This is a genomic window from Rhizobium sp. 01T444 (assembly GCF_056398305.1).
In genome coordinates, this window is record NZ_JBFTPD010000041.1 from 1 (window position 1) to 51,156 (window position 51,156).

Sequence of the window (51,156 nt, forward strand, 5' to 3'; positions counted from 1 at the left end):
CTCTGTCCCGCCACGGCGCCGGATCCGACCGATTATTTTGCGGCCAACGACCGCCGTTTGAGAAGCGCCGCGCGGATCAGGTCGTTCTTTGTCGGCTCAGGATCAGCAGCAACGTGCGGCACCGCAGCCAACGCGTCGGGCTGCATGCGGGTCCGCTTCATTTCCAGAAAGCGCCGCTGCGCCTGCAGTCTGTCCGCAGCGGAAACCGGTTCGACCGGCGCGCCGGCAAGATCGTGGCGCATGGAGTCAGGCTGGGCGCTTGCGAAGTAGTAACGCTTCAAGCGGACATAGACTGCAATCACACGTCTGAGCCTGGTCACCCCGACGTCCGGCTTCAACAGCGCCCGGATCTCGCTGAAGATCCCAACCGCCAATGGGCGGATGGGATCGCCTGCCTTTTGCGGCAGAACGTCGATCGGTCGCACGAGAAGCGCGTTGATCGCGCTCGCCTTTTGAACATCACGCTCGGTCGCCGCCACCGGGCCGCAGCTCTCAGACCAGGGCTTGTCCATCATTCCTCCGAAATGCCGTTCTTGCCGCTCGGGTGGCATATGATCTTGACGAGCGCATGAATAACCCGGGCTCGCGTCCCGACATATTGACTATGCGTGCGCGAGCCAGAGTCAATTGCGTCAAAGCGAACAGTATTTCCTGTCATGTCCAGGGAGCGATCCTTCAATCCCTGCCGGTCATCAGACGTTCGATGGGCGTTGCCGCGCAATTAAAGCCATTACAGCTTTCCTCGTTCCACCGACACAACTCTCGCAACTGACGGCCGGCCTTGCACGCCCTTGTATGTTCAATCTGCACTGATTGCTGGATGATTAGTGCGATCTCCGGTGGGACCATCCGGCGGAGATCACATGGAAGCTTGAAGGCGAAGTATCACCACAATCAGCGCGAAAGTCGACATGCCCTCCACCTTTAAGGATGTCATCGACGTCATGGGGAATGGGATTGGTTCGGGGCGCTGAATTCCCGTCCCGACATTCCGGCCGCAACGCCGGAGCACGATTTGTACGCGCTAATACGCGCCGTGCCGGTGGCGGATTTCGCCCACTGGATTGTGATCCTTCTTCGCTGTACAGCGAGAAGGTATCTGTTGCCGAGCCCATCACTTTTAGGTGCAATTTATGACAAGAAAAGTTTATCTCGCCGGTCCCGAGGTCTTCCTTCCCAACGCCCGCGAGATCCTCGACCGCAAGGCAGCACTTGCCCGTGAGGCGGGACTTCTCCCGCTCTCGCCCGGCGATCTGGAAATCCCGCACACGAACTCGAAGCGCGAGCGGGCCGCAGCGATAAACGCGGTGGACGAGAAGATGATGATCCAGGCTGACGCAATCATCGCCAATCTGACACCCTTTCGTGGCATTGCCGCCAATACCGGGACGGCCTTCGAACTCGGCTTCATGTGCGCAAGCGGTAAGCCTGTATTTGCCTACACGAATGTGGCACGCGATCACAGCGGACGAGTGAGCGATCTTTATGGCGGGGCCGTCGCGTATGATGGGGAAGGTCGACTACGTGACCCGAACGGGATTGCGATCGAGGATTTTGGCCTGGCCGACAATCTCATGCTGCACGCCGGGATCGAGCGGCGCGGTGGCGTCCTCATCATCGGAGACGCGGCGCGGGATGCACTCTATACGGACCTTGCCGCGTTCAGGACGTGTCTTGCCGTCGCCGTTGAGAAGCTGCGCTAAAGTGCTCAGTCCCGGCACTTGATGGATTGGGTCTAGGGTAAACCTTTCGGGTTCTCTGCATGTACAGCGTCGCCATCAAGGTGATCAGCGTAGACGTCGTTGTGCGGCACGGCAGCCGCCTCCGCCTTGCTGGCCGAGATGCCGTCATGGGCGCTGGCATGGATCATCCACATCATGGACGATCAGATCGTGGCGTTGCGGCAGCGACGAGAAGAGCGCGACATTGGCCGCAAATCTGCTACCGAAACAGAGCACCCTTTCAATCCCATAAGTCGCAGCCGCTTCCGCTTCGAGCGCCTCATGTGCTCATTCAGTTGGTTTGCCTGCCTTGCCGTCCAGGAGGTGAATGAGTTCCATGGGGAACGGGAATATGATCGTCGAACTGTTTTCCCCGGCAATAACGTTCAGCGTGCTCAAGTAGCGCAGCTGCATTGACAACGGTTGTCTGGCCAGCATTTCAGCCGCTTCCACCAGCTTTGCCGCGGCCTGCTGTTCGCCCTCGGCATTTATGATTTTCGCACGCCGCTCGCGTTCTGCCTCAGCTTGCCTGGCAATCGCACGGATCATCGACTCGTTGATGTCGACATGCTTGATCTCAACATTGGCCACTTTGATGCCCCAGGCGTCTGTTTGGGCGTCGAGCATTCTCTGGATATCTTCGTTGAGCCTGTCGCGCTCCGCGAGCATCTCGTCGAGATCGTGCTTGCCGAGCACCGAGCGCAACGTCGTTTGGGCAAGCTGGCTCGTGGCTGCCATGAAATCCTCGACCTGAATCACTGACTTCTCCGGATCGATGACCCTGAAGTAAATCACCGCGCTGACTCGAACCGAAACGTTGTCACGGGAGATGACGTCCTGGCTGGGGACGTCGAGCACGCGCGTGCGCAGGTCGACCCGAACCATTTGCTGTACGTAGGGAACAAGTAGGATCAATCCGGGGCCTTTAACGCCGGTAAATCGACCAAGTGTAAAGACGACGGCCCGCTGATACTCGCGCAAGATTTTGATCGCGTTCGCCAGGACGATCAGCAGCAGGACGACTGCGACGATATAGAAGATGAAACCTCCAATCATGGTCATGTGCGCTCCTCCTTGCTTTCTTTCTTGCGGGGATCACGGGTGACCTCGAGGGTTAGCCCATTTCTGGCAATGACCGTCACGTCGTCTCCGTCCGCGAGCGGTTCGGCGGAGGCGGCGCTCCAGCGCTCTCCATGCGCGACAATGTAGCCGGTCGTGCCCGTCCAACTGAAGACTTTCCCTGAAATGCCGATCATCTGCTCCGAACCGGTCACCACGGCACGCCGGCGCGCGCCGAATGCAAGGCGAACGACAATGAGGAGGAAGGCGAGGGCTGAAACACCGATACCAATCAGGACCTGCCGGCTCACTTTCAGATCGGGCACATCCGTATCGAAGAGAATGGTTGCGCCCAGGACGAGGGCGACCACACCGCTAAGGCCGAGGACGCCGAATGTCGGTGCATGCGCCTCCGCGACAAAGAGAGCAACCGCAAGCACGATGAGGCCGATGCCGGCATAGCTGACCGGTAGCATTGCCAAGGCGTAGAGACCGAGCAGCAGGCATATGCCGCCGACTGTTCCCGGGATAACCGCTCCGGGCGTGAGAAACTCGAATATCAGGCCGTAAATGCCGATAACCATCAGAATGAGTGCGACATTCGGGTCGGCGATGACCGAAAGCAGGCGTGTTCTCCAGTCAGGCTCGATGGTCTGGACAGCGAGGCCCGTCGTATCAAGCCGGATGTCCGTTCCTCCTGCCCGTACCGTGCGACCGTCGGCTTTCGCCATCAGCTCGTCGACGGTGACCGCGACGAAATCGACGACTTTTTCGCGTTCGGCCGCAGTCGATGAGAGACTGGCTGCGTCGCGTACCGCCTTTTCCGCCCAGTCGGCGTTGCGATTGCGCAACTCGGCCAGCCCCCGAAGATAGGCAGCAGCGTCGTTCACTGCCTTTGCCTCTGCAGCGTTGCGCGACTGTCGCTCCTTGCTGTCGCCGTTCTGGCCGTTGTCTTGTCCGCTCCCACCGAGAGCAATGGGCGTTGCGGCGCCCAGATTGGTACCCGGCGCCATGGCGGCGATATGACTGGCATAGAGGATATAAGTGCCGGCACTGGCCGCACGGGCGCCGCTCGGAGCCACGTAGCTCGCAACCGGCACAGACGAGGCAAGGATTGCCCGAACGATGTCCCGCATCGACGTATCGAGACCGCCGGGCGTATCCATTTGCAGGACGACCAACGCCACTTTACGATCGTTGGCAAGCTGGATGCCGCGTATCACATAGTCGGCGGACGCGGGGCTGACGGCGCCATTCAATCGCAGCAGTAAAGCGACGCGTTCCGAGCCCGCTGTCGGGGCGACGGAAAACAAGAATGCTGAACCCCAGATCAATGCCAAAGCGAAAATACGGATTGCCTCTCGGCAATACCTCCGGGGCCGCACGGTCACCCGATCAATATTCATACACTCAAATATACGCCAGATTTACCAAAAGATAAGGCAGAAGTTTCTTCACCAGYCACGGCGATCCCAAAGCGTATGCCAAATCTGAAGGCGATCGGTTGCCAGTAACTGGTATTGCACTTGAACACACTTGTGGCGTTTGTGTTGCGAGGCTTTGCGGCCAATGTGAACCCACTCATGAGAAAGATTTTTGCTATCCGGCCTTCCTTGAGTCCGGAAAAGATTTGAACCTACATCCCGTTAAGCGACCCGCTTCGCTCGATGTCAAACCTGCTGGAAGTCCGTAATCATTGTTGGCAAGTTCCGTCGTAGCCGACATGTCGAGAGAGCCGTTCGTCGTGATCGATCCGTGGTGGTTCAGTCTTGCGTCTCTCACCCGGATGCCATGCAGCTTCGCGCCCACGTCCTTTTCCACTGTGTGTTCCCTCCAGAATTATCGTTCGGTCACATGCCAAAAACCACGGCACCACCCATCAGGCCGGCGCCGGCGGCGGTGAGCAGCAGCTTTTCTCCTCCCGCAAACCGTCGCTCGAGATGGGCGATGGAGAGGGAAAGCGGGATAGTCGCGGCCGACGAATTGCCGAAGCTCTCGATCGTGCGGATCGTCTTTTCGGGCGCGATGCCGAGGTTGCCTGAGACGGCGTCGAACATGCGCGCGTTGGCCTGATGCGGAACGAACCGGTCGATATTGGCCGCGACAATTCCTGCCTGCTCCAGCGCCCGCTTCGAGGTTTCGGTCATCAAGGCGACGGCGCGCGAGAAGACCTCGCGGCCGTCCTGCATCGTCATCAGAAAATCCTCCGCACTGGTTTCGGGAGAGAACGGCCGGTTGCTGCCGCCGGCCGGGATGTTGATCAGGCCATAGCCGCTGCCGTCCGATACGAGATCGGCGGAGAGGAGGCCGCTTCGCCCGTTCGCACAGGGGGCCAGCACCACAGCGCCAGCCGCATCAGCGAAGAGGACGGCGCTTGCCCGCTCAGCAGGATTGATGCGGCGGCTCAGGATATTGGCCGCCACCACCAGGACGGCACGGCCATGCGCTCGGACGAAACCGTCCGCCAGCGTGAGCGCGTAGAGAAAGCCCGAACAGGCGCCGGCGAGATCGATCGCGCCGGATTTTTCCAGATCCAGCCGATGGGCCAGCAGCGGTGCCGAGGGCGGCAGAAGATGATCCGGTGTCGAGGTCGCGAGCAGCGTCAGTGCGATCTCATTACGGGCGAGCCCGGCATCGTCGAGCGCCATCCGTCCGGCCTCGGCGGCAAGGCCGCTCAGTGTCTCGCCCTCTTCGGCCCAATGGCGCGTGCGGATGCCGGTTCGGCGCTCGATCCAGCCTGTTTCCAGGCGCAGACGCGCTTCGATCTCGGCATTGTCGACGCAGCGAGCCGGCACGGCATGCCCGAAACCGGCCATGCGGGAAGAACGATCCGACATCATCCCGTGCTCCCGAGAACGATCGACGCGATCTCATCTACGGCGTCATAGGCGCGGCCGAGATCGTCTGCGGTCACGCAATAGGGCGGCATCAGGTAGATGACGTTGCCGAGCGGACGGATCAGCAGGCCGCGTTCGCGAAATAGTCGCCGCATGCGCGGACCAGCCTCGGCGAGATAACCGCCAGAGGGTACGACGAGATCGAGCGCTGCGATCGTTCCTGACTGCCGTATATTGGCGAACCTTTTGTCGCCCTCGAAACGCTGCAGGTTCTGCCGGTGCAGTGCTGTGAGATTTTCGATACGCTCAAAGACCGGTTCGTTCCGCCAGATCTCGAGATTGGCGACGGCGGCCGCACAAGCGATCGGGTTGGCGGTATAGGAGCTGGAATGGAAGAAGGTCTTGCGCCGGTCGGTGGAGAGGTGGGCATCGAAGATGTCGCCGGTGCAGAGGGTTGCCGCAAGCGGCAGCGCGCCGCCCGTCAGCCCCTTGGATGTGCATAGGATGTCGGGCGTGATGGCGGCCTGCTCCGAGGCGAACATTGTGCCCGTCCGGCCCCAACCGGTCATCACTTCATCGGCGATCAGCAGGCAGCCATGGTGCAGGGCGATTTCCTTCAGGCCGGCAAGTGTACGGGCATCATAGATCTTCATGCCACCCGCCCCGAGGACCAAAGGCTCGATCACCAGGGCCGCGACCCGGGCCGAACGGCAAAAGTTCTCGAACATGTCGAGCGTCAGCTGCTTTCGGCCCGGTTCCGGGAAAGCAAGCCGGTCGACGCCGAAGAGTAGCGGTTCATAGGCGGCGTTGAAAACGCCTCGCTCGCCGGTCGACATCGTGCCGATCGTATCGCCGTGGTAGCTCCCCTCCACCACTACGATCCGATCGCGCGCCTCTCCCCTGTTGTGGAAATAACCGAGTGCCATTTTGAGCGCCACCTCGACCGAGGTCGAACCGCTGTCGGAATAGAAGACATGGCTTAACCCCGGTGGAGCGATCTCGATCAATCCCTCGGCCAATCGTTCGGCGGGCGCGTGCGAGAATTCGGCGAAAATGATCTGGTCATAAGCCTCCGTCGCCGCCCGGATCGCCGCCATGATCACCGGATGCCGGTGGCCATGGGTGATGACCCACCAGGACGAGATCGCGTCGAGAAAGCAATGACCATCCTCATCGACCAGATAGGCGCCCTCGGTCGATGCGATACGTTTCATCGGCGGTTCGAGCGCATGCTGGGTGAAGGGGTGCCAGACGGCCGAGCGGGTCATGCGGGCACCTCCGCAAAGGAAGCGAGATCGAAATTGCCGCGGAACGCCGTGCGAAGCCCATCGGGCGTAATGTCCTGGAGCCAGGGGAGCCGGCCGAGTGAGCGAATGCCACCCATTTTTTCGATAATGCGCTGCGTTTCTTGGTTCTCGTCGCCGATGAAGGTGATGCCGAACACCGGAATGTTGCGATGTTTCAGAGCTTCGAGTGACAGCAGCGTGTGGTTGATCGTGCCGAGCGATGTCCTGGCGCAAAGGATGACGGGAACCTGCCAGCGGGCAAACATATCGGCGAAGACCAGATCGTCCGAGAGCGGCACGAGCAGCCCGCCCGCCCCTTCGATCACCAATGGCCGGTCTGTCATCGGCGGCACCAGCCTTTCCGGCTTGATCGCAACGCCATCCAAACGGGCTGAAAGATGCGGCGAGGCAGGTGTGGCAAGGCGATAGGCTTCCGGCAGGATGCGCGTGCGCGGCACGCCGCCGAGCCGCATGACCGTCTCGCCGTCGGTCTCGCCCTCAAGCCCCGACTGGACGGGCTTCCAGTAATAGCCCTCCAATGCCGCGGCAAGGCCTGCAGCAAAGACGGTCTTACCGATACTCGTATCAGTGCCGGAGACGACGAGCCGTGGCATCATGGCCTGTCCTCTTCGATCGCCGCGGCCAGCCTCCGAACCAAGGCCACAATCTGCTCCTCATCCACATTGAGCGAAATGGAAACCCTCAGCCGAGCCGTACCCTCAGGCACGGTCGGGGGCCGGATCGCCCGTACGTCGAAGCCATCCGCCTGCATGCGCTCCGCGATCCGGAGCGCGCGGGCATTGTCGCCGAGCATCACGGGCAGAATCTGCGAACCGCTGGGGATGATGCCGAGCCGACAGGACAATTGTTCGCCGGCGAAGTTTTTGAGGCGCTCCAGCCGCATGCGCCGTTCCGGCTCGTCGGCGATCATGCGCAACGCCTCCCGCACTCCTGATGCCATCAGCGGCGACGGGGCGGTCGAGTAGATGAAATTGCGTGCGCGGTTGATGAGATAGTCGGCAAGGACAGCAGGCAGCCCAAGAAGCGCGCCGGAGACGCCGAGCGCCTTGCCGCCGGTATGCAGGACCAGAACATTGCCGCGGCTTTCCAGCCCCGAAGCAAGACCGCGGCCGCCGGGACCGAATATGCCGGTGGCATGCGCTTCGTCGACGACGAGGAAGCCATCATGCCGATCGGCAAGCTCGGCGAGCTCAAAGACCGGCGCTTGATCCCCGTCCATCGAATAGAGGCTCTCGACCGCAATCCAGGGACACCCCTTGCCGCCGCGCTCGCGCCAGCGTCGGATCGCCTGATCGAAAACGTCGACCTCATTGTGCGGCACGGCGACCGCCTCCGCCTTGCTGGCCGAGATGCCGTCATGGGCGCTCGCATGGATCAGCGCATCGTGGACGATCAGGTCGTCGCGCTGCGGCAGCGACGAGAAGAGCGCCACATTGGCCGCAAATCCACTGCCGAAATAGAGGATCTTCTCGACCCCGAAAAACGCAGCCGCTTCCGCCTCAAGCGCCTCATGTTCGGCGTGATTGCCGCGCAAAAGCCGCGAACCGCCTGCACCGGCTGGCACGCCCCTTTGGATCGCGCCTGCAATCGCTGCCTTCAGGCGGGGGGCATTGGCGAGCCCGAGATAGTCATTGGAGGTGAAATCCACGCCTTGCTGCGGGGTGAGCGTGCGTAGTCGCGACTTGCGCTGAAGGCCCGCGAGCGTGACCTCATAGCGGGCGAGCGCCGGCGAACTCAACGAGACTGCTCCAGTTCCATCGGCTTCAGCCCGAGCCGGCTGAAGAGGGCCGCGTCATGATCCTCGCCGGGATTTTCCGCCGTCAGCAGCGTGTCGCCGACAAAGATCGAATTGGCCCCGGCGAAAAAGCAAAGAGCCTGTGTCTCGTCGCTCATATCGGTGCGGCCGGCCGACAGGCGGACATGCGAGCGCGGCATGAGGATGCGCGCGAGTGCAATGGTGCGGACGAAGTCGATCGGGTCCACCGGCGCTGCATCGGCAAGCTTGGAGCCCGGGATCGGGATCAGCATGTTGATCGGCACACTTTCCGGAGGTGCCGGCAGATTGGCGAGCGTCACCAGCATCGAAATCCGGTCTTCAATTGTCTCGCCCATGCCGAGAATGCCGCCCGCGCAGACCTTGATCCCGGCATCGCGGACATTGGCGAGCGTGTCTAGCCGGTCCTCAAAGCTGCGGGTGGTGATGATCTCCGAATAATAGCGCTCGGACGTATCGACATTGTGATTGTAGTAATCGAGGCCGGCCTCGGCGAACCTTTCGGATTGCGCCGGCGTCAACATGCCAAGCGTCATACAGGTTTCCATCCCGAGTGCCTTTACGCCCTCGACCATGGCGACGAGCGCCTCCATATCGCGCTCTTTGGGATTGCGCCACGCGGCCCCCATGCAGTAGCGCGTCGCACCGCCTTCCCTTGCCCTCCGCGCCTCGCCGAGCACGCGCTCGACTTTCATCAGCTTCGACGCCTTGAGACCCGTCGGATAGTGAGCGGACTGGCTGCAGTAACCGCAATCCTCGGCACAGCCACCGGTCTTGATAGACAGCAGCCTGCTCATCTGAATGGCATTGGGATCAAAGTGCGCGCGATGAATCTGTTGGGCACGATAAAGAAGATCATTGAACGGCAAGTTATAGATAATTCCCGCCTGCTCATTTGAGATGGGGGGGCCAACCGGCGAACTGTTTTCAAATACACTGACCGGCAGCGCCACATCGTCCATCACCTGGTCACCTTTCAATAGATAGAATCTGCTTTTATCTATAATTTTATGAAAGGCAGCATTTTGCAATAGCTCTTTGCGCGAATGTTTTGATCATGTTGGCAACCCGAAAGAGCATCGTCGGAAAGCGCGGAGGCTTCCACGACACACACTTCGAGCACCATCGATGAGGCGCAGGTCGGTCAGCGCGACACAGTCGCCGAATGCTTTGTTAGCGAACGATGAAAAGGTCAGCTCGGCTTTGCCTCAGCCTTCAATGGCAAATGCCGCGCCCGTTGCACCCGAGGCATACAGGATCGGCTTTTGGCCGATCCTCTGCACGTGCCGATCGAGCACCACAATGGCTTGCTCGATTTTGCCCTTACGGAGATGATCGAGAATGGCATGGTGATCGACATCAACCCGAGGCGACCAGCCGCCGCGCCCGCTCACAAACAGAAGTCGTGATCCTACCATATGGAGATCGTCGATCGCCGCAAGCAGCCGCGGCATGTCGCAAGGTGCGAGCAAAAGCCTGTGGAACCGGCGATTCGCCTCGTCCCATTCCCGGATATCGACCGCACCGTCACCGGCAATCATAGCCGTTTCCGCCTCATCCAGGATGAACCGAGTCAAATGCGGCGCGGCATGGCGAAGCGCAAGCGCCTCCAGGGCAGAGCGCATGCGGGCGACCTCCTGAACCTCGGCCAGCGAAAACGACGCGACCCGCACGCCACGGCGTGCCTCACTCACTGCGAGCCCCTGCGCCTCCAGGCGACGGAACGCCTCCCGCACCGGAACATGGCTGGTGCCGAATTCTTCAGCAATATGATCCTGCCTGAGCCTGCTGCCGGGTTCCAGCGCGCCCGTGATGATGCGGTCGGCGAGAACGCGGCTGATACGATTGGCGATCGTGTCTTCGGTGATCATGGTCATGTTTTATAGATAATTTCATAGAGCAGCGCTGTCGAGGCCACAAGCAGCTCAAGATTACCCGGCAAACGGGTCGGGAAAGGCGGCCAGTGCTGTTCGAAGAGGCAGGCGATCTGCCTGTTCAAAATCCGAAACTCGACTTGCCCTTGTCGATCAACCAGGTGATTGCCGGAAGACACCCAACGTGCCTAAGGTTTCCGATTCCATCCGGTATGCAGTCGCCTCCACAGTCACGCGGATACGCCGCTGTCAGACGTCGGCTTTCGCAAGATGCGCGAGGAGGTCGTCGAGCATGGGCCGCTGCCCCTTGAGCATCCTTCCAGCTGCGTCCTTCAACGAAAACCAATCCGCACGATCGACTTCTGGAAACCTGCGGATCCGACCGGACCTCGGAGGCCATTCCATCTGGAACTCCGAGCTTCGAATGTTATTCAGGTCCAGCGTGAGGTCGGCTTCCAGATACCAGGCGACAACGACCTTGCCACCCGGCTGCTGGTATTCGCCCAACGGATTGAAGTCACCATCGACCGCGACCCCCAACTCCTCGAGGGTTTCCCGCTTCGCAGCCGCGAGTTCGTCCTCCCCCGGCTCGACCAGTCCTTTGGGAATGGACCAGGCGCCCTCGTCCTTCTTCGCCCAGAAAGGCCCTCCGGGGTGGACGAGGAGGACCTCGACTTCGTCAGAACGGCGCCGAAACAGGAGGAGCCCGGCGCTACGAATGGCCATACCGCCCCTCCTCAATCATGGTTCAAGGCATTCTTCGCAGATGCCACAGCCGTCCATCCATCGACGGGCACGTCGGCAACAGAGACAGATACGACCATCCGGCTGCTCCCTGTCATTTTCCGGAGGGATGATTTCGGTCGTTTCGTCGGAAAAAATAGCCGAAACCTCTTCTTGTTGCTCCACCAGCCTGATCTCATCAAATAGGTGGTCGGGGCCGGCCGGCAAGACGGCATCGCCATTGCTGGAATGTCGCATGATGGACGGCCGATACCGAAGCTCGGAATGACGTTGTCCCTCGGCCGTGGGCGGCCAGGCGTTGCGCCATACCTGCCGCCAGTTGCGGCAAGTAACCATACGATTTTAGCCGAATATTTAGCTTACTCGCCTAGTTTGCTGGGATCTTTGCAGCGGGAGCATTGGCCGTGCGCCTCGTAACGCTTGAACAGGTAGAGAGTCAGCTCTCGCGCGGCTTTGGTCTTCTACGCTTCGCACCGGAGATAGAGACCCTGTTCCTCGGGCAATACGCGGCCGAGCGGGCTCGGCTCGTCGCAACCTGGTGTCTGATCGGCGTGCTGATTTACGACCTTGTCTATTTTGCCGACCGCGACATGGTGCCGGATGTGCGCACGGGGCTGATTGTCGTTCGGTTTCTGATCTTCACACCCTTCGTGATTGCCTGCATATTTGTCGTACGCCGCTGGCCGAATGCGCGGCTTTACGACACGCCTATGCGTCAGAATTCATTGCGGATTTCAATATCCGTTTCGGTAAATCGCCGCGCAATTGATCCTGAAATGCCAAGGATGCGGGCTGCAATAGGGCCTAAGAAATAGGCCGCTAGAAGCGGGCTCAGTTCGATCGGCGATCGCCGCCTTGTATTCCCGATTGAGCGTTTCGGCGCGAGGCAGCGGTTTGCGATCGGCGGAGGTGCGGCGTGCCACCATGTAGCCGAACTCGCAACGCACTACCCGAAAACCGCTGGCCGATACGACATTCGCCGCGCGATAGTCGATGCGGGATCCATCGGTGCGCCGGCGCCGTGCGCCAGCAAGGATCGTGACGCGCGCATCCTCCGGCCCTTCGACCAGAAACCACGCTGACCTCTTGCTCCCTCGAATTCAGGATCACTTTTCAGATGCGCCTGTAGGATCACACCGCTGGCGCACGTCCTATATATGGGCGAGCCATGGCCGCCCGCAATTTGGTGACTATATCAACCGGAGCAAGGTCAAGTCTCCTGCCCGACCATTACAGATGGAGGAATGTCATGGATATGCAGAGCCTCACACCAGCAATCGAACTTGCGAGAAAGAACGGCGTGTACTTTCCGAACGAAAGCGCCGCCTACAGGGAGGCGCGGAACGCGCTTCTCGCCGAGGAAATCGAACTCCGCCGCCATATCGAGCGTGTCGCCGAGCAGAGACGCCATCTGCCGCCGGGCGGGCCTGTGCCGAAGAACTATACGTTCGAGGGCGTGAACGGCAGGATCTCGTTCGAGGAGCTGTTCGCGGACAAGGAAACGCTCGTCGTCTACAGCTATATGTTCGGCCCGGAGCGGGAGCGGCCCTGCCCGATGTGCACGTCGCTGCTCTCCTCCTGGGACGGTGAGGTTCCCGACATCCAGCAGCGCGTCGCATTCGCCGTCGTGGCCCGCTCGCCGCTGCAGCGCCTCACCGATTTCAAGCGGGAGCGCGGCTGGCACTATCTGCCACTCTATTCGGATACGAGCGGCGAGTTCAGCCGGGACTACCATGCGCTCGGCAAGGACGGCAGTGATGACGCGGCCTTCAACGTGTTCACCCGCCGGGATGGGACAATGCGGCATTTCTGGAGCGGCGAGATGGGCGGCGCCACAGCCGATCCCGGTCAGGACCCGCGCGGCGCGCCCGACCTGATGCCGATCTGGACGATCCTCGATTCCACCCCGGAGGGCCGGGCGCCGCATTGGTATCCCAAGCTGTCCTATTAGAATGATGCGCGGCTCAGGACAGTTCCGGCACCGTAATCGGCGCGCCGGTGAGATCGGTCTTGCGGTAGAATCGAGATACGTTGCCGCCGCACCTATCGTAAATCGGGTGCGCGCCGATCTTGGCGAGTTTGGACTGAATGGCGATCGGATGGCCGCATTTCCGAACTTGAGATTTACAAAGAGGGCGGAGGCCCAATCGTCACTGGTCCATGTGTGCTGCCTCCAGATCGGCAGGCTCAGCAATTGTGTCAAACCGGAGAGGGCGAGCGTGCTCAGCGCCGGCAAAGGGAAGGTCCCTCCGCCGGATTTCTGTCGGCCGGGCGCATTCCATCCGGAAATGACCCCGCTCTCTATAGCTCACCCCACCGTTTCGCGCTTCGGGAGCACGAGATCCGCAACGTATAGGTGTGGAATCCGCTGCTGGAGACCGTGTCCAGCCGCTTGAAACGTTCGGCAAAATCAAGATCGGGCTCGTCGACGATGCCGCCATATGTGCCTTTGTTGTCGCCACATACGTTTGCGGCTGTACTCTTTGCACTAGTTCCGCGCGCGGGAATTCGCGTCACGCGAGGGCGTGAGCAAGGCAGCCTTAGGAGCTAGGGCGTAAGCGATCCGAAGGACAAGCGCGACCGACGGCCCCACGACCGAGTGTTCCGCCTGCGGGGTGATTTCGCCACCAGTCGCAATCCTCGCGATCGGTGTCATCACCTGCCAGGCCGAACCAGCGAGCCGCCGGCCCGCTGCAACCTCAAATGTTTTGCGCCATCTTGAACACCGGCGCGAAAAGATAAAAGAGGCTCTTGGCCGCTGACGCGGTGATGTGGTCGGCATCCATGTAAAGCGGCACGCCGCTTCGCGAGGCGTGGCAACGGTCGTTGTTGCAAAAGGCCGGCAGCGGATCGACGACAATTGCACCATATTTATCGGCATATTTCTCCAGCATCGAGCGGGCGAGCGCCTGCCGTTCGGCGACGTAGGACAGGGGTGGCGCGATATCCGCCGAGGTGCCGTCGAGCTTGGCCTTGGCAAGAGCCTCGGGCACGAAACGCCCCATCTCCGGCACGTCCATAACCAGCACGACCGTTACGCCTTCCTGCTTCAGCTCGGCCAGAGTCTTATCCAGGGCCGTGGCAATCGGCGTCGAGTAATCGGCCACAGACGGGGGGATTGAAGGATCGAAATAGTCCCCCTGGTTCGGTAGTTCGGAATTGTGAACGTATTTCGGCCAATAGGCGAGCATGAACACGAGCGGAATATGCTCCCGCTTGATGAGGTCGCGCACTGAATCGTTGAAGGCCGTGCAGCGTCGCGTATCGTTTTTGCCAGCAAGCGCAACGTCGGTCAGCGGAGGGCATGACGCATGGGCAGCGAACCTGCCGCCAAAGCCCGCGGCAGCGGCGGCGGTATCGATGCCCGGCGCCATCGCGGCAGCGTGTGAGTCGCCCCACACCAGAAAGTCGGGGCCAGCATCATTCGGATCGCCCAGGCCGCAGACCTTGCCGGCTTCGATATCGGCATTTGACGGACCTTTGTGATCCGACTCTGTAAAGCAGCCGTCCATGTAGAAGTGGCTTCGGTCATATGTGGCCGCATAGATTGACCGAACGTCGGCCGGCAATCGGCCCGGTGCGCCACCACTCATGACCAGAAGCAGCCCTGCGCCGGCCGTAAACCCGATCAGTGCGGCCGCCATTGCCGGCAGTTGCTTGCCGGTGAGCAGCCCCCAATTTCCACGAAACGGCCTTTCGATGAACCGCCAGGAGGCGACGGCAACAAGCATCGATGCCAGGATCACGGCGCACCGCAGCAGCGGCGTCAGCTCGTGACCCGCGAAATAGCGGGTGAAGACGATAATCGGCCAATGCCAGAGATAGAGCGAATAGGAAATCCGCCCGATAAAGACCAGCGGACGCAGCGAAAGAAGCCGGCCGACGATGCCGCTGCCTGCGCGCGCATGGATGATGAAGGCGGCGCCCAGGCATGGCAACAATGCGGCATAGCCCGGAAAGGTCGTTTTCTCGGTAAAGGCGAAAACCGCGATGCCGATCAGGACAAGTCCGATCGCCGCCAAGGCCTGCCGGCTCGTCTCGCTTTTCACCTCGGGGATGGCCTTGAGGCCGATGATGACGCCGATCAGAAGTTCCCAGACGCGATATTGCGAAAGGTAGAAGCCCGCTGTCGGATCGCGATTCAACACACCGATGCAGGCGGCGAAGGATGCGGCGAGGGCGACAAGCGCGAAAGGAACCATCCGCCGCGGCGCGACCTTCTGCAGCAAGATCACGACGAGGGGAAAGGCGATATAGAATTGCTCTTCGACCGCAAGCGACCACGTATGCAGCAGCGGCTTCATCTGCGCGCCGATATCGAAATAGCCCACCTCTTTTGCAAACTGAATGTTCGACATGAAGAGGGCGGCGGCTGTCATGCTCCTGGCGAAATATGAAAGCTCCAGAGGCATGAGGGCGAACCAGGCGACGACAGCGCAAGTCGCCATCATCGCAAAGAGGGCGGGGAAGATACGACGGATGCGCCGCTGATAGAAATTCAGGAGGCTGAACTCGCCTTTCGCCATCTCGCCGGCAATCAGCGACGACATCAGATAGCCGGAAATGACGAAAAAGACATCGACGCCGACAAATCCGCCGCTGATGCCGGGAATTTCAGCGTGGAAAAGAACGACCGGTAGGATGGCAAGGGCGCGTAATCCGTCGATATCAGGTCGGTATGCCAGGTGCGCTCCATTGTGTGGCGCGCTTGGAACGGGATTTTTTCCCTTTGTAAACAACGTCACAGACCTTCGCACCTGCGTATCCGGTAAACAATGGATGGAGCTATCCGTAAGAATTGAGGTATTTCAAGGCCCATAGGGCCAGCAGAACCGCGACCCCAAGGCAGATCGCTATGATCGCTATCAACCCGCCCTGCTCACAGGACGCTCTTTCTGGCTTGCGGCAAGTGTCCTGAATTCCAACATCAGGGCGCGGGAATATGCCGGGAGAAAATTTCTCATCTATGTCAACTGCCTTAGGGGCATGGAGGTAAATCCGGACCACCGCATTTCTTCTTTTCTGCGGCCGGCGGTCTCTTCGCCTGCTGCTCTACGATCGCCGGCCTGGGCTGAGGCTGGGGCTTGAGTTCAGCCTGAGGCCTGGGCTCCGCCTGCGGTTTGGGTTCAGCCTGTATCTTGGGTTCGACCCGTAATTCGGGTTCGGCTTGTGGTTTTGCGGCAGGTGCCTGCGCCGGCATTGCAACATGCGGCTCCCTAGGCAAGGATGGCGGCGAAGCTTCCTCTCGGGACTGCGGCGGAACAACATGGCGCTGATTGCCGAGCTGCGGTTCGCTGTTGTTGGGAACGCTGGGTTTTGCTGGTGTGTTGTCAATAGTTGCCGGCGCCGCAGGCTTTGTCGGCAGGCTGTGAGCGTCGGGTTCCGGGGCTGCGACACCTCCCTTCGGCTTCGCATTCGGGGCTGCCGGTGGTGCCAGGGTCTTGGCGACCTGGCTTTGACCTTTGACGGCAGGCGCATTGACCTCGGGCAACTGCGGCTGGCCTTTTGAACCCGGAAGGGCATGCGCGTCGGGATTTGCGCTCTGAAGTGGTGGATGCGCGGCCGTCGTCGGATTATGCGCGGTACTGGGCTCCGCTTCGGGCGGCTGTATTTTTCCTGCCGGGGCCGCTTGTGGCTTGTTCGCCGGCGTGCCGGCGGGCGGCAGCGGCTCGCCGTTGGCGCCGGAAAGCGCCTGGGTGGCGGCACTTCCGGTCTGTTTCTGCAGCTGTTGTGCCTGTGTGCCCGTCTTTGTCTGTATTTGGGGCTGGGACTGGACCGAAGGGACGGGCACCGGCGCTAAACCGGCTGCAGGTGTCGGTTTCTCGGCTCCGGCCGGGACCTGCTTTTGCAAAACGGCAGCCTTTTTCTGTATCGAGGGCGGCAAGGCAACGTGGAGCGCAGCTGCACCCGTTCCGGCGACGATGGCCGCGCCGGCGAGCTTTTCTCCTGTCGTCAATCCGGGCGCAGCCGGTGCGGCCTCGTTCTCGTTGACAACCGTGTTGTTGACGACCGTATTGTGAATGTTGTTGAAGATAATGTTGTTTTCGGGCGGCGCGATATCCCGCGGGGGTTCCACCCATTCGGGGATCGGAACGAAGACCGGCGCCGGTAGCACGTAGAGATCGACCGGTGGCCTGGGCGGCGCAAGCGTTACGAAATCCGGCGGCGGTGGTGCCAGGAAGACGACGGGCGGCGGCGGCGCATAACCGAAGTCGGCATCATCGAAATACAAGACAGGCCGGTCGACATAGACGATTTCCGGTGGTGGCGGCGGCGGCACGTCATACTCGATCACCGAAAATGACGGGGGCGGCTCGAGTGCTGCCTCGAAATGTTCCAGACGACGGCGGGCATCCCAGACATGGGGACCACGCGGATAACGTCTCAGATAGGACCAATAGGCCTCCGGCGTATCCGCATTCCACGTTTCGCGCCAGGTGATCGCTTCGCGGCGCGCTGCAATGATCGCACGCACCCGCCTTGCCATGGAGTCGTTCGGATAGCTTGCCAGGAAATCCTCGTAACCACGCATCGTGTCGCGGTCGAGCGCGGCGAAATAGGCATCCCGCTCGTCGAAATCGCTGATCGGCTTCGTCCGGATTGCGACATTGCTGTAGCTGGACACCTGGGCGGCCGGCGGATTGGGACCACGATCGAAAAACGTGAAGGCGTTCTTGAATTTGGAAGCATTCCAGGAAATCTGCGCGCCCTTGGTCAGATCGCTGAGCCGCAACCGTGTCCGGTCAAACACATCATCGAGCGGAAGCCCGCCGATGCGGATCATTTCCGCCAGGGCATGGGCATAGGAACCATAGGGGCCGGCCTCCTGCGGGGCGACCGTGCCCGGCGCGGCATTAAAGGCGATCAGCTGATTGGCGTCCGGATCGACGAGCGCCAGACCACCGGCCAGCGGCTGATTGGACTGCACGAATGGATTGGCTCTTGCTGCATCGAGCACGACGATGCTGCCGCGATTGTTGATGCCGGCCAGCGATCTCGAAAAATCGGTTATGCGCAGAGCTTCCACCGGCACATCCGTGGCATTGGCGATCTGGGCGTCGACCGGCACGAAATAGTTATCGCCCTGATATTGCACGCCATAGCCCGCCAGATAGACGAAGACGACGGTATTGGGTCCCGATGCATTCGCTTTCGTCAGAAAGTCCCGCATCGCGTCGCGCAATCCGTTCTGGTCGAGGTCGCGCGCGCCGATTACGTCGAAGCCGGCGGCCTGCAGCGTTTGCGCAATCAGCCCGGCATCGTTGGCCGGCGTCGACAGGGCGCCCGCCTTGTAGGCGGCATTGCCCACGACGAAGGCTATTCTCTTTTCAGGGGAACCTTGCGCTTCGACCGGATTTACGGAAGCGATGCCGGCCAGAACAAGCGCGACGGCAAAAAATGTCCAGATCGCCTTTCCAGACGACATTCCTATTGTCCGAAGTAGAGAAGGCATACCGGTTTTTCCAATCAAGATGTGATGCAAATTCACTGTGAGCCCCCGCAAGGGCCAGCCCTATCAGCTTCGCCAGAGACGGTTGGCAAGCTTCGCATCACTCTTTAGCAATCGTTTATGAGCGCGCGATTAGCCGTAACTGAAGCGAAACTGAAGACGGCTCGGACCCTTCGCAAGCCGCCGACATCAACTTGACGGTGTCGCACAGGGTTGGAGCGTCTATAGGATGAGCCCCGAAAGCGTAGCCTGACGACAAAACTGTCCCCTGGCCATTCGCGAGATATCGTGCCGTCGAGTGGCCGCCGACTTCTCCGGCAAGCTTGCTGGCGAACCCGTCCGAAACTTGCGTTGGCAAGACCTTCGAGCCGCCGAGCTCCGTCCAAGGCAGACCCGGACCAGGCGATCTCAGATGCAGTTTCTACGGCCAGGGTCCGGGTGAAGACGGTCGTGTTTTTCGAAGCGACCGCAACGCCAATTGGAGTCCTGCGGCATCATCGGACGCGTGACCGTAAGGCGCAGCTTTGGGCAATCGGGCGTCATGGTCTGTCAGGACCCTTGCTCGTCGTCACGGCTTGGTTGGGCAGCCCCTTGCCAGGCGAGATATCTGGTCTCGCGCCCCCGTGAGTTCAAAGCCGGTGCTGTATTCCACATCGGCCTTGACGGAGTACATAGTGGCGAAATCAGCGCCAGATGTGAGGGCGGCAAGCAGCTTCGGATGCTTTGAGAGAACAATCGTTCGCCGATCGGAACTGTTCCCGTCGAGGCGGATCGTCTCTTTGTACCTCCCAATCTCGAAGCGCGCCGATCGCAGGCCCATCTCACCAACAGTGGCGTCACCGATCTCGAAAATGAGTCCGTTCTTGGCGTCGCACCGGACCATATAACAAGCCTCGTTGTCGGTCGCATCAACGACAGAGCATGTTCCGACCGCTCCGGCATGCGAACTGGTAAGCTTGACCCATGGAGCGGGCGGCTCGACTTCCTGCGTGAGCGCAGGCGATGCCGCAAGGCTCGCGCCAAGCACACACGCTGCCACGCCAACCACGCCTGCGACTGCCGGTCTGCTGAACCTCATCCTATCCTCGTTTTTTCTAAGACGTTGCGAGCCTAGTAGCGTCTCGACGTGGATGCGCTTGTCAAGGTCGATTGAGGGGAGACGCAGACCAGCAGGCGGATGGCGCTTGTGATCGGCTCACTTGCTTTGAGAAGCCGGTGAGGAGCTTATCGACGTGACCTGCTTTGGGATGCCACTCGCAATCGCGCTCATAATCGTCTTCGATAATTTCGTTCCTGTGCGCGTACGCGTCAAATCTGTCGTACATCTGGGCCAAACCACGCTCCCGTGCATTCCCCGCATCCGCTATTTCAGCGGCCATGCCGACATCCCGAGGTCGATGACGCCCCGCAGCACGCGGCCGTTCGCGCCTGCCTGTGGCAGGTTCATTACGGCCTGCAAAACGCCGAGAAAATGCCACGCCAAGCCATCGGTATCCGCCGCTGATGGCAACTCGCCATTGGCGACCGCTTCTCGCAGAATCTCCTCGAAGATCGCCCGCTGCCGCGTGAGGCCCTCCAAGGCAACGACCTGCCCTTCTAGCGGTAAATCTGCCATCTCGGTGCACGATCGGACCAGCATGCAACCCTTAGGTCGCGCAGCTCTGGCATCGTTCGGAAGAAACTCGCTTAGTAGAGCTTCAAGCTGGCCGCGTCTGGTATCTCCCTGGACGGCCCTCATGCGATGCACGACGCGCTCCGCATAAGTTGAAAGCACCTCCCGGAAAAGCCCATCCTTATCTCGAAATCGCTTGTACAGGCTTGAGCGGGACAACCCCATTGCCGTCGTTAGCTGATCGATGGACGATGCAGCGTACCCATGTCGCCAGAACACATCCATGGCGGCATTGATTACCGAAGTCTCGTCGAACTGGCGTTTTCCGCTCATTTCAATTTCTCATTTGCCATCATGGACCGATCGTTCCACAAATGATGGACCGTTCGTTCCAAAATACCAAGGATACTCAAATGTTCAATCCTCCCTCGAGTGAAGTAAGCAGGCCGCGCATTGCAGTGGCCGGCGCTACTGGTCGGGTCGGCGCCACTTTGATCGCAAACCTGGTCAATGACCCCGTCGATATCGTGGCGCTGACGCGGAATCCAGACACGCGGGACCTACCGGCCGGGGTCGCTTTGGCCAAAGTTGACTTCGATATACCTGCCACTCTTGCCGGCGCGCTGCGCGGTGTGGAGCGCCTTTTCCTTTCCCACGGCACGTCCCCGCGGCAGGTTGCCAACGAAATCGCATTGATCGACGCAGCCGTGGCCGCAGGCGTTGTTCACATCGTCAAATTGTCGGTCATGGGACCTCCGTCTCGGCTGCATCCGTTCGATTGGCACATGCAGATCGAAGCCCACTTGGCTGCGCATAACATTGGCTACACGCTTTTGCGCCCAAGTTCATTCGTCGACATTCTGGCTCGGGCCGGCGCCCCGGTCGCGGATGGCTCATGGGGTGGCGTGGCTGGCAACGGGCGCGTCAACTTCATCGACACTCGCGATGTCGCCGATGCCGCGCGTGCCGCTCTTCTCGACAATGAGCACATTCACTCGCAGCGCGCCTATCATCTGACTGGTCCCGGTACGGTGAGTATGCCGGAGGTTGCCGAAGAACTGTCGCGCCTCCTCGGTGAGACCGTGTTGTATCAGCATCGGACCCACGACGAGCATCGCAGCGTCCTGATCGCCTCGGGCGTAAGTGAAATGGTTGCCGATTTGCTCCTTGGACTTGACGGTATGTTCCGGGAATCTGTGCTCGCCGAAACGACGTCCACATTCTCGGAGTTGACGGGCCAAACACCGCGATCGGTTGCGGGCTGGCTCAGCGATAACATCGCCGTCTTCCGAAAGAAGTCCGAACCGATGGAAGCCCGGTGAGCCCCGACCTGAAATGAGGCCCCATTATCACGGGCGCCGACAACGCCGGCGCGGAGAAGACGGCCGCGCAGCGCCACCAGACATGACCCCTTGATCGCATGGCTTGCAAAGTTCGCAAAAGCGTTCACCGAAACCGCAAGCGCACCCGTGCCGATCGCAACGTGCGGCTGCCTGACCCCGACCACGTAAAGGAGCAGCGGGCGTGGCCGGGATGGATCCACCGCCGCCGAGGAGGCCGAGCATGAAGCCGACGAGCCCGCCGGGGAAGCCGTCAACCGCTGTATGACGGATCGCGGCGGCTACAGCCTTGCCTATTTCGTTCGTGGTGGGGCGGCACTCTTTGCCGATGCGATCTTCTTGGCGGCTTTCCACCCCATCGCGCCGTCGCAAGCAGATGAGGATGCCGAGAAGACCGAAGGTTCGGAACGGGTTGATCTGGCAGAATGCGGAGGGTAGGCTGCCGCTCCACAACAAGTGCAAACACACGAGGATGTCATGCCGACTGGCAAGGTTAAGTTTTTCAATCAGGACAAGGGCTTCGGCTTCATCACGCCGGAAAGCGGAGGACCCGATGTCTTCGTCCATGTCTCCGCGCTCCAATATGGCGACGCATTGAAGGAAGGTCAGAGCGTCTCCTACGATCTCGGCCAGGATCGGAAGACCGGCAAGTCGAAGGCGGAAAACGTCAGACCACTCTGATCTGCACGAGATATATTATTGCAAGAGACAGCTGATTGCGGGGCGTCCATGGAGGCGCCCCGCTTGTTTAAGACCTATACATCGCTGACGTATTCCAGGTGAAGGGCGAACCACCAGCAAATGGAGGAATTGCAAGGAGGCTTTCTTAGGCGAACCGGGTCGCCGACCGTGCCCGCGCTTTCGCGGCTACTTCATCGCGGTCGCGAGGAGGTTGAGAGGTCTCCAGCGAATTAAGCAGTTCCTTGGCGCATTTCGCGATCGACATCACCGCGTGTTCAAAAGCGGCCCCATTGCGTTTTGATGGCCTGGTGGTTCCGCTCAACTTGCGTACGAACTGAAGCGCCGCATCATGGATTTCCTCGTCCGTCGCTGGTGGATCGAAGTTGAAGAGGGGCTTGATATTTCGGCACATGCCTTGCTTTCCTTTTCGTCACGCCGCCGTTTCAAAGGGTACGGGGTATAAAAGCTAGTTCCGTGAGCGCTAATTGCAACGGACTGGGCGGCAACTCCCAGTCACCGATCACATTGAGTAGACAGCGCCGTTAACTCGGCCATGAAAAGATAGTTCACAAGCTCGCTTCTAACTCGGCCTCTACAAAGGCAGAGCTGCCACGCCTACCGATTACTTGCGAACTCAACCGACGATATTTCGACCGACCAATCCAGTTCCTGTGGCGTCAGTTTATCCGGCAAAGTCTGCAGGCCTCGATATTGGTTTAGCGCCCAGCAGTCGTCATAGGTGCCGCCAGGCTCGATAATTTTATAGCTCGTGAGGTGGTCGGAATAATACTCAATGCTGAAGCCGCGACGTTTTGCGATCAGCCGGAAGCGGACGACATCCACCTGCTGACGAGAACCGTTGAAAAGCCGAACGAAAACGGGCCTGGCAGGATCTACGCATCCCTTAGTTCCACTGCTTGTTCCTTCTATCGAGGCGCTCGCTCCATCGCGGTTTGTTTGCTGAAAGTAGATGAAGGTCGCAACACCGCCGCCCACGACCACGAGTGCGGTGAGGGTAAGCAGCGTCGGCTTTGGAAACAGAAAGAAGAAGACGATAACGATCACCACCGCGACTATCAGCAAAATCATATGGCGGGTCTCGTTTCTTTACTTTTGTGCCGTCCTGAAGGACGCGCTGATATGAAGCCTTTGTCATCGCCTGGCTCTTGGCCGCTTGGATTAGTCGCGAACGCGATGTTTTGCTATCTCAACATGTAGGTGTTTGTCGGTTGATCTTCCAGCCGGTTAAGGGCGATCAAATGTCTGCCGGAGTGCGGGATTACTTAGCCCCGGTGTGGAGAGACATGATTTTTCCTTTTTCATTGGGATGATAGATATAGGCGGCGCAGTAACAACCGACGAAGGCCACAGGCAGACCCCATGGTTTTAATGCGATGGATGACATATGGCTTCGCAATTACGTTTCTTCTTGCCAGCATTGCCGATGTCGTTGCAGCAGACGAGCCAGATCCCTTTGACCAGTTCAATGAACGCTGCCTCAACCGGGGAACGGATTTTCAACGGACGGTCGCCGTAGCAAAGGAACGGGATTGGCCAGCACTTGCGGAGGATATGACTACAAGTCTGGTGCCGGTGGAAAATCCTGTCGCATTGGAAGGCTGGAACCTGAGCGCTGGCGAAGACGTACCATTCAGGGCGCTGGTGGTGGCACGGGCGTCCGTAGGCGACAACACCGTCGAAAGCTGCACCATGGCGTTCGCGGAAATCGATGCTGCGGCCTTCGAACGACGCCTGGTCAGCGAGACGCATGCTAAAGCGTCCGGAGAAGGGAATGGACAGGGGCGCGCCAGAAAGTTCTTCAAAGCATCGTCCCCGGAGCGCCGGGAAGCGATTACGCTCGACCTGCCGCTTTATCCGAACGGAAGCGACGAGGTCATCGTCAGCGTTGTTTCGGACCAACAGATCGAGAACTGATGCGCGTTCGATCGCAACTAACCAGGCCCGCCGAAATCGGTGAAGGCTTCCGACATCAAGCCGCTGAGGCCGCCGGGATGACTGTTGACGGCATTGCCGATGAGGCTGCCGGTATTGTCGAGAAGACTCATTGCGTCCTCCTTACGTGGAGATGAGGCGTCGCGTCATCGCGACGCCTATCCATGCGATATGTGACCTCAGGATTTTAGCTTGCTGTTGCAGATGCTGTAATAGCCGCCGCCCTTCTTGATCCAGGTCAGGCCGTTCAGGCTGTTGTTGGCTTTATCGGCATTGTACTGATCGAGGCAGGTATGCATCCGGCCCTTGCCGGGTGTCTCACTCGCATATTTTGCATCGACCTTCGTTGGGAAGACCACGCCCTTCGGGACCACGGCCTTGGTCGGCGCGGGCTCGGCCGCATTCTCGGTATTGGCGGTCGTCGGCTCGTCGGTCGCGGCGGGCTTTGCGGGCGTCGCTGCAGTGGGCTTTGCTGGTGTCGCTGCGGCGGTATCTGCTCCGCATTGCGCCTTGCGGAAGTCGTTCCACTTCATGCCATTGAGACTATTGGCTGCCTGCGCCGCTTTATATTTGGCACTGCAGTCCTGCATGGTCATTGCATCGGCGCTTGACGCGGCAATGAAGGCGCCGACACCAAGTGCTGCGGCGACCGCGAGAGAAGCAAGTCTGTACATGTTTTTCTCCTCCGATTTATTTGGCGCATGGGGTATGCGCCATGCCGGATGCCTTGAGCTTTCGGCACCCGGTCGAGCAAAAGTCGCGGAGCAATGAGGTCAATTTAGCGGCAGCGAACCGACTGCTACCCGATGCCGCAGCAAACACTAAAATGAGCTTGTTTTTCCGGTCTTTGGCGAGGGCGAGAGATTGAGAAGGGGCCGCGCAACCCTCCGATCGCGGAGAAGCTGAGCGAAGCCTCCGAGCACCTGTAGGTACTAACGGGCGTGACGATCCCAGTCGGGGCACTGTATCGAGACACTTAAAGCCTCGGGAGGACCACCAACCCCAGATCGGTACTCCCGCTCCTGCGCGGCGGGCCGTAACCTTCCTCAAAGGTGATCAGACACCCCGCATGTTTCCCCAGAGCAGGACATGGAGCTGCGGGAGAACGCGCACATTAAACCACCGGTCCGAGCCAACTCTGTCGACTAGCCACCGCATACGGTTGAGAATACCCTCGAGATCGATCAAGGCTTCATCTTCCACCGGCGGCGTGTGGTTGCCTGGCTGCAGGAAGATCGGAAGCTCTTTGAACTCCTTCGCGACAGACCTTGCAAACGCATAGTCAGCGTCGTCGAAGATGACGATCTTCATCGCAATCCCGGGACCGTTGCGCGCGGCCGCCACGCAATCCTTTAGTTCGTCCAGCTTGAATTCCATACCGCTGGACGGTGGTTTGGGACTGAGGATCAAATGATCCAGCTCTGCAAACCAGTCTTGGGCGATCGATCCCTGCGTTTCCAAAGCGAACTGATAGCCATCGCGCTTTCCCCGAGCTATCAGCGGCCCGAGCGGCTGAATTGCCGGGTTTCCACCGGACAGGGAAATCGTCAGCTGACAGCCTTGAGAGAGCAATTCCACTTTCGACCAGATATCGTCGACCGTCATTGGCGTCCACTCGTCGCGGAAGGCGCTGTCGACGGCATGGAGGGTATCGCACCATTCGCAGCGATAGTCGCAGCCGCCCGTTCTGACGAAGACGGTTGGAAGGCCGATGAGCGGCCCTTCCCCCTGGATCGTCGGTCCGAAGATTTCGCTGATGCGGATCTTTTGTTCCCTGCCTGTCATGGACGATATTCCGCCCATGTCTTCGGCGTCTCACTCACCCTGACGGCAGACGTCTCGGGCAGGCGTTGCTTGCACCAGTCGTAAAAATGCCTGGCGAGCCATTCGGATGTCACCCGATCATGCCCCAGTACATCATTGAGGTGCCGGTGATCGAAGCTCTCGTCGATGTAGCGCTTGAGTGGCGAAAGCTCGTAATAATCGCGGACAAAGCCATCCTCGTTCAACTCAGAGGCGGCAAGCTCGACCTCAACTATGTAATTGTGGCCATGGAGACGCGCGCACTGGTGGTCGCCAGGAAGGTGGGACAGCTGATGCGAGGCGGAGAAATGGAATTCCTTGGTAATCCGGTACATTACTTTGCCTCATCTGCTCTGAATGCACCGGTCGCAGCAATCCAGAAATCCGGATCGTCGTAGGCGGTCGGATCCTCGACACCGGCGAGATGGAAAGCTTCACGACGCTCGACGCATGTACCACATCTCCCGCAGTGGAAACGGCCGCCCTTATAGCAAGACCAGGTCTCTTCAAAGGGCGTCCGATGCTTCGCACCATCTGTGACAATGTCGGCCTTCGTGGCGTTCACATAGGGAGCGAGCAAGCTGACATCGGCATATCCCTCAAGGGCATGTTGTTGCATGACCTCAAACGACGAAATGAAGCCCGGCCGACAGTCTGGGTAGATGAAGTGGTCTCCGCCATGGACTGCAATCGCCACGGCATCTGCGTGGCGAGCAGCAGCAAGGCCGAACGCGATCGACAGCATGATGGCGTTGCGGTTCGGCACGACCGTTGCCTTCATCGTCTCTTCGGCGTAGTGCCCGTCAGGAACCTTGACATCGTCCGTAAGGGCGGAGCCGGTCAGATGCTTACCCACGTTCGATATGTCTATGATGTCGTGTGGCACGGCGAGCCTTCGTGCGCAGAGAGCCGCGAATTCCAGCTCTTTGACATGCCGTTGACCGTAGTTGAAGGAAATCAGACCGATCAGCTGGTGGTTCGCCGCAATCTTGTATGCAAGCGAAATGGAGTCGAGTCCGCCTGAGCAGACGACAAGTACTTTCATTTTAGTATCCCTTGTTTTGTTGAACCGGGTGGGCTGCGACCGGTTAGCGGGCACCTACTAAACTTCTGATGCTGCGATGTCTAGTAACTTTGCCGGCAGGAGCCGTTGAGGCCGATGCGTCCGCACAGAGCACGCGGAGCTCCTCCCCTCGAAGACGGGCTTCCGCGCAGTGTCGGGCAGAGACGAGCGGGTGATGCGTGTCTCCCATCCGGGCTTCGAAAGGAGAGTAGCCCGATCTTCATCCGGACGCTTGCGTGGTCTCAATCGCGAGGCCGCTGCGGCGCTAGCGATTGCGTCTGTGCATAGGCGAGCGGCGAACGGTTTCCGGGCAAGTTTTCATCAAGGATCAGCGTCTTGATGTCGTCAGAGCGGACATCGAGCGCGATCACGCGTTCGAGCTTGTCCAACGACCAGACCGAATAGCCAAGTGCGTTCGAGTAGCCGCAATCGCATCCGCAGTCATCCCCCGGTATTTCCGTGGCCTTGACCGGGAGATACATGATCCGCGGCTTCGGGAGCTTGTAGCAATGGCCCTCATAGGCATAGCCATAGATTACACCGATGCTCTCTATCTCGACCTTGCCGGGATCGATCAGAATGAAGCAGTTGCCCACTTTAAGGCTGATTTTATCCTTGCCTGCTTCAATGTCGCCATCCCGGATCGGTTTTACCTTGGCAGCTTCAGGCCGCCGCGGGGCATCCCCGGGTGGACAATATTCGTTTCGTCCATAGAGACGAACCTCGCTTGGATTGAATGGCAGATCACCTGTTCCAATGAACGGATTTTCGGAGCAGCAGCTCATTTCCCCCTCCTGTTCTGGCTCACCTCGAGCCGATGATTTCACGCCATACAAAATTTTCCTCCAGTTGCGCGGCAGCCTGTAGATCGGCAGCTGAGACGATTGCCAGCGCGGCATCCCGAAGACGCATCGTGTCCGGATCCAGCCTGTGAAGCGCAGCACCGATTGCCGCTCCCACTGAATCCCTCGCCTTGATCAAGGCGAGCTTGAAAAAGAGCGGTCTGTCCCGAAAAGCTTCCGCCGTCGTTTGCCGGAACCAGTCAAACTCGTCCTGCGTCAGATCGCGAAGATTGACTGAGAGCAGACGGTGATCGGCGCAGCCGCTGGCGACCAGTTCCCGATGATAGAGTTCGACGATCGTATCGAAGATCGCACCGAGAAAAGGCAGTGAGCGATCGTGAGCCTCGCTCGTGACTTCAGACATGCGCCGGAAGTTGGTCGCAAGGCGGATCTGCATCTCCGGGCTCGTTTCGGCGAAGCGATTGAGCTCGTTATAAAGAAGCAGATTTCCTTTCGTCCTGCGCAGCAACCGGTCGATGGCGGAATCGAAATGCAGAAACGAAATCAATGATATGCTGTCCGAGATGGCCTCGGAGAATGGAAAGAAATCCGCGTCACGAGAAAGGTTGCCGGGAAGTCCCGTCTGCGAGAGCGTGATAAGATGACCGATCTCATGAGCGATCGTGTCGAAATTCAACGCGTAGGGCGACTGTTCGCCAGCCGCTTCCGAACAACCGAGTTCGATGAAGCCGAAGCCGGCATGTGCGTTGTCCCACCGAACAAAGGGAACGATTTCGAGCCGCGGATAGAAATCGGAGAAGAACCAATGCATCGGCCGGGCAAGATAATTGCGCCAGACATCCAGAACAAAATGAATGCATGCATAGGCATGGACACCGAGATAATCGCGCGATCTTGGGTCCAGGCTATCGAAGTGGCGGTCCGGGCCTAACCGGAATGACCGCCGCCGAGGGCCGCGATAAGGGGGAAAACCGCTGAAACCATAGGGTTCCTTGTCGAACAGCGGATCTGCGACATACATCGATATGTCGCTCGGACCATCACCAATCTCGTCCGGTAATATCGACAGCCAGACACGATCCGGCTGCTCGTAGCCAAGGATAAAAGGCGGCTGGGGAAATATCCAGCATCGCGTTCCAAGAGCCGGCGCGGACCTTTTAAGTGATATGTCAGGAGACAATTCCATAGCTCAACTACTCGAAGAGATGAGTTGTATGGCAATCAAACAATATTAGTAATTTCTAATTAACATTATGTCAATAGATCCGGCTTCTAGATCGCGCAGGAAAGTATTGGTTATCGTATAGGGCAACGTCGCCGGTTTTGACTTCGACAGTTCAGGAGCCAGCCGCAGTGCCAATAGAGCATCGGTTTTCTTCTGCGCGATCAGATGGCTGCGCAGCAAAGCCGACTTTTCCGGCAGCCATTGCGCGGCGGCCAGCACCTTTCGAAAGGATCGTTCCCGAAAGTTAAGCCGTTGAGCTGCTGCGATCCCGGCATCCATCTCGGCTTTAGAGATCAGGCCGTGACGAAAGAGCGCCTTAAAACTACGCTGAAGATCGACGAGAGCCTCGGTTAGAGGCGTGAAGCCGAGTTCGGCAGGGCCACATTGGACCGCGACCGCATCTTCCGCCGTCAGCGGCCACCGCCTGTACCAGCGATAGATGAGGCCTGCACCGATCATTCCGAATGGGTGCAGTTCGGCAGCCCGGAGCGCGCCCATGCTTGCCGCACCGATCATCACGATGCCCTGCGACAGCGCCCAGAGAATTTCCTTGTGGCGCACGGCGGGTCTGTCTTCGAAAAGACCGTCGATCAAGACCATCGCCCTCGGGCGAAATGCGTGCGCGGCAAGGATGATGTCTCCCTGCGAAACGGGCTGCAGGTATATGGCGTCGAGAATGCGCTGCGCCTCCGGCAAAGGGAGGGTCGGACCGAGAAAAACGAGTATCGGGCTGTCCGTTTTCTGATCCATCCCGGCTCACCGCTCGACTGCAAAAGGGCGCATGCCTGCAAGGATCGTGCGTACGCAATGAATGTTCGGATCGTTCTGCGAAGCGATTGGAACAGCCAGCACCGGCCCCAGTCCAGCGATAATGATCCGTTCCAGGAGATCGGCGAGGTCGGCAACCGCGGGCAAAACATCCGGAAAGTCGACCGATGGAACATTTTCCCCAAGGATGAGATCGCGCGCGTCGGCAAGCATTGTCTTGCTCGGCCTCGCATAATGTTTCCGTGTCTGATCATCGCGCGCACCCGATATCGCGCCAGCGCGGGCCGCCAGTGCTTCAAGCAAGGCGCCGAACGCCGCCTGATGGAGATCGGGGCCGGCACAATAACCTTCCGTCGGGAGGGCCAGTATGGCTTCGCCTTCGCCAGCTTCAATCGTCTGGCACCAGACGACCGGGACCAGTGCTGGCGACGGCGCATACCAGAAGGCAGCCGATATTCCATGCTCGGCGACTCGCGACAGAACATCCTGAACTGCTGCGCCCAACTCGGACACCGGCAGCCTCATCCGGTCCATGAAGCCGTGGGTTTCGAAAGCCCGGGCCATCGCATCCCGCTCTAGGCACTCCAACAGCCCATGCTGAAACGCTCCGAAGTCTGACCGGTGGCATGCAAGGCCTGTCGTGCTGCGCAGAAATACGCCGTCACGCAGTGGTGGTGGATCGGTGTAGATCGTATGCACGAGTTCAAACGGAACGGGCGTGGGAGTGCCTGATGCCATATCGACGCCCATGATCCAGGCGATCTCGCGGTCACGCCAATTTGTGCGGGAAGCATGAAGGCAGAAACCATCGAAGGATCCAGCGCCGATCCCCAGCATTTCTGCGGTCGACAGGAAGACACGGGGGCCAGGGATCGCCTCGGCATAGAAGCGCTCGAGCGATTCCATAATTGCTCCGATTGCAGCAGACGCTTTGGACATGCCGCGGCCGAGCGAGGTGACTTCCGACAACGCCGCCGGTCTTACGGCCTGGATAATTGGAAGCGCGATCCGGTCGAGGCCGGTCAGATCGGCGATGCGCGTGATCCGGACGCGACGGCAGAGAGGCAACAGGGAGCGGAAATAAGCCTCTGCAACTTCCGGGTCCGATTCCGGAGATATAAGAGACATGCTTCCATCCCTGATCCCGGCATAAAACGCCGAGAGCATCTCGCTCACGCCTGCCGGGCAAACGTCAGAACTCGCCAGCAAGGCCAAGCTCCTTCACGGATCGTTGCGCCCGGTGCAGCAGGGCAATTGCGCCCTGTTCTTCCGCAATGGCAATCGCGGTCTTCAGATCCGAGAGGATAGCCGGCGTCTCCGCATTGGCGCTCGATAGCAGCAGTGCGCGACGGCGGTGAAGTTCCGCGAGCCAGTAACCATGGCCTGTCGCCCTCGCTTCACGAATAGCGTCGGTGGCGACTTCAATGGCTGCTTCATACTTGCGTGCATGGCCGAGCATGGTCGCATGCATGTAGAGATAGATCGGCAGATCGGCGACGGTTCCTAGCTCCTTGAGAAGCGCCAGGCCCGCGCGAAACATCTCATGACCGCGAGACAGGTTTTCGACATGCGCTGTCGCCCATCCGCGAAAGAGCATTGCGAGTGCCGACAGGGATTGCAGTTCATGCTTTTTCGCAAAATCACCCATCCTGCCGGAAATCTCGATCAGACGAGCATGGTCGTTGCGATAGAATGCCGATACTGCCTCGGTATCTAGCGAGTGCGCCTTGCTCGGCATATGGGCGATGCTGTCCACAAAGGCGACCATGTCGGCAAGCGCCTTGCTGGAAGCCTCGGTCTGGCCCGTCAGCCAGAGGGATAGCGCCAGCTGCCCGAGGCCACAGACCTTCGCATCATGGCCGCCGAAGACATTGCGGCTCGCCTTAGCCGCCTCATCGTCGTAGAGCGCAAGCCCCGCCCGTATCGCATTTTGGGCATCCTCCTGCCTTCCGACATTAAACTCGATCGCCCAGATCGAATGATTGACCTGTAGTTCGATCTCGTGATCATCAATTCCTGACAGCATCACCTGAACTTCACGAGCGCGACTGCGCATCTCCATGAAGTTCTGCCCGGTCAGCCACCAGCCCCAATAGACTGGAAACCACTTGGGCTGATCTTCTTTCGCTTGGCGGCGTGCGACCTCGACGCCTTTTTCGTAAAGGATTCGTGCTGGTGCCGAGTTGGGACCGACCGTTGCCGTCAGGAGCGGTCCGAGCTCGGTCAAAACCGAGAGGTACAAGCCATCGGCAGCACTTCCGGGCATGCTCTCACACAGCGCCAAGGCGCGCTCAAAATGGTGGCGAGCCTCCACCATTGCCGAACGGCTGGCATGTTCCTTTCCGGCCGTTATGAACAACGAAATCGCATGCTCCCGAAGGCCCGCGTACTCTGCGTGCTGGGCGAGTGCGCCCGCATCCAGCCAATTGGCGATCGGACGATTGCTGTTTGCGGCTGTGAACAAGCGCCGGTGAAGAAGCTGGCGTTGCGTTTTAAGCAGACCGTTATAGATCGTCTCCTGGATCAGAGCATGGCGAAAGCCATACGCGACACCGCCATGAGCACGCATGCGGGTCAAAAATCCGGTCTCGCAGAGCGTTTCGGCGGCATGCAGGAGAGATTTCCTGCTCGCATCCGGCAGTAATGCGCGAAGCAGCGAAATGGTGAAACGATCACCTGCCACCGCCCCGGCGCGCGCCACGTCTCTGGCCGAACCCAGATGTTCGAGCCGAGAATCCAGGATTCCTTCAAACGCCGAAACATGAGTGCGGGACGGATTTGGCGGCACGCGCATCACGTCTTCGGACGCGATCTCAGACGCCCACTGACATATCTCCTCGATGAACAGCGGCACACCGCCGGATATGCGTTCGGTTACTTCGAGCAGTTGCGGTAGCGCGTCCTGACGATCCCTCGGCCAGCGCGCGGCAATCGCCAGCCGCGTTTCATCGTGATCGAGCGGACCGAGCGAAATATGTTCCGGCCCGTCCCCGTCGAACATGCCGACATGGGAACCCGGCCGGCAGGTGACGATCAGCAGTATGGGAAGCGTGGGCACAAGCCGGGCCGCTTCGCGCAGTAAATGCTCGGAGGTAGGATCGATCCAGTGAATGTCCTCGACCGCAATGACCAGCGGCGTTTGCTCGCAGATGACGCTCAATGCTTTTGACAGGGCCTGTCGTGCGCGTTGCTGTATCGCCTTGGGGGAACTGTCGGAGAGAGCTTCATTGCGCCCATCCGCCCCGAGCAGATAGGAAAAAATGTCGATGACTTCGGGATCCTGGATGCCTTGACGCGCAAACTGGGCGGCGACCATATCCATCGTCAGCCGACCGCCACCAGCGGTGTCGGACTGGGCCTGGGGAAAACTGTTGAGCAGCGGGTGAAGCGTGGAGCGAACCCCTCCTGGCAGGCATTGAAAGAGCAGCGATTTTGCGGGCTGCGTATGGATCATTTGCCGGACTTGTCGAAGCATCCGCGATTTGCCGATACCGGCCTCGCCGGTGATGACAAGGACCTTGCCCTGGCCGCCGACGGCTGATTTCCACGCTTTCCCGATCTGTTCAAGCTCCCCGACGCGGCCAATGAACGTGCTGTCCAGCCTTCCGAAGGCGTGGAACCGATCGACCTCCCGTTTATGGCCGATCGCTCTCCAGACATTTTCTGGCTCCGAGAAGCCTTTCAATAAGCGGGCGCCTTCCGATACGAAGGCGTGCGAACGGCCGGCGAGGTTTCGGGTCTCGTCCGAAACCAAGACGGTATTTGGCTGGGCAGCGGCCTCGAGCCGCGTCGCAAGAGCGAGTGCTGCACCCGTGACGGGCTCATGTATCCAGTTCTGCAGCTGCGCCTCCCGGATCAAGGCAACAGAGGTCGCGACGCCCACGCGCACCTGCATATCGTCGCGCCGGAGATCACGGGCGAGGCGCTGGCACGCTTCGATAATTCCAAGGCCGGCGCGGATCGCGGCCGATGCGGCGTCCCTCGATCCGAGCTCGATCGGGAAAAGCGCCACTCCGCCGTCCCCGGCTTCGACCCGGATGACGCCGGAATGCGCATTGATAGATTGGCGCGCCGCCTGCAGGAAGGCAGCCATCAGATCCTGATAGTCTTCGATATCCATCAGATTGAAGAGATTCGTAGAGCCGACCAGATCATAGCAAAGCGCGGTCACGACCCGCCGCTCGCCGTGATTTTCAGAAGAGCGGCTATCGCCTGTCGAGATGCTTGCAGACCGCCCTTGCTTATCGATTGGCGCGTCGCGAGTCATACGCGGCTCCTGCCCTCAGATATCGATAATCATATCCGTCAAAGCGAACGATAACACACGTTATCCGCATTGTCGGCGGACAAATGTACGATCTCCAGCGGCTCTGTTTAGATCGGATCGAACGGTTAAAATGAAAGCGGCGGCCGAGAGGCCACCGCTAATGAAGTCGGGTCAATTTAACGCGCTGAAGAGCGAGTTTAAGCGACGTTTGCCTGCCGCTTCGGCAATTTCCAGCCGGGGCGGGCAAAATGGCATGTGTAGCCATTTGGAATGCGCTCGAGATAATCCTGATGTTCCGGTTCGGCTTCCCAGAAATCGCTTACGGGAACGACTTCCGTCACGACCTTGCCTGGCCAAAGGCCGGAAGCATCCACATCGGCGATCGTATCTTCGGCCGTCTGCCGCTGGTTTTCATCCGCATAGAAGATTGCCGACCGATAGCTTGCGCCAATGTCATTGCCCTGGCGATTGCGTGTTGACGGATCATGGATCTGGAAGAAGAATTCCAGAATATCGCGATAGCTCGTCTTTTGCGGATCGAAAATGATCTCTATCGCTTCGGCATGGTTGCCGTGGTTGCGGTAGGTTGCATTGGGGACTTCACCGCCCGTGTAACCGACACGCGTTGAAACAACGCCGGGCAGCCGTCGAATAAGGTCCTGCATTCCCCAAAAGCAGCCGCCAGCAAGTACTGCACGTTCTGTTGTCATGAACATGTCCTTTCCAAATGTACGCGAGATGGGCGGGAATCGTCAGGTGCGCTCCGCTGACGCCTATATGGGTACTCGGCTCAATGATCGCCAGTCCACTGCGGCGGCGTAGAGACCTTCCCTGAACACATTCCGACTTCCATCAGCTTGTCCAGCTCAAAGCATAGTTTGCGCCGAACGAGATTGACCAGCAAGAAAAGTCAAAGCACTCTGAATCAATCGTTGCGCCGTCCGGTCATCCGGGCGGCGTTTTCTGGTTCGTGATTTCTGGCGCCGCCTCTCAAAATCAGCCACGGGCGTCGCACAGGGGGCGTTTAAACATGGCACCAGAAAGACGGATGACCCTGGAGCTTGACAGGGAAACAGTTCAGCGGATCGTCCAAAACCTCGATCCCAGCTTTATCGCCGGCGGCTTTTCCCGTCTGCACGGCGGCAGTACGGAAGTCTACAGGATCGATCTTGCAGGCGCGAACCGCGAACCGCTGGTGCTGAAAATCTATCCCGACGAACCCGAATGGGGGCCGGCGAAGGAGAGGCTTGTGGCGGGTTGGTGCGCGGAGCTGACAGCGCTCGTTCCAAAGTGGCTGGAGATCGACGAGTCGCGAAGCCTCTTGCCGCTGCGCTACGCCTTGCTGCCGCTGCTACCCGGCCGCTCGCTGCGTGACTGGATGGCTGAGCCGGATATTGAGAATGCTTACCGCCAGATGGGAGAGTTGCTGAGACGCATCCATGCAATGCCGATGCCTGCCTATGGCTACGTACGCGGCCAAGGGATCCACAGACCGATATCAACGAATGCGGACTATATGACGTCAGCGTTCGAAGACGTGTTCCGACGCTTCCGCGATTTAGGCGGCGATGCCGATCTCGGGCGCCGTCTACAGCAGTCGGCAGAAGGAAACTTCGGCGTTCTGCAGGAGAGCAGCGGTGCCGTGCTCTGCCACGACGATTTTCACCAGGGCAATGTGCTGGCCCTGCGTGATGACATGGGCCGGCTTCAGCTCAGCGGACTTATCGATTTCGGTAATGCACGGGCGGCAGACAGGCTCTTTGATCTTGCCAAGGCCCTCTTCTGTTCGGCACATGAAGACCCGCGCAGCCATAGACCCATTATTGAAGGCTATGGTCCGGTCGATCATCCCGATATCGAGCGGACGCTTTGGCTCTATACGCTCTTCCATCGGGTTAGCATGTGGTGCTGGCTGACGAAGCTGGGGCTGGATCCGGCCGCCGAGAATGACCCCGGCGGATTGACCCGGGACCTCCACACGATGGTCACAGGGCCTGACCCTTGGTATGATGGGTCATGACGGCTCGTGCGGCTACCAAACAGGATGCTGACTGGATTTCGAAACTCCTCCTGCAACGATGGGGTGGCACGACGATCATCGCTCACGGCGAAGCCTTCGACTTGCTGACGCTTCCGGCGCTGGTGGCCGACCCCGAGCGCGGGCTGGCGACGTATCGGCTAGAGGGCAACGATGCAGAATTGATGTCGCTGGACGCGGTCTCTCCCGGCCAGGGGGTCGGTACCCTGTTGATCGAAGCCTTGGCCGATGTTTTGCGCGAGCAGGGTATTGGGTGCCTTTGGGTCATGACAACCAACGACAATCTCGCCGCATTGCGCTTCTACCAGCAGCGAGGCTTCGAGCTGCGGCGGGTTCGACCTGGCGCAGTTCATGAGGCGCGATTACTGAAGCCCGCCATTCCCGATATCGGCGATCACGGGATTCCGATCCGGGATGAAATAGATTTGTGCCGCCCGCTTCTCTGAGCGGGACAGACCAAGCGCTCCCAAAGTCTTGGGCTCTTCAGCGTTCTGCTATCGATCGGGCAATGCTGACGGCCTCGATGCCGATTTGACGCAACAGGCCTGTGGAGGCCGTGTTGAATCCGCAGAAATACAGGCCGTCATTCCCGGGCTGAAGCTCTCCTCTTTTCGGCCTTTCCGCGCCCTCAAACTTCTCGGCGAAATCAGGCAATATTGTCTCCAGCGAGGGCCGATAGCCCGTTGCCAGGATGATCGCATCGAAATCCGCCGATCGGCCATCGACGAAATGCACCTGCTGACGATCCGAGCTTTCAATGCCTGGATATATCCTGATCTTGCCAGCTCTGATCTCAGCCATGGTTCCGATATCGATCAGGGGCGTGCGGCTTTTCTCCGCCATATTGGTCAGAGGACCCTTGGCGGATTTTTGCAGCCCCAGTTTTCCCATGTCGCGATAGCGCAAGCGCAGGAATGGTGCATTGACTGCGTCAGCGAATCCGTGTGGAAAATGCTGTTGTGCGATGGCGATTGTCGCGGTTGGAATTCCGAACATTTCCAGCGGAACGATGTTTATCGGCCCACGCACCGACATGCCGACCTCAAGACCCGCCTCAGCGCATTCGAGCGCGATCTCGCCGGCCGAATTGCCAAAACCAACGACAAGCACCCTGCGCGCGCCGAGTGCTCCCGCATTGCTGAACTCGGAGGAATGCAGGAGCTTTCCGGTGAAGCTTTCCTGGCCTTTCCAGACCGGCTTTATGGGAGCTTTGGAAAGCCCGGTCGCGATCACGACGGTTTCGGCCTCCAAGGCGTCTCCGTCATTCGTCTCGACGATCCAGTCTTGGCCCTGCCTGACGCTGATGACGGATTTGCCAAACCGTATCCTGATATCGTTGGCGCGCGCATAGGCTTCGAAATAGTCGATCACCTGCAGTCGCGACGGATATCTTGGAAACGCCCTCGGCATGGGCATTCCGGGCAGCCCTGAATGCGCCTTGGCGGTGTGCAGATGCAGCCGGTCATAATGCCTTCGCCACGAGGCAGCCAGATTATCCGCACGTTCGAGGATTATAGAGGAGCGGCCGTTGGCCCCGAGCGCTGCCGCACAGGCGAGCCCGGCGGGGCCTGCGCCGACAATTACTGTGCCCGCAACGGTCATGAGCCCCTCCCTGCCCATTTAACGTGGCAGGAAGGGTACATCATAATCGTAATGCCAGACAGCAGCTTAGACGATCACGCAGCCAGCGTTATCCTCGCGCTCCATCTTATTTTGCAAACAGGTTTTTGAGCTGCGACGGCTGGCAACGGAGATATTGATTGGCCGCTTTCACCTGCCCGCCGAGCTCGGCGGCTGCGTGCCACGGCCATCGCGGATCGTAGAGGATGGCGCGAGCAAGCGCGATGAGGTCTGCATCGCCCGTCGCAACGATTGCCTCGGCCTGCGTCGGCTCGGTGATCAGGCCGACGGCGATGACCGGCATTTTTACGGCGCTTTTGATTGCCCGGGCGAGCGGCACTTGGTAGCTCGGGCTGATCGGGATTGCCTGAGAGGGATGCAGGCCGCCGCTCGATACATGGATGGCATCGCAGCCTCTCGCTTCGAGCATCCTGGCAAATTCGACGCTCTCGGAAATCTCCAGACCGCCTTCGACCCAGTCTGTGGCGGAAACGCGCATCGTCACCGGCCGATCGGAGGGAAAGGCATCCCTCACCGCATCGAGAACCTCCAGCGGAAATCGAGCACGGTTTTCCAGCGAGCCGCCATATTCGTCAGTTCGCTGGTTCGATAAAGGCGACAGGAACTGGTGCAGCAGATAGCCATGGGCGCCATGGATCTGGACGGCATCAATGCCGATTTTCGCAGCCCGCCGTGCGGCAGCTTCAAAGGCATCGCGGACACGCTTCATGCCATCGCGGTCGAGTGCAGTCGGCGGCACATAGTTCGGGTTGAAAGCGACAGAGGAAGGCGCTTCGGTCTGCCATCCGTTCGGATCGGTCGGCGAAAACTGACCGCCGCCTCTCCAGGGAACCTCGGTCGAGGCCTTGCGGCCGGCATGCGCCAATTGCACGGCAATCGGCATATCCGACCATTTCCTGATGCTTTCGAGCGTACGAGCCATCGCGGCCTCTGAAGCGTCATCGTAAAGGCCGACATCGGCAAAGGTAATGCGTCCTTCGGGAACGACAGCGGTCGCTTCGATAGTCAGCAATGCCGCGCCGGAAAGCGCAAGCTGTCCGAGATGGATCAGATGCCAGTCCGTCATGCAGCCGTCGACGGCCGAATACTGGCACATGGGCGCGATCACGATTCGGTTGGCGAGTTCGAGATTGTGCACGGAGAAGGGGGAAAACAGGACGGGTTGGGGCATGACGTTCCTCGAAGCAGTATTCGGTTGTCTTGGTTTATAGCACTCAGTCGGATCTTTGCGACGGTTAGCAGAGCCTCCCAATGTCAGGAACTGTTCTTTGGTGTGGGTCCGTTTTGCGGAGAGGCTTCGCGAGGTAGCTTCGTCCGATTGTTGCGTCAGGGGGAAGAAAGCCTTCAGCAGAATGTCAGTTCAGGCTGGCTGCGGCCGGGTGTATTGCTCCACCGACAATATTCCGTCTGCGAACGGCCCCGCCTACCAAGCGTCAAGCAATATCTTCCGGCAGGCTCGAAACGGTGACCGAAGAGACGATGGCTATCGCAGCCTATGGAGAATGGCTTGAGCAAGAACCTCATCACTCCCCTGGTGCGCATACAAATCGAACTTGCACTTGCAAGTTCGAGAAGCGATTTCGACGCTCTTCGATCCCTGGAGCTCGAGGCGAAGCAAATGGCGCTAAGTGGAGCTGAAATCGACGCTGCAAAGCGCGGAGGCAGTTTCGACCTGTTTGTCGAAATCGCCGTCAAATTCGCGCTGGCGATAGAAGCCGGTGACGGAGCGGCAGGCGCCCTCGCAAGTCGGCAATTGAAGGCTTTCGGCGCTCCCGACATCGCTTCGGAACTGCGAGCCCTCGTCAAGAAGCTGAAGCCGTCGACGGCGAGATCAAAAGCCGGACGTTCAGCGGCTTGCCGCTATGGGGCCGATAGATTGCGATCGGAATAAAAGCGTTTAAATCTCTGTCAGGGACTTAAGCTTTTGAAGACAGTGTGAACCGCATGGATCGATGGCAGGCAATGAGGGTCTTCGTGAAGGTCGCGGAGGCCGAGAGCTTTGCAGACGCAGGACGGCAACTCCACATGAGCCCTCCCGCAGTCACTCGCATGGTGTCTGCCCTGGAAGATATCATCGGTACGCGCCTGCTGACGCGCACGACGCGGTCCGTCAAGCTGACGGAAGCAGGTGCCCAGTATTTTGCAGACTGCCAGAGGCTGCTCGCCGATCTCTCGGAGGCGGAAGCTGCCGCAGCCGGCGCCTACGGCAGACCGACGGGCACTCTCACCGTCACTACCTCTGCCATGTTCGGCACAATGTTCGTCCTGCCGCTAATGACCGAATATCTGGATCTCTACCCTGATGTGATCGGTCGCGGCCTGTTCGTCGATCGTGTTGTCGGCATGGTCGAAGAAGGTATCGATGTTGCGATCCGCATCGGTCATCTGCCTGACTCCGGCCTCACCGCGACGCGTGTCGGACAGGTGAGACGCGTCATCTGCGGATCCCCTGTCTATTTTGAAAAGCATGGCGTTCCGATGACGCCCGGCGATCTGTCGAACCATCGCATTGTCGCCTCTACCAGTGCGTGGACGTCGCTCGAATGGCGTTTTGGTGTGCACAGGAAGTCAACCGTCCACGTCAGTCCCCGTCTCTTCTGCAGCACCAACGAGGCTGCCATCTCGGCGGCGGCTTCCGGCTGGGGCCTGACGCGCGTTCTGTCCTACCAGATTGCGCCGCAGCTTGAGGCCGGCGAATTACGCACGATCCTGGCTGAGTATGAGGAGGAGGCTTTGCCGATCCATGTCGTCCATCCGGAAGGCCGGTATGCTTCGGCAAAAGTGCGAAGCTTCATCGATTTTTCGGTGGAAAAGCTGAGATCCAACAGGCACTTCAATTGATAACTAAAGGCCCGCGTATTCATCTCTGAATGCGCGGGCCTTCATGTAGGCGATTGTTACTTTGCGATCTTGCGATCGAGGAAATCGCGGATGAGGGGCGCCATCTCATCCAGCTTGTCTTCAAGGGCGAAATGACCTGTGTCGAGGAGGTGCATTTCAGCGTCCGGAAGATCACGCAGGTAAGGATGTGCGCCGACCTCCGGGAAGATCTTGTCGTTCTTGCCCCAGACGATCAACGTCGGCGGCTTGCGTTCGCGGAAGAAGGCCTGGAACTGCGGGTAGAGCGGGACGTTCGTGCCGTAATCGTGGAAGAGGTCGAGCTGGATATCCTTGTTACCCGGCCGGTCGAGCAAGGCCTGATCGTGAACCCAGTTGTCGGGGCTGATGCGGGTGAGGTCCTTGACGCCGTCCGTGTACTGGAACTTGGTGGTCTCGAGAACCACGAGATTGGAGAGCGCCTCGCGCTTCTCCTTCGAATCCTCGGCCCAATAGGCCTTGATGGGATCCCAGAACTCGCGCAGGCCTTCTTCATAGGCATTGCCGTTCTGGACGATCAACCCGCTGACCCGTTCCGGGTGCTTGAGAGCCAGACGGTAGCCGACTGGTGCGCCGTAATCCATGACATACATGGCATATTTCTTGGCGCCGAGCTTGGTCATCAGCGTATCGACCATGTCTGCATAATGGCCGAAGGTGTAGGCGAACTTGGTGTGATCGGGTGCATCACTCTGACCGAAGCCCGGATAGTCGGGTGCGATGACGTGATAGCGATCTGCCAGCAGCGGAATAAGGTTGCGGAACATGTGCGAGGATGTCGGGAAGCCGTGCAGAAGCAGGACGACCGGGCCGTCGGCCGGGCCGGCTTCACGATAGAACATGTCGACGCCATCGATCTTGGCAGAACGATAGTGCACGGTCACCGGCACCTGCTGGGTGATCGCAACCTGCTTGGCAGGAGCGGCGACGGCTTGGGAAAGGGGAGCGATGCTGACGGTTGCCAGCATCAGGGAAAGGATCAGTCTGTTCATCTCAGTTCTCCGTTTTGACAAATTCACCAACAGCCCTTGCTGGCCTGGCACCACCATAGCCATTCACCGGAATCCGTTAATCGGCAGAACGTGGAAGGTATTATTCCACTTACAGGAAGAATTCGCGGTTCCATTACGGGCGGAATCGCGATCAGCCAGCGGTGACGGCGCAGAACCACCTGTGCATATGCAAACCAGCTAACTGTTTCTTCACGCCAGGCAGATAGTTCAAGCAGATGATGATCTGTTCTGAGGGCATGATGACCTTGGGTGACACGGAAGCGATGTTGCAAATGGCGCAGCTGATGGAAGCTGCGGGCGTCATGGTTGCGGTCTACGACCAGGATGACCGGTTGCGTTTTACCAATCGCGCTTTTCGCGATGCCTGGTTTATCGCAGAGGACGAACAACCACTCTGGTCCGAGCTGATGCGGCGCAATTTTAACGCCCGCCGCGGAACGATTATTGCCGCGGCTGACTTTGAGAGCTGGCTGCTGTCGACGCTTGCCCGTCGAGGCAAAAGCGGATTTCGTGCCTTTGAGACCGATCTTCATGACGGCCGATGGTTGTGGATGACCGAGACCATGCAGACCAATGGCTGGATGCTCTGTGTCGCAAGTGACGTGACATCGATCCGCTCCGATCAGAGGACGCTGCGGCAAGATCGCGACAGCGCGATCAAAGCCTCCCAGACCGACGAGCTGACCGGTATCCCGAGCAGACGTTTCGTCATGTCGAAGCTCGATGAGCTGGTGCACAGCTATGGTGGCCAGCAGGAGAAAGTCGGTTGCCTCGCGGTTCTCGACATCGACAATTTCAAATATATCAATGACCGTTTCGGCCATACTGCAGGCGATGCCGTTCTCAAGGATTTCGCTGCCACGCTGCAGAAAATGGTGCGCAAGACGGATATTCTCGGTCGCGTCGGCGGCGAAGAGTTTGTTCTGGTTCTTCCGAACACGGTTCCCGAAGAGGCGGCAGAGATCGTCAATCGCATGCTGGTTGCCGTCAGGCAGTCTCGCCCGCTGGCTGACCAGCTCAGCTTCCGCTACAGTTTTTCTGCAGGCATTGCCTGTGTCATGAGCGGAGACTATGCCAATGATATCTATCGCAGGGCCGATCTGGCGCTCTACGCGGCCAAGATGAGGGGCCGCGACCAGATCAGCATCGATCCCCATGCGCACCCGCTTGGGCGACAGACATCATAGCCGGGCCCGCCAGTCGGGCCATAAGCCAGGGAGTTTCAATGGTCGAAAAGATTGCGCCCACCTCGCCCACGGCAGCCTCCTCGGCCACACACGTGAACCACAGCACCTCCATCGGCTCCGAACCTGACAATGCCTGGGTCGCCGAGCGACAGGCAAAGATCACCGCCGGCAATGGGAAAAAGGACGATCACCCTACCGCCGGTAGCGATGAAGATCGTATCGATGCGGATGATGATCCGGCAGCGGATCGGCATCTGGACCATCATTCCTCCCACCCCCATGCAGAGGCTTCCGATCCGGACGAAGAGCGCCTGTCCGGCGAAAGCGAACGTATCGGCAGCGGCAACCTGGATGAGGATATCCCATTCGGCGACCATGTCGGATATCTGTAAGTGATTGCGATCACAGACTGACAAGCCCAACGCGCCTACCTCCGATCAGAAGCCGGCTCATCATTGATACCAGTTCATCTCTGCTCATCGGCCCTAGACCTGGTCAACGATAGCTGAGAAAACCTTTTCTCACTTGACAATTTTACAGAGAAAAGCTTTTCTCATCGCAAGTTCGATGGAGGAGTTGCTGGACACAACAGGAGGAAAAAGAGGCCGGATCACCATTCATGATGTCGCGGCTGCCGCTGGAATCAGCATCTCGACGGCATCGAAGGCGCTGAACGATACGGGGCGGATGGGACTGGAAACGCGCGAGCGGGTCAAGCGCATTGCGGCGGAGATCGGGTACAGGCCGAACGCTTTGGCGAGAGGCCTGCTCAGCAAGCGTAGTTTCACGATCGGGCTTCTCACCAACGATACCTATGGCCGTTTTACCCTGCCGGTCATGGCAGGCATATCGGATGCTCTCGTCGACCATGGCGTTTCGGTCTTTCTGTGCGCGATTGAGGAGGACCCGGCGCTGGCGCAGATTCATGTCGAGGCTATGCTCGACAAACAGGTTGATGGCATCATCGCAACAGGAAAGCGTCTGGATAGACGGTTACCGGTCGATCTGTCGAATTTGCATGTGCCTGTGGTCTACGCATTTACGGAAGGAGCGCCGGGAAGTGTCACCTTCCGCTCCGATGATGCGCAGGGCGCGCAGCTTGCCGTCGAGTGGCTGGCAAAGCTCGGGCGCAAGCGGATGGTGCATGTCACCGGACCGGAGAATTTCTTCTCGGTGCGCGAGCGTGCCGATGCCTATCGCAGGGTCGCGGGAGAAGAGCGGCCGGTCCTGTTCGGGGTCTGGTCGGAAAGCTGGGGCCACGAAGCCGTCGCAAGATTGTGGAGCGGCGGCGGCGAAAGGCCCGATGGCATCTTCTGCGGCAATGATCAGATTGCGCGTGGTGTCATCGATGCACTGCGCGAACGCGGCATCAGGGTGCCGCAGGATGTTTCGGTGGTGGGATTCGACAATTGGGAGATTGTCGCCGCCCAGACGCGACCGCCGCTGACGACGGTGGATATGGAGTTGAAGGAACTGGGGCGGCAGGCCGGATTGACGGTTCTGGCGCTTGCGGAGGGACGCTCGGTGGAGCCCGGCATCAGGAAATTGCCGTGCCGTCTCGTCGTGCGGCAATCATGCGGGGGTGACACCCTCGGAATATAGCAACGGCGCGAAGGAGACGCGCCAACTTGGGAGGAGAGCCATGATGAAGCGTCTATTGGTGGCAACCAGTATTGCCACCCTATGCCTGGTCTCGACAGCCTCGGCTGCTGAAAAGATTGAAATGTGGGTCCGCACGGGTATCGGCGATGCCTTCAAGAAGGTCGTCGAGGCCTATAATGCGAGCCACGAAAACCAGGTGGTCACGACCGAAGTGCCCTTCGGCGAACTGGTGCAGAAATATGCAACCGCAATCGCCGGCGGTCAGGCGCCCGACGCCCTGTCGATGGACCTGATCTATAACCCGGCCTTCGCAGCTGCGGGCCAGCTCGAGGACCTGACGGACTGGGCAAAGAGCCTGCCCTATTTCAATTCGCTGTCACCGTCGCATGTCAAACTCGGTACCTATCAGGACAAGATCTACGGTCTGCCGCTGTCGGTCGAAACCTCTGTCTTTGCCTGGAACAAGGACCTCTACAAGAAGGCCGGCCTCGACCCCGAAAAGGCGCCCAAGACCTGGGAGGAAATCGAAGCCAACGCCGAGAAGATCCGCAAGCTCGGCGATGATACCTACGGCTTCTACTTCTCGGGCGGCGGCTGTGGCGGCTGCATGATCTTCACTTTCACGCCGCTCGTCTGGGGCGCTGGTGCCGATATCCTCTCTGAGGACAGCAAGACTGCAACGCTCGATACGCCGCAGATGCGCAAGGCCGTTGGCTTCTATCGCGATATGGTGAAGAAGGATCTTGTTCCGGCAAGTGCTGCGAGCGATAACGGCACGAACTTCCTGACCTTCACAAACGGCAAGATCGGCCAGCAGAGCCTCGGCGCCTTCGCCATCGGCACGCTGGTCACGCAGTACCCGGATATCAACTTCGGCGTGACGCTGATCCCCAGCGTCGACGGCAAAACATCGTCCTTTGCCGGTGGCGACAATTTCGTCATCACCAAGGGGACGAAGAAGATCGATGCGGTCAAGGAATTCCTCGAATACATCTATTCGATGGACGGCCAGAAAGTCCTGGCCAAATACGGCAGCCTGCCGACACGCGGGGACATTGCCGATCAGGTTCTTGCCGGGCTCGACCCCCGCATGCAGGTGGGCCTGAAGGCGATCTCCGTTGCCAAGACACCCTATACGCTGCAGTTCAACGATCTGATCAACAGCGCCAATGGGCCTTGGGCGACCTTCACCAATGCCGCGATCTTCGGTGACGACATCGATGGCGCATTCTCGAATGCCCAATCCGAGATGCAGTCCATCATCGACAGCGGCCAATAACTCTCCCGGCCGTGGCCGGGGGACGGTGGCAGTTCCCCGGCCGATCCACAGATCGAAGTAAACGAAAAATGCGGAGGTTTTGATGACCGGTTCCGGTCCGCAGCGCATCCGCGCTGTCCGAAAACGGCGAAAGACGCAATGGCGCGGCTTTCTCTATATCGCGCCAGCCATGGCGCTTGTCATCGTCTTCTTCGTAATGCCCGTGCTCTTCACCGGCTGGATGAGCCTGCACAACTGGCCGCTGATGGGTGCCTCGCACTGGATCGGCTTTGCCAATTATACCCGCATGTGGAACGACAGCCGCTTCATGGCGGCCCTGAATTTCACTGCCTATTACACCGTCATCGTGACCATCGCGATCTTTGCGATCGCCTTCCCGCTGGCGATTTTCGTGGAAAAGGAGCGCCGCTTCGTCAGCACCTACCGGACGATCATCTTCCTGCCCGTCGTCGTGGGGCTCGCGACGGCTTCGCTTCTCTGGGTCTGGCTTGCCAATGTCGATAGCGGCTTCTTCGGCCCTGCCCTTCGCGCGCTCGGCCTCGTCGAGCGAAGCCCCAATATTATGGCGAGCTTCGATACCGCCTTTGCAACCATCATCGTCATGGTCGTCTGGAAGATCGCGGGCTTTACGATGATCATCCTGCTGACCGGCCTGCAGGCCATTCCGTCCGAACTGACGGAGGCAGCCCGCATCGATGGGGCCGGGCGCTGGCAGCGCTTTCGCCATCTAACCCTGCCGCTGATGCGAAGGACGATTGCCCTGGCGCTGATCGTCTCGGTCACCGGCTCGATCCTCGCCTTCGACCAGTTCTACATCATGACGTCGGGCGGGCCGCAGAACAAGATGATCTCGGTCGTCTACTACATCTTCAACCAGTCCTTCGTGTCCTTCAATCTGGGCTACGGATCCGCCCTTTCGATAGTACTTCTGGCAATCCTCGTTGCGATCTCCATCGTCCAGCTCTGGCTGCTGCGTGTCGGGGAGGAACGCTGATGATCTCGTCCCGACAACGCCGCGCCCGCAAGCGCTTCAGATCGCAATCGGCCTATCATGTCGCCGGCATCGCCATTTCGATCTTCTTCCTGGCGCCCTTCATCATCACGCTGCTCGCTTCCTTCCGGCATGGCACGGAGGCAAGCCTGCCGCCGCTGCCGCCCTGGCCGACGACCGGGGTCAGCTTCGATGCCTATGCGCTGCTCGATACGTTCGGCGCCGGCATCTGGCAGCACATGATCAACTCACTGTTCGTCTCGCTGGCGACAGTGCTGCTGACCGTCACCGTCAGCCTGCTCGCAGGCTATGGCTTCTCGCGCTACCGTTTCCCGCTGAAGAACACACTTTTCGTGCTGATCATCGCGACGCTGATGATCCCGTTCCAGTCGATCCTGACGCCGCTCTTCATCATTCTGGCGAAGCTCGGCCTCAACAACTCGCTGCTGGGGCTCACCCTCGTCTACGTCACGCTGCAACTTCCTTTCTCCGTTTTCATGATGCGCAATGCCTTTGACGCCGTGCCGAAGGAGATCGAGGAAGCAGCCAGCATCGACGGCGCGCGGGATCTGAGACTGCTCGTCCGCGTACTTCTGCCGCTGGTACTGCCGGGTATTGCGACAGTGGCGATCTTTGCTTTCCTCAATGCCTGGAACGAATTCCTGGCTGCCCTCGTGCTGCTCTCCAGCAACGAGAAATACACGCTTCCCGTCCTGATGACGGCGGTGCGCGCCGGTCGCCTCGGCGCCATCAACTGGGGCGCGGTCCAGGCCGGCGTCGTCGTCATGACGATCCCCTGCCTGATCGTCTTCCTGCTCCTGCAACGCTACTACATGCGCGGGCTGATGGCCGGCGCGGTGAAATGATGACCTTTCAACGAAATGGATGAAGCCATGAATAAGCTGAAGAGAGACCGCCAGTTCCGTCCCCTGCCCGTGCCGAGCGTCGAGTTGCAGGGCCTGTTTGGCGATCGCCAGGATGCGATCTGCGATTCCACCGCCGAAACGCTRCTCGACCGCTGYGTCGARGCSGGYATGCTGCAGGCSATCGACGTGACSCAGCCAAGCCCCGGCGTGGTCATCCCSATCGGCCCCTGGGGCGGCACGACGCAGATGTTCTGGGACAGTGACCTCGGCAAGTCGATCGAGACGGTCGCCTATTCGCTCTACCGCCGGTCCAATCCGAAGCTTGAAGCCCGCGTCGATCAGATCATCGACATGTATGAGAAACTCCAGGACAAGGACGGCTATCTGAATGCCTGGTTCCAGCGCGTGCAGCCCGGCCGGCGCTGGACAAACCTGCGCGACCATCACGAACTTTATTGCGCCGGTCACCTGATCGAAGGCGCTGTCGCCTATTACCAGGCGACCGGCAAGAAGAAACTGCTCGACATCATGAGCCGCTATGCAGATTACCTGATCACCGTCTTCGGTCATGGCCCCGGCCGGATCCCCGGCTATTGCGGCCACGAAGAGGTGGAACTTGCCCTCGTCAAGCTCGCGCGCGCCACCGGCGAAAAGAAATATCTGGATCTCTCGAAGTTCTTCATCGACGAGCGCGGCACCGAACCGCATTTCTTCACCGACGAAGCGGCACGTGATGGCCGCAGTGCGGCCGACTTCCACCAGAAGACCTATGAATATGGCCAGGCGCATCTGCCGGTGCGCGAGCAGAAGAAGGTCGTCGGCCACGCGGTGCGCGCCATGTATCTCTATGCGGGCATGGCCGATATCGCCACCGAATATAATGACGACACGTTGACGGCTGCACTCGAAACCCTCTGGGACGATCTGACGACCAAGCAGATGTACGTCACCGGCGGCATCGGCCCAGCCGCATCCAACGAGGGCTTTACCGACTATTACGACCTGCCGAATGAAAGCGCCTATGCCGAGACCTGCGCCTCGGTCGGCCTCGTCTTCTGGGCAAACCGTATGCTCGGCCGCGGTCCGAACCGGCGCTATGCCGATATCATGGAGCAAGCGCTCTACAATGGCGCCATGGCCGGCCTTTCACTCGACGGCACCCGTTTCTTCTATGAGAACCCGTTGGAAAGCGCGGGCAAACACCATCGTTGGATCTGGCACCATTGCCCTTGCTGCCCGCCGAACATCGCCCGTCTGCTCGCCTCCGTTGGCTCCTACATGTATGCGATCGCCGAGGACGAAATTGCCGTCCATCTCTACGGGGAAAGCACGGCACGCTTCGATCTCGCCGGCGCCAAGGTCGAGCTTTCGCAACAGACCCGCTATCCCTGGGATGGCGCGATCCATTTCGACCTGACGCTCGATCGTCCCGCGCGTTTCGCGCTTTCGCTGCGCATTCCGGAATGGGCTGAGGGTGCTGCGCTCTCCGTCAACGGCGAAAAGCTCGATCTTCAATCCGCTGTAGTGGACGGCTATGCCCGGATCGAACGGGATTGGAAGAGCGGCGACAAGGTCGATCTGTCGATCCCGCTGGCTGCCCGCAAGCTCTTTGCCAATCCACTGGTCCGCCAGGATGCCGGCCGCACGGCGCTGATGCGCGGTCCGCTCGTCTATTGCGTAGAAGAAACAGACAATGGCGAGGGGCTGAATGGCATTACGCTTTCCGCCGATGTCTCGCAGGCGAAGACAACAGAAATTGCTGGCCTTCGCGGCGCGGTCGCTCTCGACCTGCCCGTCAGTCGCGACACAGCCGACTGGGGTTCGGCGCTCTACCGTACCTCGCCGCCGGCGGCAAAGCAGGCGAGCGCGCGTTTCGTGCCCTATCCTTTCTGGGACAATCGTGAGCCGGGCGAGATGCTCGTCTGGGTCAGAGCGGGCGAGGCGCGCGGTGAATAACATGGCGGATACGGGCGTCGTGCTGACCGAAATTCGTAAGAGTTTCGGAAATCTGGAAGTCATCCATGGCATTGACCTAACCATTTCCGAGGGATCCTTCGTCGTTTTCGTCGGCCCCTCGGGATGTGGGAAATCCACCCTCCTGCGCATGATTGCCGGGCTGGAGGATGTCACTGACGGCGAGATCGAGATTAAGGGCCGCAATGTCACCGATCTCGATCCCTCCGATCGCGGCATCGCCATGGTCTTCCAGTCTTACGCGCTCTATCCGCATATGAGTGTGCGCGAAAACCTTGCCTTCGGCCTGAAGATGGCAAGAACGCAGGCATCGGAAATCGAGGCCCGCGTCAAGGCGGCCTCGGCGATCCTGAAGATCGATCACCTCCTCGATCGCCGACCGGGCCAGCTCTCCGGCGGCCAGCGGCAGCGCGTGGCAATCGGCCGCGCGATTGTCCGCAAGCCGGATGTCTTCCTTTTCGACGAACCGTTGTCGAACCTCGACGCGGAACTGCGCGTCTCCATGCGCATCGAAATCGCCAGACTCCATCGCGAGCTCGGCAATACGATGATCTATGTCACGCACGACCAGACCGAAGCGATGACACTCGCCGACAAGATCGTCGTGCTTCGTGATGGGCATATCGAACAAACGGGAACGCCGCGCGAGATCTATGAACGGCCGAACAATGTCTTCGTCGCGGGCTTCATCGGCTCGCCGCGCATGAACCTGCTCGAGGCAAGCTGGACAGGTGACGGCACCATCCTGGCGGCCGGAAATCGCATTCGTTCGCCGATCGGCGGCGCTGGGCTAGCGGCGGGGCAGAAGATCACCCTCGGCGCGCGGCCGGAGCATCTGAGTATCGTCTCGGGGCCGGAGGATGACGTGTTGCGGGCGAGAGTCGATTTCGACGAATATCTCGGCGGCACGCAATTCCTCTATTGTCAGCTTGGCGACGGCCAACCTTTGACCGTCGAATACAGAGGAACGGTTGACATTGAGACCGGCAGCCAACTCGCCTTCACCTGCGATCCCGCCGATCTGCACATCTTTAATGCCGATGGCATGCGGCTCGACAAATAAACGCAGGCAGCTATAGGCTGCGTCCTGTTCGCTCGAACCGGCCCAAAGGCTTGAATAGATTTCGAGGCGATGAGCACCGGACGAACGGGACAAGTCTTTCGCTGGAGGACAGCACTCGCCTGTCGCGTTGCATTGATCGTTTTCCTGGATTTCGAGGCCTCGTCCCTCAGCAAGAAAAGTGTTCCCATCGAAATTGCCTGGGTGTTCGAAGACGGTCGCTCGCGCTCAGCCCTGATCCGACCCGCCGCCGACTGGGACGACTGGGCGGCCGATGCGGAAGCAATCCATGGGATTTCTCGGGAGTTGCTTGCATCGGAGGGCGTGCCGGTAGAGCAGGTCGCCAG

The 51,156-nt window shown here is 59.5% G+C and carries 49 protein-coding genes and 4 pseudogenes; 20 read left to right on the top strand and 33 right to left on the bottom strand.

What is annotated here, in order from left to right:
• Positions 1-32 precede the first annotated feature (32 nt).
• Entirely contained in the window at positions 33-512 is a 480-nt protein-coding gene (locus AC1DTN_RS33500) for a ProQ/FINO family protein (RefSeq protein ID WP_477924427.1), read from the bottom strand.
• Positions 513-1,133: 621 nt separating this feature from the next.
• On the opposite strand from AC1DTN_RS33500, the gene AC1DTN_RS33505 reads away from it, so the two are divergent.
• Positions 1,134-1,703: a nucleoside 2-deoxyribosyltransferase gene (locus tag AC1DTN_RS33505; protein WP_477924428.1), complete on the top strand. Its 570-nt coding sequence runs from the start codon at positions 1,134-1,136 to the stop codon at positions 1,701-1,703.
• Positions 1,704-1,789: 86 nt separating this feature from the next.
• On the opposite strand, the pseudogene AC1DTN_RS33510 reads toward AC1DTN_RS33505, so the two are convergent.
• The 11 genes and pseudogenes from AC1DTN_RS33510 to AC1DTN_RS33560 all read right to left on the bottom strand — a co-directional run.
• Positions 1,790-2,006 (bottom strand): annotated as a pseudogene (locus AC1DTN_RS33510) (8-amino-7-oxononanoate synthase); the annotation flags it as partial.
• 3 nt (positions 2,007-2,009) lie between these two features.
• Positions 2,010-2,783, bottom strand: coding sequence for a slipin family protein (locus AC1DTN_RS33515; protein WP_113324302.1), 774 nt, complete (start codon positions 2,781-2,783; stop codon positions 2,010-2,012).
• Positions 2,780-4,186 carry an NfeD family protein gene (locus AC1DTN_RS33520; protein ID WP_477924429.1) on the bottom strand — a complete coding sequence of 469 codons (1,407 nt, stop codon included), beginning with the start codon at positions 4,184-4,186 and terminating at the stop codon, positions 2,780-2,782. The genes AC1DTN_RS33515 and AC1DTN_RS33520 overlap by 4 nt, the downstream gene beginning before the upstream one ends.
• A 444-nt stretch (positions 4,187-4,630) precedes the next feature.
• Positions 4,631-5,617, bottom strand: a complete 987-nt coding sequence (locus tag AC1DTN_RS33525) for a beta-ketoacyl-ACP synthase III (protein ID WP_477924430.1) — start codon at positions 5,615-5,617, stop codon at positions 4,631-4,633.
• Entirely contained in the window at positions 5,617-6,885 is a 1,269-nt protein-coding gene (locus AC1DTN_RS33530) for an adenosylmethionine--8-amino-7-oxononanoate transaminase (RefSeq protein WP_477924431.1), read from the bottom strand. Before AC1DTN_RS33530 ends, AC1DTN_RS33525 begins: the two co-directional genes overlap by 1 nt.
• Positions 6,882-7,520 (bottom strand): dethiobiotin synthase, encoded by a 639-nt coding sequence (gene bioD, locus AC1DTN_RS33535; protein WP_477924432.1) that lies wholly within the window; start codon positions 7,518-7,520, stop codon positions 6,882-6,884. Before bioD ends, AC1DTN_RS33530 begins: the two co-directional genes overlap by 4 nt.
• Positions 7,517-8,662, bottom strand: coding sequence for an 8-amino-7-oxononanoate synthase (locus AC1DTN_RS33540; RefSeq protein ID WP_477924433.1), 1,146 nt, complete (start codon positions 8,660-8,662; stop codon positions 7,517-7,519). The genes bioD and AC1DTN_RS33540 overlap by 4 nt, the downstream gene beginning before the upstream one ends.
• On the bottom strand, positions 8,659-9,660 hold the full coding sequence (gene bioB / locus AC1DTN_RS33545; protein WP_113324307.1) for a biotin synthase BioB: 1,002 nt from the start codon (positions 9,658-9,660) through the stop codon (positions 8,659-8,661). The genes AC1DTN_RS33540 and bioB overlap by 4 nt, the downstream gene beginning before the upstream one ends.
• Positions 9,661-9,906: 246 nt before the next feature.
• Complete coding sequence (locus AC1DTN_RS33550) at positions 9,907-10,575, bottom strand: GntR family transcriptional regulator (RefSeq protein WP_113324308.1); 669 nt, start codon at positions 10,573-10,575, stop codon at positions 9,907-9,909.
• Between the two features lie 246 nt (positions 10,576-10,821).
• Positions 10,822-11,298, bottom strand: a complete 477-nt coding sequence (locus AC1DTN_RS33555) for an NUDIX hydrolase (protein WP_477924434.1) — start codon at positions 11,296-11,298, stop codon at positions 10,822-10,824.
• 15 nt (positions 11,299-11,313) lie between these two features.
• Positions 11,314-11,553, bottom strand: coding sequence for a hypothetical protein (locus tag AC1DTN_RS33560; RefSeq protein WP_477924473.1), 240 nt, complete (start codon positions 11,551-11,553; stop codon positions 11,314-11,316).
• A 167-nt stretch (positions 11,554-11,720) separates the two neighbouring features.
• Here AC1DTN_RS33560 and AC1DTN_RS33565 point away from each other — a divergent pair, with 167 nt between their 5' ends.
• Positions 11,721-12,131, top strand: a complete 411-nt coding sequence (locus AC1DTN_RS33565; protein ID WP_477924435.1) for a hypothetical protein — start codon at positions 11,721-11,723, stop codon at positions 12,129-12,131.
• 24 nt (positions 12,132-12,155) lie between these two features.
• On the opposite strand, the pseudogene AC1DTN_RS33570 reads toward AC1DTN_RS33565, so the two are convergent.
• Positions 12,156-12,416, bottom strand: a pseudogene (locus tag AC1DTN_RS33570) (alpha/beta family hydrolase); the annotation flags it as partial.
• Positions 12,417-12,565: 149 nt separating this feature from the next.
• Between AC1DTN_RS33570 and AC1DTN_RS33575 the strand changes: the two are divergent.
• Complete coding sequence (locus AC1DTN_RS33575; RefSeq protein ID WP_477924436.1) at positions 12,566-13,267, top strand: DUF899 family protein; 702 nt, start codon at positions 12,566-12,568, stop codon at positions 13,265-13,267.
• A 748-nt stretch (positions 13,268-14,015) separates the two neighbouring features.
• Here the strand turns inward: AC1DTN_RS33575 and AC1DTN_RS33580 are convergent.
• The 4 genes from AC1DTN_RS33580 to AC1DTN_RS33595 form a co-directional block, all read right to left on the bottom strand.
• Positions 14,016-16,061 carry an acyltransferase family protein gene (locus AC1DTN_RS33580; protein ID WP_477924437.1) on the bottom strand — a complete coding sequence of 682 codons (2,046 nt, stop codon included), beginning with the start codon at positions 16,059-16,061 and terminating at the stop codon, positions 14,016-14,018.
• Between the two features lie 233 nt (positions 16,062-16,294).
• Positions 16,295-18,742, bottom strand: coding sequence for a caspase family protein (locus AC1DTN_RS33585; protein ID WP_477924439.1), 2,448 nt, complete (start codon positions 18,740-18,742; stop codon positions 16,295-16,297).
• A 592-nt stretch (positions 18,743-19,334) separates the two neighbouring features.
• Positions 19,335-19,844 carry a hypothetical protein gene (locus AC1DTN_RS33590; RefSeq protein ID WP_477924440.1) on the bottom strand — a complete coding sequence of 170 codons (510 nt, stop codon included), beginning with the start codon at positions 19,842-19,844 and terminating at the stop codon, positions 19,335-19,337.
• 285 nt (positions 19,845-20,129) lie between these two features.
• Positions 20,130-20,711: a TetR/AcrR family transcriptional regulator gene (locus tag AC1DTN_RS33595; protein ID WP_113325613.1), complete on the bottom strand. Its 582-nt coding sequence runs from the start codon at positions 20,709-20,711 to the stop codon at positions 20,130-20,132.
• An 80-nt stretch (positions 20,712-20,791) separates the two neighbouring features.
• On the opposite strand from AC1DTN_RS33595, the gene AC1DTN_RS33600 reads away from it, so the two are divergent.
• A complete protein-coding gene (locus tag AC1DTN_RS33600) occupies positions 20,792-21,700 on the top strand; it encodes an NmrA family NAD(P)-binding protein (RefSeq protein ID WP_477924442.1) in 909 nt (302 codons plus the stop codon).
• Positions 21,701-21,749: 49 nt separating this feature from the next.
• Here AC1DTN_RS33600 and AC1DTN_RS33605 read toward each other — a convergent pair.
• A pseudogene (locus AC1DTN_RS33605) lies at positions 21,750-21,943 on the bottom strand (TSUP family transporter); the annotation flags it as partial.
• Between the two features lie 39 nt (positions 21,944-21,982).
• Here AC1DTN_RS33605 and AC1DTN_RS33610 point away from each other — a divergent pair.
• Both AC1DTN_RS33610 and AC1DTN_RS33615 read left to right on the top strand, forming a co-directional pair.
• Positions 21,983-22,156 (top strand): hypothetical protein, encoded by a 174-nt coding sequence (locus AC1DTN_RS33610; RefSeq protein ID WP_442207753.1) that lies wholly within the window; start codon positions 21,983-21,985, stop codon positions 22,154-22,156.
• Between the two features lie 39 nt (positions 22,157-22,195).
• Positions 22,196-22,399 (top strand): cold-shock protein, encoded by a 204-nt coding sequence (locus AC1DTN_RS33615; RefSeq protein ID WP_113184684.1) that lies wholly within the window; start codon positions 22,196-22,198, stop codon positions 22,397-22,399.
• Positions 22,400-22,544: 145 nt separating this feature from the next.
• Here the strand turns inward: AC1DTN_RS33615 and AC1DTN_RS33620 are convergent, their stop codons facing one another.
• Positions 22,545-22,811, bottom strand: coding sequence for a DUF2277 domain-containing protein (locus AC1DTN_RS33620; protein ID WP_439017707.1), 267 nt, complete (start codon positions 22,809-22,811; stop codon positions 22,545-22,547).
• Positions 22,812-23,014: 203 nt separating this feature from the next.
• The gene (locus tag AC1DTN_RS33625) at positions 23,015-23,488 is read right to left on the bottom strand and encodes a hypothetical protein (protein WP_113323733.1); all 474 of its coding nucleotides are present in this window, start codon (positions 23,486-23,488) and stop codon (positions 23,015-23,017) included.
• A gap of 291 nt (positions 23,489-23,779) precedes the next feature.
• Between AC1DTN_RS33625 and AC1DTN_RS33630 the strand changes: the two genes are divergently transcribed.
• On the top strand, positions 23,780-24,334 hold the full coding sequence (locus AC1DTN_RS33630; protein WP_310382511.1) for a hypothetical protein: 555 nt from the start codon (positions 23,780-23,782) through the stop codon (positions 24,332-24,334).
• 197 nt (positions 24,335-24,531) lie between these two features.
• On the opposite strand, the gene AC1DTN_RS33635 is transcribed toward AC1DTN_RS33630, so the two are convergent.
• The 10 genes from AC1DTN_RS33635 to msrA form a co-directional block, all read right to left on the bottom strand.
• Entirely contained in the window at positions 24,532-25,026 is a 495-nt protein-coding gene (locus AC1DTN_RS33635) for a hypothetical protein (protein ID WP_439017706.1), read from the bottom strand.
• Between the two features lie 382 nt (positions 25,027-25,408).
• Positions 25,409-26,137, bottom strand: a complete 729-nt coding sequence (gene queE / locus AC1DTN_RS33640) for a 7-carboxy-7-deazaguanine synthase QueE (RefSeq protein WP_477924443.1) — start codon at positions 26,135-26,137, stop codon at positions 25,409-25,411.
• Entirely contained in the window at positions 26,134-26,490 is a 357-nt protein-coding gene (queD, locus tag AC1DTN_RS33645; protein ID WP_477924444.1) for a 6-carboxytetrahydropterin synthase QueD, read from the bottom strand. The genes queE and queD overlap by 4 nt, the downstream gene beginning before the upstream one ends.
• Positions 26,490-27,200 (bottom strand): 7-cyano-7-deazaguanine synthase QueC, encoded by a 711-nt coding sequence (queC, locus tag AC1DTN_RS33650; RefSeq protein WP_477924445.1) that lies wholly within the window; start codon positions 27,198-27,200, stop codon positions 26,490-26,492. Before queC ends, queD begins: the two co-directional genes overlap by 1 nt.
• Before the next feature lie 260 nt (positions 27,201-27,460).
• Complete coding sequence (locus AC1DTN_RS33655; protein ID WP_442207163.1) at positions 27,461-28,003, bottom strand: hypothetical protein; 543 nt, start codon at positions 28,001-28,003, stop codon at positions 27,461-27,463.
• Between the two features lie 19 nt (positions 28,004-28,022).
• Positions 28,023-29,207: a gluzincin family metallopeptidase gene (locus AC1DTN_RS33660; protein ID WP_477924446.1), complete on the bottom strand. Its 1,185-nt coding sequence runs from the start codon at positions 29,205-29,207 to the stop codon at positions 28,023-28,025.
• Positions 29,208-29,252: 45 nt separating this feature from the next.
• A complete protein-coding gene (locus tag AC1DTN_RS33665; protein WP_477924448.1) occupies positions 29,253-29,996 on the bottom strand; it encodes a TfuA-like protein in 744 nt (247 codons plus the stop codon).
• A 6-nt stretch (positions 29,997-30,002) separates the two neighbouring features.
• On the bottom strand, positions 30,003-31,181 hold the full coding sequence (locus AC1DTN_RS33670; RefSeq protein ID WP_477924472.1) for a YcaO-like family protein: 1,179 nt from the start codon (positions 31,179-31,181) through the stop codon (positions 30,003-30,005).
• Between the two features lie 25 nt (positions 31,182-31,206).
• The gene (locus AC1DTN_RS33675) at positions 31,207-34,281 is read right to left on the bottom strand and encodes an ATP-binding protein (protein ID WP_477924449.1); all 3,075 of its coding nucleotides are present in this window, start codon (positions 34,279-34,281) and stop codon (positions 31,207-31,209) included.
• Positions 34,282-34,478: 197 nt separating this feature from the next.
• The gene (gene msrA, locus AC1DTN_RS33680; RefSeq protein ID WP_025668763.1) at positions 34,479-34,991 is read right to left on the bottom strand and encodes a peptide-methionine (S)-S-oxide reductase MsrA; all 513 of its coding nucleotides are present in this window, start codon (positions 34,989-34,991) and stop codon (positions 34,479-34,481) included.
• 338 nt (positions 34,992-35,329) lie between these two features.
• On the opposite strand from msrA, the gene AC1DTN_RS33685 reads away from it, so the two are divergent.
• Together AC1DTN_RS33685 and AC1DTN_RS33690 are read left to right on the top strand one after the other, a co-directional pair.
• Positions 35,330-36,301, top strand: coding sequence for a phosphotransferase family protein (locus tag AC1DTN_RS33685; protein WP_477924450.1), 972 nt, complete (start codon positions 35,330-35,332; stop codon positions 36,299-36,301).
• A complete protein-coding gene (locus AC1DTN_RS33690) occupies positions 36,298-36,765 on the top strand; it encodes a GNAT family N-acetyltransferase (protein WP_477924452.1) in 468 nt (155 codons plus the stop codon). Before AC1DTN_RS33685 ends, AC1DTN_RS33690 begins: the two co-directional genes overlap by 4 nt.
• Before the next feature lie 37 nt (positions 36,766-36,802).
• Here AC1DTN_RS33690 and AC1DTN_RS33695 read toward each other — a convergent pair whose 3' ends face one another.
• Positions 36,803-37,921 (bottom strand): flavin-containing monooxygenase, encoded by a 1,119-nt coding sequence (locus tag AC1DTN_RS33695; RefSeq protein WP_477924454.1) that lies wholly within the window; start codon positions 37,919-37,921, stop codon positions 36,803-36,805.
• A 106-nt stretch (positions 37,922-38,027) separates the two neighbouring features.
• Complete coding sequence (locus tag AC1DTN_RS33700; protein WP_477924455.1) at positions 38,028-39,131, bottom strand: NADH:flavin oxidoreductase/NADH oxidase; 1,104 nt, start codon at positions 39,129-39,131, stop codon at positions 38,028-38,030.
• Between the two features lie 336 nt (positions 39,132-39,467).
• On the opposite strand from AC1DTN_RS33700, the gene AC1DTN_RS33705 reads away from it, so the two are divergent.
• Positions 39,468-39,851 (top strand): hypothetical protein, encoded by a 384-nt coding sequence (locus tag AC1DTN_RS33705; RefSeq protein ID WP_477924457.1) that lies wholly within the window; start codon positions 39,468-39,470, stop codon positions 39,849-39,851.
• A 53-nt stretch (positions 39,852-39,904) separates the two neighbouring features.
• A complete protein-coding gene (locus tag AC1DTN_RS33710; RefSeq protein WP_113323720.1) occupies positions 39,905-40,801 on the top strand; it encodes a LysR family transcriptional regulator in 897 nt (298 codons plus the stop codon).
• A gap of 56 nt (positions 40,802-40,857) precedes the next feature.
• Here the strand turns inward: AC1DTN_RS33710 and AC1DTN_RS33715 are convergent, their stop codons facing one another.
• Positions 40,858-41,829 carry an alpha/beta fold hydrolase gene (locus tag AC1DTN_RS33715; protein WP_477924459.1) on the bottom strand — a complete coding sequence of 324 codons (972 nt, stop codon included), beginning with the start codon at positions 41,827-41,829 and terminating at the stop codon, positions 40,858-40,860.
• 260 nt (positions 41,830-42,089) lie between these two features.
• Between AC1DTN_RS33715 and AC1DTN_RS33720 the strand changes: the two genes are divergently transcribed.
• The 9 genes and pseudogenes from AC1DTN_RS33720 to AC1DTN_RS33760 all read left to right on the top strand — a co-directional run.
• On the top strand, positions 42,090-43,037 hold the full coding sequence (locus tag AC1DTN_RS33720; protein ID WP_477924460.1) for a GGDEF domain-containing protein: 948 nt from the start codon (positions 42,090-42,092) through the stop codon (positions 43,035-43,037).
• A gap of 38 nt (positions 43,038-43,075) precedes the next feature.
• Positions 43,076-43,429 carry a hypothetical protein gene (locus AC1DTN_RS33725; protein WP_477924462.1) on the top strand — a complete coding sequence of 118 codons (354 nt, stop codon included), beginning with the start codon at positions 43,076-43,078 and terminating at the stop codon, positions 43,427-43,429.
• Between the two features lie 175 nt (positions 43,430-43,604).
• Entirely contained in the window at positions 43,605-44,639 is a 1,035-nt protein-coding gene (locus AC1DTN_RS33730; protein ID WP_477924463.1) for a LacI family DNA-binding transcriptional regulator, read from the top strand.
• Between the two features lie 40 nt (positions 44,640-44,679).
• Entirely contained in the window at positions 44,680-45,918 is a 1,239-nt protein-coding gene (locus tag AC1DTN_RS33735) for an ABC transporter substrate-binding protein (protein WP_477924464.1), read from the top strand.
• Positions 45,919-46,000: 82 nt separating this feature from the next.
• On the top strand, positions 46,001-46,912 hold the full coding sequence (locus AC1DTN_RS33740; RefSeq protein WP_477924465.1) for a carbohydrate ABC transporter permease: 912 nt from the start codon (positions 46,001-46,003) through the stop codon (positions 46,910-46,912).
• Complete coding sequence (locus AC1DTN_RS33745) at positions 46,912-47,775, top strand: carbohydrate ABC transporter permease (RefSeq protein WP_477924467.1); 864 nt, start codon at positions 46,912-46,914, stop codon at positions 47,773-47,775. The genes AC1DTN_RS33740 and AC1DTN_RS33745 overlap by 1 nt, the downstream gene beginning before the upstream one ends.
• Positions 47,776-47,802: 27 nt before the next feature.
• Positions 47,803-49,731 carry a glycoside hydrolase family 127 protein gene (locus tag AC1DTN_RS33750; protein ID WP_477924469.1) on the top strand — a complete coding sequence of 643 codons (1,929 nt, stop codon included), beginning with the start codon at positions 47,803-47,805 and terminating at the stop codon, positions 49,729-49,731.
• Between the two features lies 1 nt (position 49,732).
• Positions 49,733-50,812, top strand: coding sequence for an ABC transporter ATP-binding protein (locus tag AC1DTN_RS33755; RefSeq protein ID WP_477924470.1), 1,080 nt, complete (start codon positions 49,733-49,735; stop codon positions 50,810-50,812).
• Between the two features lie 132 nt (positions 50,813-50,944).
• Positions 50,945-51,156, top strand: a pseudogene (locus AC1DTN_RS33760) (transcriptional regulator); the annotation flags it as partial.

Excerpts from the sequence above, each read along its gene's own strand:
- queD (WP_477924444.1), bottom strand. The coding sequence starts at position 26,490 with ATGTACCGGATTACCAAGGAATTCCATTTCTCCGCCTCGCATCAGCTG.
- AC1DTN_RS33755 (WP_477924470.1), top strand. The coding sequence starts at position 49,733 with ATGGCGGATACGGGCGTCGTGCTGACCGAAATTCGTAAGAGTTTCGGA.
- AC1DTN_RS33685 (WP_477924450.1), top strand. The coding sequence starts at position 35,330 with ATGACCCTGGAGCTTGACAGGGAAACAGTTCAGCGGATCGTCCAAAAC.
- AC1DTN_RS33715 (WP_477924459.1), bottom strand. The coding sequence starts at position 41,829 with ATGAACAGACTGATCCTTTCCCTGATGCTGGCAACCGTCAGCATCGCT.
- AC1DTN_RS33575 (WP_477924436.1), top strand. The coding sequence starts at position 12,566 with ATGGATATGCAGAGCCTCACACCAGCAATCGAACTTGCGAGAAAGAAC.
- queC (WP_477924445.1), bottom strand. The coding sequence starts at position 27,200 with ATGAAAGTACTTGTCGTCTGCTCAGGCGGACTCGACTCCATTTCGCTT.
- AC1DTN_RS33550 (WP_113324308.1), bottom strand. The coding sequence starts at position 10,575 with ATGACCATGATCACCGAAGACACGATCGCCAATCGTATCAGCCGCGTT.
- AC1DTN_RS33635 (WP_439017706.1), bottom strand. The coding sequence starts at position 25,026 with ATGTACAGACTTGCTTCTCTCGCGGTCGCCGCAGCACTTGGTGTCGGC.
- AC1DTN_RS33675 (WP_477924449.1), bottom strand. The coding sequence starts at position 34,281 with ATGACTCGCGACGCGCCAATCGATAAGCAAGGGCGGTCTGCAAGCATC.
- AC1DTN_RS33530 (WP_477924431.1), bottom strand. The coding sequence starts at position 6,885 with ATGACCCGCTCGGCCGTCTGGCACCCCTTCACCCAGCATGCGCTCGAA.
- AC1DTN_RS33625 (WP_113323733.1), bottom strand. The coding sequence starts at position 23,488 with ATGATTTTGCTGATAGTCGCGGTGGTGATCGTTATCGTCTTCTTCTTT.
- AC1DTN_RS33615 (WP_113184684.1), top strand. The coding sequence starts at position 22,196 with ATGCCGACTGGCAAGGTTAAGTTTTTCAATCAGGACAAGGGCTTCGGC.
- AC1DTN_RS33745 (WP_477924467.1), top strand. The coding sequence starts at position 46,912 with ATGATCTCGTCCCGACAACGCCGCGCCCGCAAGCGCTTCAGATCGCAA.
- queE (WP_477924443.1), bottom strand. The coding sequence starts at position 26,137 with ATGACAGGCAGGGAACAAAAGATCCGCATCAGCGAAATCTTCGGACCG.
- AC1DTN_RS33665 (WP_477924448.1), bottom strand. The coding sequence starts at position 29,996 with ATGGATCAGAAAACGGACAGCCCGATACTCGTTTTTCTCGGTCCGACC.
- AC1DTN_RS33730 (WP_477924463.1), top strand. The coding sequence starts at position 43,605 with ATGGAGGAGTTGCTGGACACAACAGGAGGAAAAAGAGGCCGGATCACC.
- bioD (WP_477924432.1), bottom strand. The coding sequence starts at position 7,520 with ATGATGCCACGGCTCGTCGTCTCCGGCACTGATACGAGTATCGGTAAG.
- AC1DTN_RS33695 (WP_477924454.1), bottom strand. The coding sequence starts at position 37,921 with ATGACCGTTGCGGGCACAGTAATTGTCGGCGCAGGCCCCGCCGGGCTC.
- AC1DTN_RS33500 (WP_477924427.1), bottom strand. The coding sequence starts at position 512 with ATGGACAAGCCCTGGTCTGAGAGCTGCGGCCCGGTGGCGGCGACCGAG.
- AC1DTN_RS33690 (WP_477924452.1), top strand. The coding sequence starts at position 36,298 with ATGACGGCTCGTGCGGCTACCAAACAGGATGCTGACTGGATTTCGAAA.
- AC1DTN_RS33505 (WP_477924428.1), top strand. The coding sequence starts at position 1,134 with ATGACAAGAAAAGTTTATCTCGCCGGTCCCGAGGTCTTCCTTCCCAAC.
- AC1DTN_RS33585 (WP_477924439.1), bottom strand. The coding sequence starts at position 18,742 with ATGTCGTCTGGAAAGGCGATCTGGACATTTTTTGCCGTCGCGCTTGTT.
- AC1DTN_RS33560 (WP_477924473.1), bottom strand. The coding sequence starts at position 11,553 with ATGCGACATTCCAGCAATGGCGATGCCGTCTTGCCGGCCGGCCCCGAC.
- AC1DTN_RS33525 (WP_477924430.1), bottom strand. The coding sequence starts at position 5,617 with ATGTCGGATCGTTCTTCCCGCATGGCCGGTTTCGGGCATGCCGTGCCG.
- AC1DTN_RS33740 (WP_477924465.1), top strand. The coding sequence starts at position 46,001 with ATGACCGGTTCCGGTCCGCAGCGCATCCGCGCTGTCCGAAAACGGCGA.
- AC1DTN_RS33610 (WP_442207753.1), top strand. The coding sequence starts at position 21,983 with ATGACGGATCGCGGCGGCTACAGCCTTGCCTATTTCGTTCGTGGTGGG.
- AC1DTN_RS33700 (WP_477924455.1), bottom strand. The coding sequence starts at position 39,131 with ATGCCCCAACCCGTCCTGTTTTCCCCCTTCTCCGTGCACAATCTCGAA.
- AC1DTN_RS33590 (WP_477924440.1), bottom strand. The coding sequence starts at position 19,844 with ATGAGGTTCAGCAGACCGGCAGTCGCAGGCGTGGTTGGCGTGGCAGCG.
- AC1DTN_RS33670 (WP_477924472.1), bottom strand. The coding sequence starts at position 31,181 with ATGCTCTCGGCGTTTTATGCCGGGATCAGGGATGGAAGCATGTCTCTT.
- AC1DTN_RS33515 (WP_113324302.1), bottom strand. The coding sequence starts at position 2,783 with ATGACCATGATTGGAGGTTTCATCTTCTATATCGTCGCAGTCGTCCTG.
- AC1DTN_RS33595 (WP_113325613.1), bottom strand. The coding sequence starts at position 20,711 with ATGAGCGGAAAACGCCAGTTCGACGAGACTTCGGTAATCAATGCCGCC.
- AC1DTN_RS33710 (WP_113323720.1), top strand. The coding sequence starts at position 39,905 with ATGGATCGATGGCAGGCAATGAGGGTCTTCGTGAAGGTCGCGGAGGCC.
- AC1DTN_RS33725 (WP_477924462.1), top strand. The coding sequence starts at position 43,076 with ATGGTCGAAAAGATTGCGCCCACCTCGCCCACGGCAGCCTCCTCGGCC.
- msrA (WP_025668763.1), bottom strand. The coding sequence starts at position 34,991 with ATGACAACAGAACGTGCAGTACTTGCTGGCGGCTGCTTTTGGGGAATG.
- AC1DTN_RS33555 (WP_477924434.1), bottom strand. The coding sequence starts at position 11,298 with ATGGCCATTCGTAGCGCCGGGCTCCTCCTGTTTCGGCGCCGTTCTGAC.
- AC1DTN_RS33660 (WP_477924446.1), bottom strand. The coding sequence starts at position 29,207 with ATGGAATTGTCTCCTGACATATCACTTAAAAGGTCCGCGCCGGCTCTT.
- AC1DTN_RS33520 (WP_477924429.1), bottom strand. The coding sequence starts at position 4,186 with ATGAATATTGATCGGGTGACCGTGCGGCCCCGGAGGTATTGCCGAGAG.
- AC1DTN_RS33720 (WP_477924460.1), top strand. The coding sequence starts at position 42,090 with ATGACCTTGGGTGACACGGAAGCGATGTTGCAAATGGCGCAGCTGATG.
- AC1DTN_RS33735 (WP_477924464.1), top strand. The coding sequence starts at position 44,680 with ATGATGAAGCGTCTATTGGTGGCAACCAGTATTGCCACCCTATGCCTG.
- AC1DTN_RS33620 (WP_439017707.1), bottom strand. The coding sequence starts at position 22,811 with ATGTGCCGAAATATCAAGCCCCTCTTCAACTTCGATCCACCAGCGACG.
- AC1DTN_RS33655 (WP_442207163.1), bottom strand. The coding sequence starts at position 28,003 with ATGAGCTGCTGCTCCGAAAATCCGTTCATTGGAACAGGTGATCTGCCA.
- AC1DTN_RS33600 (WP_477924442.1), top strand. The coding sequence starts at position 20,792 with ATGTTCAATCCTCCCTCGAGTGAAGTAAGCAGGCCGCGCATTGCAGTG.
- AC1DTN_RS33630 (WP_310382511.1), top strand. The coding sequence starts at position 23,780 with ATGGTTTTAATGCGATGGATGACATATGGCTTCGCAATTACGTTTCTT.
- bioB (WP_113324307.1), bottom strand. The coding sequence starts at position 9,660 with ATGGACGATGTGGCGCTGCCGGTCAGTGTATTTGAAAACAGTTCGCCG.